Below are 54,847 nucleotides of genomic sequence, written 5' to 3'. Positions count from 1 at the left end.
GTGTTTTCGGCAGTCAGCCGTGGCGGGCCGGCGCGGCTTCGCTTGCCATGGCCGGTTGAGCCTTCGCCCCGTCGATCACGACCGGCGTCCAGCCGCGCTCGGATGATTTCAGCCAGTCGGCGATGTTCTCGAAGATGATGCGCTGGAAGGGCTGGATCTGCTGACCGCTCTGTTCGGAGATGGCGATGATCCGGCTGAGCTCATCGGCGAAATCGCGCCTGATCTCGTCGCCCAGGCGGTTTTCCAGGTGCTTGAACAGGATGCCGAACAGGCTGATCTGCGCGCTGGCGAGCCCGGCGAGGCAGTTGCTGAAATCCTGATTCATGGGGGCGTCCTCGAAGGTGGTCCCGCCGGTGTCGCTGCAGTTGTCACGTTGCGGCATGCCGTCGGTCGAAATGGGCGTGGGGGGAGGCGGGCGGCTTCAGAATTCCGCCCAGTCGTCGCGGCCGTTCATCGCGCGCAGCACCTTGCGCTGAAGCCGTGCCGGGACGGTCGGTGCCGGCTCGGCCTCGCTCGGTGTCGGCCGCGCGAAGGCGCCGCTGTCGACCTTGCCACTCAGCCGGCTCAGCGGGATCTGGAAGGAGGTGACGAGGGACTGGAGCCGCTTCGCCGAACCTTCGAGCGTGCCAGCGACCGCGTGGCTCTGCTCGACCATCGTGGCGTTCTGCTGCGTCATCTCGTCGAGATGGGCCACGACCTTGGCAACCTCCTCGATCCCGTTCGCCTGCTCCTGCGAGGCGATCGAGATATCGGCGAGGGCGTTGGACACTTGCTGCGACGATTGAACGATCTCGGTCAGCGCGGTGCCGGCTTCCTGGACCAGCTTCACGCCGGCGGCGACCTCCTCGGCCGAATCCGTGATGAGCTTCTTGATGTCGTTGGCCGAATCGCTGGAGCGCTGGGCCAGCGCCCTGACCTCGGAGGCCACCACCGCGAAGCCGCGGCCCGCTTCGCCGGCGCGGGCCGCCTCGACCGCTGCATTCAGGGCGAGCAGGTTGGTCTGGAAGGCGATCGTGTCGATGACGTTGATGATGTCGGCGATATTGGCTGAAGCGCGCTCGATGCGCTCCATCGCCGCGATGGCCGCGCTGACGATGTCGCCGCCGCGATTGGCGATGGTGTTGGCTTTCTCGCCCAGGGCCGTCGCGTCCTGCGCGCGCGCCGCGCTCTGCTTGACGGACGCTGCGAGTTCCTCGGTCGTCGCCGCGGTCTCTTCGAGGCTGCTGGCCTGTTCCTCGGTCCGCTGCGCGAGGTTGTGGCTGTCCTGGTTGATCGTCGAGGAGCCGGCCGTGAGCGTGCCGGAAATGTCGGCAGTCGTCGTTACGACGTCGCAGAGCGTCTCGATCAGCGCATTCACGCCTTCGCAGAGATCGCGCAGCTCGCCGGCCTTGCCGGCCAGCTCGATGCGCGGGTTGAGGTTTTTCTGCTTGGCGGCCGCGACGACCTGCTGGGTCTCGGCGACCGTGAGCTGGAGAGCCTCCTGCGCGAGGCGCCGTTCCGTGATGTCGGAGGCGAATTTCACGACCTTGTACGGCCGCCCGGTGGAGTCGAGGATCGGGTTGTAGGTGGCCTGGATCCAGATCCGGCGACCGCCCTTGCCGATGCGCAGATACTCGCTCTCGTCATATTCGCCCCGGCCTAGCTTGGCCCAGAAGCGCTTGTATTCATCGGATTGATGCTGCTCCGGCGTCACGAACAGGCGGTGATGCTGACCCTTGATCTCGTCGAGCCGGTAGCCGACGGCGCTCAGGAAGTTGTCGTTGGCATCGAGGATGGTGCCGTCGAGATTGAATTCGATGACCGCCTGGGACTTGCGGATTGCGGCGATCTGCGCTTCCGAATTGGCGATCTCCGCCTTCTGGGCGGTGATGTCGGTCGCGAATTTCACGATCTTGCTCGGCTTGCCGTTGCGTCCGAGGACCGGCGCATAGACCGCCTGGAGCCAGAGCGGCGTGCCGTCCTTGCCGACGCGCAGGAACTGCCCCTCCTGCGGCTCTCCCTGGCGCAGCGCGTTCCAGAACGCCTTGTAGGCCGGCGCTTCGGCCTCATCCTTGCGCAGGAAGATCGCGTGGGGGCAGCCGACGATCTCCGACAGCTGGTAGCCGGTCGCCGCGAGAAAGTTGCCGTTGGCGTTGAGAACCTTGCCCGCGAGGTCGAACTCGATCACGGCCTGCGAGCGATGGATCGCCTCGATCTGCGCCGCGCTGCTGTCCCGGTTGAAGAGGTTGAAGGCCATTGTTGTCCCCAGCGTGATGTGACCTAGGGAAGAAAGCTCTAACCAAGTTAAATAACGAACGGAGCCGTTAGCAGAAGCGATTAAGGGGTTGTTAGCTGCGTTTAACGACACGAGAAAATTAATGAATCGTACCCTGATTAAGCTCTCTATGGTCGAATTTTGCTGCAATTTCGGCATAATTTTGTGATTATTTCTATTTGATCCCGTTAACCGGTTAACCGGTGTTAACGAGCCCTTAACGAGGGGGGAGCAGGTTTGTTGGTGTTTGATAACTATAAGATACTATCGAATGATCTCATCAGGATTCGCTATTCTGCTGGATAAGATGAAATGCTGAGCACGGCGCTCTGGGATGAAGAAGATTTCGCGCAACTGAAGGTTGAACTTGCAGCCTTGAGCGGCAGTATCCCCGCGCCGGTACGCGTTATGGTGGCGAGCAGCGTCAAGCATTTCGCCGGTGAGTTGGTCGACGAACTCTGGGGAGATCTTGCACGCCATATGCGGGTCCAGGCCCTGTTCGACAACGAGGTCCGTGCCAGGCGCTTCCGGGGCGCCCTGTCGCAATGGCTCGTCGAAATCTTTCCGCGGGAGCCGATTGACCCGACGCATTTTCTCATGCGTCAGTCCGAGATCGGGGCGACCCACGCCCGCATCCAGATCCCGACATCGCTGAGCATGCTCGCGGCGCGCTCCTTCAAGCGCGGCATCTACAACAATCTCAAGCACACCCGGCTGTCGCGCGACGAATTCGTCCAGGCTGCGCTTTATGTTTCCGGCGTTATCGACATCGCGACGGCGGCGATCACAGCCGCTCTTATCAGCGGGCTCGACCGTAACCTGCGGGCGGAGGAAGCGCTTCGCCAGGTGTCGATCGATCATGATTTCCGTGCGGAGCGGGAAAGGCAGAAGGCATCCCTTTCCGAATGGGCGCAGGCTGTCTTCTTCGGCTCCGGCATCGCCGGTGAGGCCGACGGGGTCCTGCTGCTGAGCCGGTCCGAGTTCGGCCTCTGGTTTTCCCATAGGGCGAATCTGCTGTTCGGTCGCACGGCCGAATATGCGTCGATCGCCGGGCTGGTCGATCGGGCTGACGCGCATGTCCGGCAGTTGCGCGGCGATGGGGATGCGTCTTGCCGTCAGGATCACCTGCGGGAGATCAGGCAGATTGCGGGCCAGATCAACAATCTCCTGAGCGTCCAGTTCAGCCAGTCCTTCGACATGGGCAGTGCCAGAGACCCGCTGTCGCGCTTGCTGAATCGCCGCTATCTTCGGGCGGCGCTCTCCCGCGAGGTCGCATTGCGTCGCCGGACGAACCGGCCCTTCTCGATGATCATGCTCGAGATTTCGCAATTCGACACGCTGCGGGCCAGCCTCGGCGAGGCCGGCGCCGATACCGTCGTCCAGCAGACGGCCGCCATGTTGCTCAACGCCGTGCGCTCGAGCGACACCGTCTTCAGCATGGGCCGGGAGACCTTCCTGATCATTCGGGTCGGGACGGATGCCAGGGAAGCGGCGGTGTTCGCCCGCGGCATCGTCGAAAGCTATGCGGCGACGCATTTCTCGATCGACGGCAAGACGGTCCGGAAGAACACGCTGAATGTCGGCGTCATCGAGTATGACGGCCATCCCGATCCGCGCCGGCTCGTCGATCAGGTTGCCAATGCCCTGCGTAACGAGAAGGTCGGCAAGTGATGCATACGGGCGCACTCCACGGCGCGATCCTGCTGCTTCGATCCTGACCCGGCCGTAATCCTGCTCGCGTCGCGGATCGAATCCGCGTTTCGCGGGTTGATCCGCGACGCCGCCGCTTCGGCGCGAGGAGCAGGATATGATGACGATCAGGCAGATCACGACCACCGCCGCCGCCGTTCTGATGCTGGCTTCGCCGGCCGTGGCCCAGCAGCGCTCGCTTGGCCCTTCGACGGGTACGGTTCGCATCGAGCAGGTCCAGGCTGGCTTCATCGCCTCCGGCGAGGCCGGCGGCGGAACCTTGCGCTACCAGGGCCGCTCCTACCCGATCACGGTTGGCGGGCTCGGCATCGGCTCGATCGGCGCTTCGCGCTCGGTCGCGACCGGTACGGTCTACGGGCTGCGCCGCGTCTCCGACTTCGCCGGACCTTATGTCCAGCTCAAGGAAGGCTGGGCCGTGGGCGCGGCCGGCCGCGGTACGACATGGCTGCGCAACGACAAGGGCGTGACGCTCAGGCTCGCCACCCGCCGCCAGGGCTTGCAGCTCCAGCTCGGTGCCGACGGCGTGCTGATCGGCTTCCGGAATTAGGCCGCAGCCGCATGGGCGGATAAGGCGGCGTAGCCTCTAGGCTTTTGCGCCGCCTCGACTATGGTGCGGGCACTTTGGATAGCGTGTTTCGCCCTCTGCTGATCTGTGCCGCCGCCGCCGTTCTGGCGGCGGTGCTATGCGTGGCCTTGCGCCCGCTCTTGCTGCGCTATGCGCTGGCGCGGCCGAATGCGCGGTCCAGTCACAAGATCCCGACGCCTCAAGGCGGCGGCATCGCGGTCCTCGCTGGCGCTTTCCTCGCGTTGGGCACGACGCTCTGGCTCGTCCCCCTCGAGGGTGAGGCGACCCGCGCCGTGCTGGTGCTCGCCCTTGCGGTGATCGGGCTCGGCATCGTCGGCGCCTGGGACGATATCCGGCCACTGCCAGCGGGCATCCGGCTGGTGCTGCAAGCTGTCTGCGTCGGCTTCGTGCTGTTTCGGGCCGCGCCGGAACTGCGTTTGTTTCCCGAATTCCTGCCCCTGCCTGTCGAGCGTGCCCTGGCGCTTCTCGCCGGGGTCTGGTTCGTCAATCTCGTCAATTTCATGGACGGGCTCGACTGGATCACGGTCGCCGGCATCGTGCCGTTGACGGCTGCGCTGGCCTTCGCCGGCATGGCCGGCACGATAGACCCGGTGACGGGCTGGCTCGCCGCCGCTCTCTGCGGCGGGCTCCTCGGCTTCGCGCCCTTCAACCGGCCGGTGGCGCGGCTCTTCCTCGGCGATGTCGGCTCGCTGCCGATCGGGCTCGTCACCGCCTATCTGCTCTACCGTCTCGCCGGCACGGGCGCTTTCGCCGCCGCGCTGATCCTGCCACTCTACCATATCGCCGACGCGACGATCACGCTGCTGCGGCGCCTCGCGCGCGGCGAGAAGGTCTGGGAGGCGCATCGCTCGCATTTCTACCAGCAGGCGACGGTGAACGGTTTCAGCGTGATCGCCGTGGTCGGCCGCGTCGCCCTGCTCAATCTCGCGCTTGCCGCGATCGCCGGTATTTCGCTGATCTGGCCGGCTCTTCCGGTCCGGGTGATCTGTCTGGCTGTCGCTGCCCTGCTGACCGGCCTGCTGCTGCGCCGCTTCGCAACCGGGCCCCGTCATGGCTGACCGGCGCGTCCTCGTCACCGGAGCGAGCGGGTTCGTCGGGCCGCATGTCGTAGCGGCGCTGATTCAGGCAGGCTACCTCCCGCGCCTTGCCCTGCGTCGCGCGCAACCTATCCCCGCGGGGGCGGAGGCGGTGGTGACCGGCGATCTTTCGGCCGCTGTCAACTGGCGTCCGGCGCTGGAGGGTGTCGACCATGTCGTTCACATGGCCGGTCTCGCCCATGCCGGGCCGGGTCTCGACGCGGCGCTCTACCGGCGCATCAACACCGAGGCGACGCTGGAGCTCGCCCGCGCTGCGGAGAAGGCCGGCGTGCAGCGGTTCGTCTATCTCTCCTCGATCAAGGCGCTGACCGATGCCTTCGACGGCCTGCCGCTGACCGAGGAGACGCAACCGGCGCCCGGCGACCCCTACGGCCGCTCCAAGCTCGCGGCGGAACGAGGACTGGCCGAGATCGATCTCGACTGGGTCGCACTGCGCCCGGTCCTGATCTACGGGCCGGGGGTGAAGGCGAATATGGCAGCGCTGCTCAAGCTGGCGCGCTTGCCCGTGCCGCTGCCCTTCGGCGGGTTGCAGGCGCCGCGCTCGCTGCTTGCGCTCGAGAACCTCGCCAGCGCCATCCTGTTCGCGCTGACGCCGGCCTGCCCGGCGCGGCAGAGCTACGCGCTGTCCGACCCTGAGCCCATCAGTGTCTCCGGGATGCTGGCGGCGATGCGGGCCGGGCTGGGGCGTGGTCCGGGTCTTCTGCCCGTGCCGGAGGCCTGGCTGCGCCGGCTGGCGCGCCTTGCCGGGCGCGAGGAGACTTTCCTCAAGCTGGCGGGCAGCCTCGTCGCCCGTCCGGAACGCCTGCTCAGGGCTGGCTGGCAGCCGCTGGTTGAGACGAAGCCGGCCCTGGCGCGTCTGGCCGCTTCGAATCGCGCAGGCTGAAATCCGGGATCGCTTCGTCGAGCACCGCATTGGCTGCGGCCTGGTCATTGGCTTTCACCGCCGCTGCAAGGCGCGCCAGCCAGATTTCGATCCTGTCGCGGCCGGCGAAGATCGGCTTGGCTGCCATCACCCCGTCGAGCCCGGTTTCGGCCATCGGCTCGTCATGGGCGAACAGGATCTCATGCAGCCGCTCTCCCGGCCGGACGCCGGAGACGACGATCTCGATATCCTCGCCGGGCTCGAAGCCGGCGAGGCGGATCATCCGCTCGGCCATGTCCATGATCCGCATCGGCTGGCCCATCTTGAGCACGTAGACGGCAGCACGCTCGGCCTCCGCGTGGCTCGCTCGGGCGTGGGTGGCAGCAGTCAGCACGAGGTCGCAGGCCTCGCGGATCGTCATGAAATAGCGGATCATGTCGGGGCTGGTCACCGTGACCGGCCCGCCCCGGGCGATCTGCGCCTTGAACTTCGGCACCACCGAACCGGCCGAGCCCAGCACATTGCCGAAGCGGACCGCAACGAGGCGGATGCCGGAATCGGCGGCGACGAGCTCGGCATCGCGCGATTGCGCATAGATTTCGGCGAAGCGCTTGGTCGCGCCCAGCATCGAGACGGGCTCGATCGCCTTGTCGGTCGAGATCATCACGAAGGTCCGGGCACCGGCCGCGACCGCGGAGTCGATGACGTTCACCGAGCCGAAGATGTTGGTCTTGATGCCCTCGCTCCAGTCCGCCTCCAGATAGGGAACGTGCTTGAGCGCGGCGGCATGGACGACGATGTCGGGCTTGAAGCCGGCGAAGAGCGGCATGATGCGCGCGCGATCGCGGACATCGGCAAGCGCGCCGGAGACGGCCGTACCCGGCGCCTGCACCGAGAGCTGTTCGCTGATCTGGAACAGGGCTGGTTCCGAGCTTTCGATGATGAGCAATTCGGCCGCGCCGAAGGCGGCGCAACGCAGGCAGATCTCGGAGCCGATCGAGCCGCCGCCGCCGGTGACGATGACGCGCTTGCCCTTCAGGAACGCGCCCAGCCGGTCGCGGTCGATCGTGGCGGTCGAGCGGACCAGCAGGTCCTCGATCTCGAGCGGCGCCACCTCCGTGTCGCGCAAGCCTTCGCCGAGGCTGTCGATACGCGAGATCGGCAAGGCGAGCTTGCGCGTGCGCGCCAGCCATTTTTCCGGCTGCGCTTCCGGCAGCATGGCGGCAGGCGTCGCGACGATGCGGCGATAGGCTTCGCCGCGCTCCATCGCTTCGCCCGCGACCCGTTCCAGATCGGTGAGCAGCCCGAGCACCGGCACGCCGCGGATCGACTGGCCGAGATCATCGGGGCGCGGAGACAGGATGCCGGCCGGCCTCAGCCGCCGCATCGTGCCGGCCTCCATGGCGCGGATCACCATCTCGACCTCGACGCCGCGCCCGAGCAGCAGCGTCGGCAGGTTCGCCTCGCGCACGGCTGTGGTCCGCGAACGGGCATATTTGAAATAGCGATAGGCGAGGCGCGGACCGCCGAGCAGCGCGACCTGCACCAGCCAGTACAGCGCGATCGAGATCTTGCCGAAATAGAAGGCGCCATAGAAGCTCGGCGAGATCAGCACGTAATCGACGGCGAGCAGCGATACCGTCAGGACGGAGACCGCTTTGACGATGTTCGATAGGTCCGGCAGCGAGGCAAAGCGCCATTTCGAGCGGTAGAGCGAGAAGAACCAGTAGACCAGCCCGGCATAGGCCACGAAGAAGGGCAGGAAGCGCGGGAGGTAGCGCAGGTGCTCGGTGAGCAGCGCCCCTTCGAACCGCACGACGAAGACCAGCCAGATCGCCAGCGCCGTGACCGTGAGGTCATGCAGGACGACGGCGAGCTTCTTGAGATTCTGTTTGGGCAGGATGGCCATGTCCGGGCGGTATCCCGCTCCCTCGGCGGCTTGTCAACGCGTCGGTTCGGGATCGCCTGGAGCGTTCTCCAGCGAAGTGCTCTAGCGAGCCTGGGGCTTTGCTTCCAGCGCGCTGAGCACGAAGGCGATCATCTCGTCCGGCGTCGGGCCCGGAATGCACTCGCATTGCGTGATCAGCAGCGGATGCATGAAGCGGATCATCGCGGTGCGGATGCAGCCGGTGGCATGGGCCGGCTCCATCGGCCGGAACTCGCCACGCGCGATACCGTCGGCGACGACGCGGCGCAGCACCATGTCGAAGCGCTCGATATGGGCGATAATCGCATCCCAGCTCTCCTCCATCGCGGCGCAGACCATTTCCTGCATCCGGGCATGGCCGGCGAAGCGTGCGGCATTCAACTTGTAGGAGGTGGCGAGGATGTCGCGCAGCCGATCGGATGCGGGCCGGTCTTCGTCGGCGATCGTGGCAATGGCTTCTTCCTGCTCGCGCTTGTAGCGCTCCAGCACGGCCTCGTTGATCGACTTCTTGGAGTCGAAGAAGCGATAAACGTTGGCGGGGCTCATCCGCAGGGATTTGGCGATGTCCGCCACCGTCGTCTTCTGGTACCCGATATCGCGGAAGAAGCGCTCGGCGGTGTCGACGATGATCTGCCTGGTATCGCGTTCGGGGTTACTCACGGCGTCGCCGGTTGGGTTGTTTCAAACGAAAGCGGTGAAGAATTGATCTTTATGACGAATTTCATCATTCGTCAACATAATGGCGAATAAAGACTTTTGCCTTGATGTGCATCAATCTGCGGGCAAGGCCCTTGTTCAAGGAACAGTTCAGGGCGTCCGAGGTTCCCACCCGGCTCAGACCACGGAACTGCGGGTTCTGGCGAGATTAAGCAGGGTTTCGGTATCGAAATGAGCGTCCAGATGCGCAGCGAGCCCATCTAGGGTCGCCTCGATCGCATCGTCGTAATGCAGGTCTGACGATGTAGGGTGCTCTGCGCCGATCGCAGTGAGCCAGGCGCCGCGCACCGCGTCTGAAGCAAAGATGCCATGCAGATAGCTGCCGGCGACCCGGCCATCCGGGCTTGCGGCGCCTTCCGCCCGGCCTTCGACGTGGAACGGTGCGCGAGCTGTGTCGGTGCCGTCCGTTCGGCCGAGATGGATTTCATAGGCCCGGCCCGACGCCGTGCTGCCGATATCGACGAAATCAACCTCGCGGACGGTCTTGTCGGCGTCGAGGGTCGTCTCGACATCGAGCAGGCCAAGGCCGGGCGCTTCACTCGGCGGCCCTTCCAGTCCGAGCGGGTCGCGCACCACGCGTCCGAGCATCTGGTAGCCGCCGCAGAGCCCGAGGACGCGCCCGCCCCTGCGGCGATGGGCGAGGATGTCGATGTCCCAGCCCTCTTTCCGCAAGGCCGCGAGATCGCGCAAAGTCGTCTTGGAGCCCGGCAGAATGACGAGATCGGCATCTCCCGGCAGCGGCTGCCCCGGTCCGATCATGGCGAGATCGACCCCCGCCTCGAGTTTCAGCGGGTCGAGATCGTCGAAATTGGCGATGCCCGGCAAGACCGGCACGACAATCCTGATGCGGGCGCCCGCTTTCCGCCCCGAGCGGATGTCGAGCCCGTCCTCGGCCGGCAGCCTGACCGCATCGGCGAACCAGGGCACGACGCCGAGACTGGGCCACCCCGTGGCCTCCGCGATCGTGGCGACGCCGGGCGCAAACAGTTCGACGGCGCCCCGGAAGCGGTTGATCGCGAAGGCGCGGATCATCGCCCTGTCTTCCGCATCGAGAACCGCGTGCGTGCCAACCAGGCTCGCGATCACGCCGCCGCGGTCGATATCGCCGATCAGCACGGCCGGGACGTTGGCGGCCCGCGCGAAGCCGAGATTGGCGATGTCGCGGGCGCGCAGGTTCGTCTCGGCCGGCGACCCCGCGCCCTCGACGATGACGAGATCGGCGCCTTCGCTCAGGCGCGTGAAGCTGTCGAGGACCTGCGGCATGAAATCCCCGCGCCGGGCGAAGTCGCGCGAGGCGAGGCGGCCGGCAACGCGGCCCTGCAGGATGATCTGGCTGCCTTGCTCGCCCTCAGGCTTCAGCAGCACGGGGTTCATGTCGGGGTGAGCAGCAACACGGGCGGCGCGGGCCTGCAACGCCTGCGCCCGGCCGATCTCGCCGGCAGCGGTCGCCGCGGCATTGTTCGACATGTTCTGCGGTTTGAACGGCCGTACTTTCAGGCCGCGATTCGCGAACAGCCGGCACAGCCCGGCGACGATCAGCGACTTCCCAACATTGGAGCCGGTGCCGAGGATCATGATCGCGGGAACGGGGGAGCGGGCCATATGCCTGCTTAGCGTGGTTTCGATATGCGCGGAAACCAGCCGCAGCGGCAATCTTCACGCAAGGAGGATGGGAGAGCTCGGCGCTGACTTCGCGCGTCGGGTGGCGCTTGCACCATCCTGACAAGGTTCGCCGGCCTTCTGCGGCATCCTGCTGCGCCAAAGGGGCGAAGTCGCAACGGGCGTCCGCCGAAGGCCGGCTGAGAATCAATAGACACTGATTGATGACGAATGTCAACATTCATCACTCGCTATTTCTCTCACCTCCGTCGGATCGTTTCCCATCGGATGCGCCGGCCGGTCCGGCATGCTAAAGCCACGGTTCCCGCCTTTGCCGAGCCGATCCGACCGCGATGAATCCGATCCTCTCCGCCCTCCCCACCACCGTCTTCGAGGTGATGTCGCAGCTTGCCCGCGAGATCGGGGCCGTGAATCTCGGGCAGGGCTTCCCGGATGATCCCGGCCCGCTCGATGTCCGCCGGAAGGCGGCCGAGGCGGTGGTCGATGGCTGGAACCAGTATCCGCCGATGATGGGGCTGCCCGAGCTGCGCGAGGCGGCTGCCAAGCACTACAAGCATTGGCAGGGGCTCGACCTCGACCCCACGACGGAAATCATGGTGACCTCTGGCGCGACCGAGGCCATTGCCGGCGCGCTGATGGCCCTGATCACGCCCGGCGACGAGGTCGTGCTGTTCGAGCCGATGTACGACGCCTATCTGCCGCTGGTGCGGCGCGCTGGCGGCATCCCGAAATTCGTGACGCTGACCCCGCCGCATTTCGGCCTGACCGAGGAGGCGCTGGCAAAAGCCTTCTCGCCGAAGACGAAGGTCGTGCTGTTCAACAACCCGCTCAACCCGACCGCGACGATCTTCGGCAAGGCCGATCTCGACCTGCTCGCCGATTTCTGTGTCCGCCATGATGCGATCGCGATCTGCGACGAGGTCTGGGAGCATGTCGTTTTCGACGGGCACCGGCATGCCTCGGTGCTCGGACGCCCGGACATGCGCGAGCGCACCGTCAAGATTTCCTCGGCCGGCAAGATCTTCTCGCTGACGGGCTGGAAGGTCGGGCTCGTCATGGCCGCGCCCGCGATCATGCGCGTGCTGTCCAAGGCGCACCAGTTTCTCACCTTCACCACGCCGCCGAACCTGCAGGCCGCGGTGGCCTATGGCCTGGGCAAGGATGACGGCTATTACGAGGGCATGCGCGCCGATTTCCAGCGCTCGCGCGACCGTTTCGCGGCCGGCCTGCGCGATCTCGGCTTCGCCGTGCTGCCGAGCGCCGGGACCTATTTCCTCAATGTCGATATCGCGCCGCTCGGCGAGAGCGACGATGTCGATTTCTGCCGCCGGCTGGTGACCGAGAATGGTGTCGCCGCGATTCCGGTCAGCGCCTTCTATGCCGAGGGTGCGGTCAGGAACGTCGTCCGCTTCTGCTTCGCCAAGCGGGATGCGACGCTGGATGCCGCGCTGGAACGGCTGGCGGCACGCCGTCCGCGCTGAAGCCTCCGGCCGGTGGTTTCAGCCGGCGATCAGCTTGGCGGCGGTCGCGCCGGCGGCTCCGAGGCGCTTCTGCAGATCGGCGGCGACGCCGCCACTATTCGGCGCCTGCTTGGCGGTTTCGGTTGCCGCCATCAACTGGGCGAGCGCCTGCTGCGCCAGCGCCTTGTCCTTGTTGCGGCGGGCGAGCTGGAGCATGGCCTCGGCCTGATTGGCCCGCGTCTGCGCCCAGAGCAGCGGTGCGCGCTCCTGGCGATATTCTTCCAGCGCGGCGGCGAAGGCGGCGATCGCCTCCTCGATCACGACCGGCTCGCTGTAGCGCTCGCCCATGGCAGCGAGGACGCAGCCCATCTGGTCCTGAAGCTCGGCCCAGCGCATGGGGGTGCGGCTGCGGTCGGTCGCCTGCGAGACGCGGTTGAGACCGTTGAAGGCGCGTTCGAGCAAAGAGAGGTCGCTGCGGCGCCGGCCGAGCGTGGCACGCGCGCGGGAGATCATGTGCTCGGCTTCGAGCCAGCGGACCTCGTCGTCGCTGCGCTTCCAGACGGCAAGTGCCGTGGCATAGGTCGCGACCGCTTCCTCCAGCAGATTGTCGTCCTTCTGCGAGACGCCGAGATTGACCGCAAGCCGGCCCAGCCGCAGCTTCAGGGCACGCCAGAGCGCGGGCGCCTCGTCATGGCGCAGGTCTTCGAGCCCGGCCCGGCAATGGATGAGGGCCTCGTCGAGCAGCTTGGCGTCGCCGGTCAATGCGGCCAGCTTGTCGAGCGCCGAGGCCAGCGCTTCCTGCGCTCCGGCGAAGGCGATGGTGTCAGCGAGGCTGTCGAGCCCTTCGAGCAAACGGCGCAGGGCGGCGATCGAGCCGTCATAACCTTCGCGGCCGCCGAAATCTTCGCTGAGCCGTGCCAGCACCTTCGCCTGCTCGAGAGCGGCCTCCCGGCTGCGGTCCACATTTGCGAGGCCGATCAGGGCGGAGGCTTCGCCATAGCGGGCGGCGGCTTCGCGATAGGCCTCGGAGGTCGTGCGCAGGAAGCTGATGGCCGCGCGGTCGGCGCGGTTCTCGCCGATCAGCAGCCGGCGTTCGAGCGGGAGCGCGGAAAGGTCGGTGGAGCCGCCGATGGCGTGCAGCTCGGCCTGGGCGAGGCTCTTGTCGGCTTCGGCGAAACGGCCCTCTGCGATGGCGGTGGCGGCTTCTCCGCGCAGGCGCTTGATCTCGGCATCGCCGAGAGGCGTGGCGAGGCGGGTAGACAGCGCGAGGAAGTCGCTGGCCTTGCGGTCGAGCAGGTGCTCGCTGGGCAGGGGCGAGCCCGCACGCCGCAGCCAGTCCGCCATCATCGCGGCCATCGCCATCGGCGATATGCCGCGGCGTCCGGCGATGCGCGCCAGGAGCGGAGCGATCTGGTCGGTCTGGCTGATGGCTGCCTCCCGCTCCGGTCAGGTGACAGGGATTGCCGCGCGCCCGTTTGGACACGCGGCGATCCGGGGCGATTTACTTCGCGGCGATGACCGCGATCTCGACGGTGAACTGCGGCGCGGCCAGCTTGGCCTCGACCGTGGCGCGGCCCGGGGTGGCGCCGGCGACGACCCACTTGTCCCAGACGGCGTTCATTTCGGCGAAGGTCGAGATGTCGGTGAGCCAGATGTTGACCATCAGCAGCTTCGACTTGTCGGTGCCGGCTTCGGCCAGGAGGCCGTCGATAATGCCGAGGATGTCGGCAGTCTGCTCGCCGACGCTCTTGCCGGCAGCCTTGTCCGCGACCTGGCCGGCCAGATAGACGGTGTTGCCGTGCACGACGGCCTTGGACATGCGCGGGCCGACGCCGATACGCTGAATGCTCATAATCTGATCTCCTTGAACGGACGCTTCGCTGGTAGCCCGGCCCGGCCGGTTTCGCAAACGATATGCGGCTACCCTAAGGGAAGATATCGCCGAAAATCATCTGCGATTCGCAGAGGCTCAGGCGAAACTTGCCCAGCCCGCCCAGAGCGCCGCATAGCGCCCTGCCTTGCCGATCAGGACGAGAACGGTGAAGCGCCAGAACGGGTAGTTCAACGTGCCCGCGGCGAAAGTCAGGGGATCGCCGACGATTGGAACCCAGGCCAGCAGCAGGGATGGCCAGCCGAAACGGGCGAAGAAGCCTTGCGCCTGGGCGAAGCGCTTCGGGTCGGGCCGCAGGCGCGCCGGCAGCCTGTCGACGCCGTGACGCGCGATCATCAGGCCGAGCCACCAGTTGAGGATCGAGCCGGCGGTGTTCGCGATGCTCGCGGTCAGGAACAGCGCCAGCGGATCGACGCTCTTCGCGGCGAGCAGCCCGACGAAGACGGCTTCCGACTGTGCCGGCAGCAGCGTCGCGGCGACGAAGGCCGCGAGCGCCATTCCGCCGAGGGAGGACAGGCCGGCCATCACGTGAGCATGGCCGCCAGTGCCTTGACCGTATTCGCGTTGCGCAAGGTGCCGATGCCGAGCTTTTTGGTCGTCAGATGCGAGAGTAGCTTTGCCTCGCTCGGCGCGCCCGCGAAATCGATCCAGAGATCGCCATCCCGCAGTGCGAGGCGCATATCGGGCGTCGCGATGGCCTCCAGCCTGGGCAGGAGGTCCGGCCCAAGCGGCTTGCGCATGACGCGGATGCCGATGTGGGCGCCGCTGCCCTCCGAGAAGGGATTCTGCGCGGCGAGCCGCAGCCAGCCCGGCGCAGTGCGCAGGATGATGTCGACGGGCTTGCCGAAGCGATCACGGAACGCCGCCTCCAGCCGGCCCTCGACCTCGGCGAGCGGCGCACCTTCGCCCTCGAAGATCAGGTTGCCGGTGGCGACCCAGGTCCGTGGATTGGCGAAGCCGAGCTCCGACGCCATGGCCTTCAGGTCCGCCATGACCAGCCGCCTGCCGGGGCCGAGCACGATCGAGTGCAGCAGGGCGACATAGGTCGTCATCGCGGTCTCGGAACCCGCGCTACAGCCGGCGCAGGGCGACCTGCTGGATGCGGTGGCTCGCGCCCTTGGTCAGGATCAGGCTGGCGCGCTGGCGGGTCGGCAGGATGTTCTCCTGCAGATTCGGCAGGTTGATGCCGGTCCAGAGCTTCTCGGCGATGGCGAGCGCCTCCTCCTCGCCGATCTCCGCGTACTTGCGGAAGAACGAGCGCGGGTCGCGGAAGGCCGTCTGGCGCAGCGTCATGAAGCGGTTGACGTACCAGCGATGCAGATCGTTCTCGTCGGCATCGAGATAGACCGAGAAGTCGAAATAGTCGGAGACGAAGGGGATGGCCGTGCCGTCCCTGGGCATCCGGCTCGGCTGCAGGACGTTGAGACCTTCGAGGATCAGGATGTCCGGCCGTTCGACGGTCACGGTCTCGCCGGGCACCACGTCGTAGACGAGATGCGAATAGACCGGGGCCGTCACCTGCGGCTTGCCGGCCTTGACGTCGGAGAGGAAGCGCAGGATCGCCGCCCCATCGTAGCTTTCCGGAAAGCCCTTGCGCCCCATCAGGCCACGCCGTTCCAGCTCGGCATTGGGCAGGAGGAAGCCGTCGGTGGTGACGAGCTCGACCTTCGGCGTGTTCGGCCAGCGCGAGAGCAGGGCCTTGAGCACGCGCGCCGTGGTCGACTTGCCGACCGCGACCGAACCCGCGACCCCGATGACATAGGGCACCTTGACCTCGGACTCGGCCATCAGGAAGCGCTGCGTCGCCTTGAACAGCCCTTGCGTTGCCGCGACATAGAGCGAGAGCAGGCGCGACAGCGGTAGGTAGATCGCGACGATCTCGTCGAGCGAGATCGGATCGTTGAGCGATTGCAGCTTGGTGAGGTCGTCGACCGAGAGCGTCAGGGGTGCGTCGGCGCGCAGATGCGCCCACTCGTCCCGCGAGAAGGCACGGTAGGGCGAGACGAGGTCGCGTTCCGGGGGAGTGGTGATCAGGCGCTGGTCCATGACGCGACCCGCAATCCAGGCTTCGAGGTTCAAGGGAGGGTCATCCTGGCCGGTCCATCCTCACGCAACTCAACGGGGCCGGGCCGCCTTTTCCGCCAGTCCGGAGCGGGCGGTGCGGGCCTCAAGCTGGCTCAAGACGTCCTGCAATGCAATATCGCGCGCCCGAAGCACAACCAAAAGATGATAGAGCACGTCGGCGCTCTCGGCGATCAGTTCGGCCCGGTCGCCCTTCACGGCGGCGATCACGGCCTCGACAGCCTCCTCGCCGAACTTCTTGGCGGCTCGCTCGGGCCCGGCGGCCAGCAGCTTCGCCGTCCAGGATTCCTCGGGAGAGGCGGCGGCGCGCTCGGCGATGCGGGCTTCGAGATCGGAGAGGGTGAAGGTCATGCTGAACCTCTGTCATTCCGGGGCTTCGCGGAGCGAAGAACCCGGAACCCACGACCGGGTGATACAGCCGATGCCCAGTTGCGAGCGGCGAGCCCGGTCGTGGGTTCCGGGTTCGCGCCTGTGGCGCGCCCCGGAATGACAAGGGAAAGGAGCCCTGCCACGTCTCAGTCCAGCCTCATCCTGAGTCCAGCTTCCGCCATATGCGCCTTGGCCTGGCCGATTGTGTAGGTGCCGAAATGGAAGATCGAGGCGGCGAGCACGGCCGAGGCATGGCCTTGCGCGACACCGGCGACGAGATCGTCGAGATCGCCGACGCCGCCGGATGCGATGACCGGAACCGAGACCGCATCTGCGATCGCCCGCGTCAGGCCGAGATCGTAGCCGACCTTGGTGCCGTCGCGATCCATCGAGGTGACCAGCAACTCCCCGGCGCCGAGCGAGACGACCTCGCGCGCGAAGGCGACCGCCTCGATGCCGGTGGCATTGCGACCGCCATGGGTGAAGATCTCCCAGCGGCCGGGCGTGACCTGCTTGGCGTCGATCGCGACGGTGATGCACTGCGCGCCGAATTTCTCGGCCGCTTCCCTGACGAACTGGCGGTTGGTCACGGCCGCGGTGTTGATCGAGACCTTGTCGGCCCCGGCGAGCAGCAGCGCCCGGATATCCTCGACCTTGCGCACGCCGCCGCCGACGGTGAGCGGCATGAAGCAGGCCTCGGCCGTGCGCGTCACCACGTCGAACAGGATGCCGCGATCCTCGTGGCTCGCCGTGATGTCGAGGAAACAGAGCTCGTCGGCGCCGGCAGCGTCATAGGCCTTGGCGGCCTCGACGGGATCGCCGGCATCGACGAGGTCGACGAACTTCACGCCCTTGACGACGCGGCCGTCCTTGACGTCGAGGCAGGGGATGATGCGGGTCTTGAGCGTCATGCCGCGGCTCCCGTGCCGGCCGCCGCGAGGCGCTTCAGCGCTGCGGCGGGGTCAATGCGCCCGTCATAGAGTGCCCGGCCCGTGATCGCGCCTTCGAGGATCGCGGCGTCAGCGGCGCAAAGGCGCTCGATATCGGCCATCGAGGCCAGGCCCCCCGAAGCGATCACCGGGATCGACACGGCCTGCGCCAGCGCGATCGTGCCCTCCCAGTTGATGCCCTGGAGCATGCCGTCGCGGGCGATGTCGGTGTAGATGATCGCGGCGACGCCGGCATCCTCGAAGCGCTTGCCGAGATCGGCTGCCGCCAGCGAGGAGGTCTCGGCCCAGCCTTCCACGGCCACGAAGCCGTCGCGGGCATCGATGCCGACCGCGACCTGCCCCGGAAACGCCTTCGCCGCCTCGCGCACGAAGCCGGGATCGCGCACCGCCGCCGTGCCGATGATGACGCGTCGGATGCCCTTCTCGAGCCAGCCGGCGACCGTCTTCATGTCGCGGATGCCGCCGCCGAGCTGTACCGGAAACGCCACGCGCGTCAGGATCGCCTCGACCGCCGCCGCGTTCATCGGCTTGCCGGCGAAGGCGCCGTCGAGATCGACGACATGCAGCCACTGGAACCCTTGGCCCTCGAAATCGGCGGCCTGCGCGGCGGGATCGTCGTTGAAGATGGTGGCCTGCGCCATGTCGCCCTGCTTGAGGCGGACGCAGCGGCCTTCCTTCAGGTCGATCGCGGGAAAGAGGATCATGGTGCCCAGCTCAGGAAATTCGTGATGAGCTTCAGCCCCAGCTTCTGGCTCTTCTCGGGGTGGAACTGCGTGCCGGCGACGTTGCCATGCGCGACCATCGCCGTCACAGGCCCGCCATGCTCGGTCAAGGCCAGCACGTCCTGCGGGCGCTGCGCCGCCAGCGCATAGGAATGCACGAAATAGGCGTGCAGCCCCTGCGGGCCGGTCTCGATGCCGTCGAGCAGCGGGTGCTCGTCCTGCTTGTGCAGGGTGTTCCAGCCCATATGCGGGATCTTGAGGGCGTCGTCATTCGGCCTGATCAGCGTGACGTCGCCGGGAATCCAGCCGAGGCCCTGCGTGACCGTGTATTCCAGTCCGCGCGAGGCGAGCAGCTGCATGCCGACGCAGATGCCGAGGAAGGGGCGACCCTTGCCCCGCACGACCTCTTCCAGCGTCTCGACCATGCCCGGCACGGCATCGAGCCCGCGCCGGCAATCGGCAAAGGCGCCGACGCCCGGCAGCACGATGCGATCGGCCGCGCGCACGATGTCGGTGTCGCTGGTGACATGGATGGTCGAGGGGATGCCGGCCTCAAGCGCCGCCCGCTCGAAGGCTTTCGCGGCCGAGTGCAGGTTGCCCGAGCCGTAATCGATGATCGCGACGTTCTGGCTCATCGTCCCCGAGCCTCCGGAAACAGGCCGATGATCGGCAGCGGTCCGCTCGGCCGGGCCGCGACAGTCGCCAGCGCCGCTTCCACGCGCGGCGGCATGGATTCGCCGGCCAGCGCCCGCTCGAAATAGCGGCGTTCCGCCTCGGCCAGGCTGCGGGCCTCGACGACGTCGGACACGCGCCAGCCCTGGCGGGTGAGCTTGCGGATGACGAGGTTGTTGCCCTCGATGCCCAGGAACAGCGCGACCGCCCAATAGATCAGCGAGAGCGCGCTGGCATGCAGGCCGAAGCGGCTGTTCAGCCAGATCAGCACGCCCCAGAACAGCACGAAGAGCAGCGTCGCCAGCCAGAGCCGCTTGCCGAGCAGCCAGAGGCCCGTGAGCAGGAAGGCTACCGTGGCGAAGCTCTCGGGAATGAGGCACGCCTGCTCGATCTCCTCGCGCCGGTCGCCTTCCGGCGGCGGCGTCATGACGGTGTAGAATGCCATCGAGACCTCCTACAAAGCGCCCTTGGTCGAGGGGATGCGGTCGCCCTCGCGCGGATCGACGTCGAGCGCCTGCCGCAGCGCCCGCGCCAGCCCCTTGAAGCAGCTTTCGGCGATGTGGTGGGCGTTGTCGCCGTAGAGCGTTTCGACATGCAGCGTGATGCCGGCATTGATCGCGAAGGCCTGGAAGAACTCGCGCACGAGCTCGGTGTCGAAATTGCCGATCTTCTGCGCCTTGAACTCGGTGCGGAACACCAGGAACGGCCGGCCGGAGACATCAACGGCGACGCGAGTCAGGGTCTCGTCCATCGGCATGTGCACGTCGGCATAGCGGCGGATGCCCTTCTTGGTGCCGAGCGCTGCTTTAAGAGCCTCGCCCATGGCGATGCCGGCATCCTCGACGGAGTGGTGATCGTCGATATGCGTGTCGCCTTTCACCTTGACCGTAAGGTCGATCAGCGAATGGCGGGCGAAGAGATCGAGCATATGGTCGAAGAAGCCGACGCCGGTGGCGATCTCGGCCTTGCCGGTGCCGTCGATCAGGAGCGAGACCGCGATATCGGTCTCGTTGGTGCGGCGCTTCACTTCGCCCGAACGCATGCTGGCCTCTCAAGCCTTTAGCGGGAAACGGCCCCGCTTTAGCAGGGGTGGGCGGTGATGGCCACTGGCGCAATCGCCTTCCCAACCTGCGTGTCATCCCGGACAAGCCGCGAAGCGGCGGCGATCCGGGATCCATGCCGGAACCTTTATTGGAAGCGGTCCGGCATGGATCCCGGGTCTACGCTTCGCTTCGCCCGGGATGACGGCGGAGGTTCTTGCGCGAAAAGCCTCAGACCTTCGCCAGCGCCTGCTCCAGGTCGGCGATCAGGTCGTCATGGTGCTCGAGCCCGATCGAGAGGCGGACGAGCCCGTCGCTGACGCCCATCGCGGCGCGCACTTCCGGCGTGAAGCGCTGATGCGTCGTCGTCGCGGGATGGACGATCAGGCTCTTGGCGTCGCCGAGATTGTTCGAGATGCGGATCAGCTTGCAGGCGTCGAGCAGGCGATAGGCGCCTTCCTTGCCGCCAGGGACCTCGAAGGCGATCATCGTCGAGGGGCCGCTCATCTGGCGCTTGATGATCTCGGCCTGCGGATGGTTCTTGTGGCCGGGGAAGATCACCTTGGTCGGCTTGCTCTGCGCCGCCAGCCAGTCGGCGACGGCCGTGGCGTTCTGTGCCTGCCTGGCGACGCGCAAAGGCAGCGTCTCCAGCGCTTTCAGCATCACCCAGGCGTTGAAGGGCGAGAGGATTGGGCCGGTCTGGCGCAGGTAGTTCTGGATATCGGCCTCGATCAATTCCTTCGAACCGAGGATCAGCCCGCCGAGGCAACGGCCCTGGCCGTCGATATGCTTGGTCGCGGAATAGACGACGATATCGGCGCCGAGCTCCAGCGGGCGCTGGTAGAGCGGCGTGGCGAAGACATTGTCGACGACGAGCTTGGCGCCGGCCTCCTTCGCCACCTTGGCGATCGCAGCGATATCAAGCACTTCGAGCGTCGGGTTCGACGGCGATTCCAGGAAGAACAGCTTGGTATTGGGGCGAACCGCCTTGCGCCAGGCATCGAGATCGGTGCCCTCGACCAGCGTGGTCTCGACGCCGTAGCGCGGCAGATGGTCCTCGATGATGTAGCGACAGGAGCCGAACAGCGCGCTCGCAGCGACGACATGGTCGCCCGCCCGCACCGGCGCCATCATCGCCGCGGTGACCGCCGCCATGCCGGTCGCGGTCGCGCGACAGGCCTCGGCGCCCTCGAACGAGGCCATCCGAGCTTCGAGCATCGCCGTCGTCGGATTGCCGAGCCGGCCGTACTGGAAGCCGGGATCGGTGTTCAGGAAGCGGCCTTCGGCCTGCGCGGCGTTGTCGTAGACATGGCCCTGCGTCAGATACAGGGCTTCCGAGGTCTCGCCGAACTGCGAACGCTGGATGCCGTCATGGACGAGGCGGGTCTCGGGATGCAGCTTGGCTGCGGCTTTGTCCGGTGACGACATGGAACTCTCGATCCGTTCTTTATAACGGACAGGAGCAGTATCAGCTCCCAAGGAGTTCGTAAAGAAGAACGGAATTTCCTTTGCAAGGAACCTGAGCGGGAGGAAACGCCTCCCGTTCAACCCTATTGTTCGCCGGAACGTCCGAGCGGCCTCAGGAAGCCGGTGAGATCGGCCGTGACGTGGTGGACATGGCCGGCATCGATCGCGGACTGTTCCCAGGCCTCGCGGAAGGGATCGGGCGTCTGTGGGATGATCAGCACGGTCTTCATGCCGAGATCGCTCGGCACGATCAGGTTCTTCTCGATATCCTCGAACATCGCGGCGCGGCCGGGATCGACCGCGTGCTTGGCGAGGAAGTTCTCGTAGGTCGCGCGCTCGGGCTTCGGCAGGAAGCCGGCATGGACGATGTCGAAGATATCCTCGAACTGGTCGAGGATGCCGAGCTTGCCGGCGACGTTCTTGGCATGGCCGACCGAGCCGTTGGTCAGGATCAGCTTGCGTCCGGGCAAAGCCGCGAGCGCCGCGCCGAGCGCGGGATTCGGTTCGAGCAGCGTCAGGTCGATATCATGGGCGAAGTCGAGGAACTGGTCCGGATCGATCCGGTGCTCCTCCATCAGCCCTTTCAGCGTCGTGCCGTAGCGGTGATAGTAATATTGCCGCAGCGCATGCGACGACAGGCCGTCGAGCCCGAACAGTTCCTGCAGGAACAGCGTGATGCGCTCGTTGACCTGCGGCCAGACGCGGCTCTCATGCGAATAGAGGGTGTTGTCGAGATCGAAGATCCAGTGGTCGACATGCGCGAAGCCTTCCGCCGTCAGGGGCGGGGTCGCGGCAGGGGTGTCTGCGAGTGTTTTCATTGGACTCCGTGATGTGGCGAGCCGGAGTCTGCGCCGCAAGTCCTTGGTGGGAGCTTAATCGGGGCGGCTCTTTAAATCCTCCACGCCGTCATCCCGGACAAGCCGCGGTAGCGGCGCCGATCCGGGATCCATGCCCGAACTGTTCCGGAATGGATCCCGGGTCTGCGCTTCGCTACGCCCGGGATGACCGCGTGAGAGGTTCTGTCAACGCCGGATGATCGTGCCGGCGCCGGTATCGGTGAAGAGCTCGATCAGCGCCGCATGCGGCACCTTGCCGTCGAGGATGACGACCGCCTCGACGCCCTTTTCCAGCGCGTAGATGCAGGTCTCGATCTTCGGGATCATGCCGCCCGAGATCGTGCCGTCGGCGATCAGGTGGCGGCACTCCTCGATCGTCAGCTCGGAGATGAGCTGCTTGTCCTTGTTCAGCACGCCCGGCACGTCGGTCAGCAGCAGCAGGCGCTTGGCATTGAGCGCCCCCGCAATGGCGCCGGCGAAAGTGTCGGCGTTGACATTGTAGGTCTGGCCGTCGGCGGCGGCGCAGACCGGCGCCAGCACGGGGATCAGCTCGGCCTTCAGAACGGCGTCGAGCACGGTGGTGTTGACCGTCTCCGGCTCGCCGACGAAGCCGAGGTCCAGAACCTCCTCGATCTTGGAATCGGGGTCGACGATGGTGCGCGTCACCTTGCGGGCGGTGACCATGTTGCCGTCCTTGCCGCAGAGCCCGATGGCGCGCCCGCCCTCGCGGCTGATATAGCCGACGATCTCCTTGTTGACCGAGCCGGCCAGAACCATCTCGACGACCTCGACGGTGGCTTCGTCGGTGACGCGCAGGCCCTGCTTGAACTCGGACTGGATGCCGAGCTTCTTCAGCATCGCCGCGATCTGCGGGCCGCCGCCATGGCAGACCACCGGCTTCAGGCCGGACTGCTCGAGCAGCACGATATCTTCGGCGAAATCCTCCGCCGTGGCCGCGTCGCCCATGGCGTTGCCGCCATACTTGATGACGATGATCTCCTGGTCGTAGCGCTGCATATGCGGCAGCGCCTGAACGAGCAGGTCGGCGGATTGCGACGGCGTCAGCTGAGGCAGGTCGGTCATTCGGGAGGCTCCGCGCATCCGCAGGAAAGGTGCGGCCGCGCTTCTACCCGAACTTGCGCGGCGGCGGAAGAACGCCGCGCGGCGGTCAGCTGCGCTTCGCGGTCACGGCGGCGACCGCAAGCCCGAGCCAGCCGCCGAGCATGAACCAGCCGCCGGTCGGCGCCGCGCGCGGAAACAGCGCCGCCCCGCCGAAACCGCGCCGGGCGAGATCGGCCGCGAACAGGCACGCGCCGACCATGATCGCGGAGAGCGCGATTCGGGCCAGCAGATCATGCAGATGCCCGCCCTTGCGCGCCGCGGTGGCGCCGATGACGACGGAGGCATGGAACAGCAGCATCTGGCCAGCGGTCTGGACATGACCGGGGTCGACGGCGACATGAGCCGCCGCCGCCAGCAGGGCGACGCCGGCGAAGCCCATCAGCGCGGCGAGAGCCAGATGAAGGCGGGTCGCTGTCATGGCGCTCAGGCGCGCTCCGCCAGAACCCGGCCGATCGCGGCGCGGAATTCCGGCATGCCGGCGCCCGTCTCGCTGGAGGTCAGCAGCACCTCGGGGAAAGCCGCCGGGCGGCGCTTGATCTCGTCGAACGTGGCCTCGGTCATGAATTTCTGGTCGGCCGGCTTCAGCGCGTCGCCCTTGGTCAGCACGACCTGGTAGGACACGGCGGCCTTGTCGAGCGTCTCCAGCACGGCACCGTCGACATCCTTGATGCCATGGCGGGCGTCGATCAGCACGTAGACGCGCATCAGGTTGGCGCGGCCGCGCAGATAGTCGTGGATCAGCCGTGTCCAGGCCGCGACCTTCTCCTTGCCGACGGCGGCATAGCCGTAGCCGGGCATGTCGACGATGGTCGGCGCATGGGGCGAATAAACCGGAACCGGCTTTTCGCGCGAGCGCTTGCCGCCTTGAGATCCCGCCCCGACGGGCTCCTCGTGCGCGACCTGGCGGAAGAAGTTGAGTTGCTGCGTCCGGCCAGGGGTATGCGAGGTCCGCGCCAGCGCGTTGCGCCGCGTCAGCGCGTTGATCAGGCTCGACTTGCCGACATTGGAGCGCCCGGCGAAGGCGATCTCCTGCCCGACCATCGGCGGCAGGTCGTCGATTGTGGTCGAGGCCCAGACGAAATCCCACGGGCCCTCGAAGAGCTTGCGGGCGGCCTCGATCTCCTCGGCGTCATAGGGTTTTGTCGTGGATGTGGTCATGGAACCCTGCCTACACGGCTGCGCGCAGCGCGTCGATATTTGCGCCCTGAATCGCGTCGATATGGCGCGCGATCCTGTCGGCGTCCCAATCCCACCAGCGGATCGCCAGCAGTTCCGCGACGATCTCGGGCGGAAAGCGCATCTTCACGACCCGGCCGGGATTGCCGGCAACCACCGCATAGGCCGGCACGTCCTTCGTCACCTGTGCCCGCGTGCCGATGATCGCGCCGTCGCCGATCGTGACGCCCGGCATGATCACCGCCTCGCGCCCGATCCAGACATCGTTGCCGATCACCATGTCGCCGCGATTGTTCGGGCCGGGGCGCTTCAAATCCGAGGGATCGCCGAGGCCGAACATCTGGAAGGGATACGTCGAGAAGCCGCCGATCGGGTGGTTGGCGCCATTCATGATGAACTGTGCCGCCTGCGCGATCGCGACGAATTTCCCGATGATCAGCCGGTCGCCGATGAAGTCGAAATGATAGCGCACGCAGCGGGCCACGAAATGCTCCGGCCCGCGCGAGTCGTCATAGTAGCTGTAGTCGCCGATCTCGATCAGCGGATGGTCGACCACCGCCTTCAGGAAGGCCGTGCCTTTCCAGCCGGGGATCGGATGGCGCGTGCTGGGATCGGGCAATGGCATCGGGGCGGAGGCCTTCAAAAGCGAAGGGCGGGAAACCCCGCCCTTCGATCACTCACTTCTTGTTGCTGTTGGCGGGGTTTGGCGCGCCGCCTGCCGCTGCCGGCTTCTTGCCGAACATGCCCTTGAGGTTGTCGAACAGCTCGATCTTCACCCCGTGCTTGCGCATGATGTAGCCCTGCTGGATCACCGAGAGCAGGTTGTTCCAGCTCCAGTAGATCACCAGGCCGGCCGGGAACGAGCCGAGCAGGAAGGTGAAGAACACCGGCATCCAGGTGAACATCATCTTCTGCACCGGGTCCGGCGGCTCCGGGTTCATCTTCATCTGGATGAACATCGTGACGCCCATGATGATCGGCCACAGGCCCAGATGCAGCATGGCCGGCGGGGTAAAGGGCAGCGCGCCGAACAGGTTGAACAGGTTGGTCGGGTCCGGCGCCGCGAGATCGTGGATCCAGCCGAAGAACGGCGCGTGCCGCATCTCGATGGTGATGAACAGGATCTTGTAGAGCGCGAAGAACACCGGGATCTGCAGCAGCACCGGCCAGCAGCCGGCGACCGGATTGATCTTCTGCGTCTTGTACAGCTCCATCAGAGCCTGCTGCTGCTTCATCTTGTCGTCGGCATGGCGCTCGCGGATCGCCGTCATTTCCGGCTGCAGCGCCTTCATCTTCGCCATCGAGGCGTAGGACTTGTTGGCCAGCGGGAAGAACAGGAACTTCAGGAGCACCGTGACCAGCAGGATCGCGACGCCGAAATTGCCGACATGCTTGTAGATCCAGTCGAGCACGAAGAAGAGCGGCTTGGTGATGAAATAGAACCAGCCCCAGTCGATCAGCAGTTCGAAGCGCTTGATGCCGAGGTTCTTCTCATAGCCGTCGATGGCCGCGACTTCCTTGGCGCCGGCGAAGAGCCGGGCGTTCGAGGAGGCCGTGGCGCCCGGCGCGACGGCGACGCCCTCGCCGAGGAAATCGGCCTGGTAGGTGTGGCCGGTGGCGGTCTGGACCGCGGAATAGCGGCCCTCGTACTTGCGCTGCTGGTCGGGGATGACCGCGGCGGCCCAGTACTTGTCGGTGATCCCCACGAAGCCGCCGACCGCGTCCTTCCAGGACTTGCCGGTCGTGCCCGGCGAGAGCAGCGGCTCCTTGTCGAGCTTGTCGTAGGTGTATTCCTGCAGACCCTGCTCGCCGAGATTGCCGACGAGGCCCTCGTGCAGCACGTAATAGCCGAGCGTAGTCGGCTTGCCCTGGCGAACGATCTGGCCATAGGGGAACAGGGTGACGGCGGCGCCGCCCTTGTTCTCGACCTCGTCGCGGATCGTGAACATCGCGTTGTCGTCGACGCTGATGGCGCGCTTGAAGATCAGGCCCTGGCCGTTATCCCAGCTCAGCGTCACCGGCTTGGCGGGAGTGAGCGTCTGATTGTCGGCGGTCCAGACCGTCGTCGCGTTCGGCAGCGCGACAGTCGTGCCGGGCGCCGCGACCCAGCCGAAATCGGAATAATAGGCGTTCGGGCCGCCGATCGGCGAGAGCAGGACGATGTTCGCGCTCTTCGGGTCGACGGTCTCGCGATAGGCCTTGAGCGAGACGTCGTCGATGCGCGCGCCGGTCAGCGAGAGCGAGCCGGCGATCTTGGGCGTATCGATCTTGACGCGGGGGCTCGCCGCCAACGCCTGCTCGCGGGTGCCGATCTGCTGCAGGGCAGCGGTGCCGGGCACAGCCGAGCCTGCGGGCTGGCCGGGCGTACCCGGCACCGGGGTGGAGCCGGAAGCGGCGGGCGCCTGCTGGCTCTGGGCCTGCTGCGCGGCCTGCTTCTGCTTTTCCATCTGCGGTACGCCGTAGAAGAACTGCCAGCCGAGCAGCACGACCACGGACATGACGATCGCCAGAAGCAGATTGCGGTTGTCTTCTTTCATCATGGTCGGAAACGGATCTCGCTTGGTCCGGCAGGGGCGGGCGCGGCAGGGTCAGGCTTGCGCCGGCGTGCTTCGCTTGGGATGCGGGCGGCGCCGATCAGCATGCGGCTTGTGAGGCTTTGCCCGGTCGATGGCAATCGAAAGATCGGCGACGAGCGCCTTAAATCGCGCGGTCAGCACGTCAGCGCGCGCGACGATCACGATGTCGCAGGGGCGCTCGGTCTGGCTGGCGAGCGCCTGCTTGGCCGCTTCGCGCAGGCGTCGGCGGATGCGGTTGCGCTTCACCGCGTTGCCGGTCTTGCGCGAGGCGGTGAGGCCGAGCCGCAAGCCAACGGGTTCGCCGCCCTTGCGGGCTTCGTCCGGCGCGGCGTCGCGCACCTGCGCCATGAAGGCGGACGAACGAAAACGGCGGCCGTGTTCGGCCGCCGCCAGGAATTCTTTGCGTTGCGTCAGACGGGCGAGGCGCATGGCGATTGGCCTGTCTTCCGGAACCGGCGCGCTATCGTGACGCGCCAGGGGTCGTCAGGCCGACAGGCGCTTGCGGCCGTGGGCGCGGCGAGCGGCGATGACCTTGCGGCCACCCTTGGTCGCCATGCGGGCGCGATAGCCGTGGCGGCGCTTGCGAACCAGCTTGCTGGGTTGATAGGTTCTCTTCACGGTCCGTCTCCGGGGCCTTTATGAGCACGACGGCCGCGGCTTTCCGGGGAAAGCATGGCCAACCGAGCCTGTCATGCGATAAGGGTCGGCGCTGCCTTTCGGCTGCGCAGGTCGCGGGCTTATGACGGATGGACGACACCAAGTCAACGCCAAACTGGCGGCTTCGCGCCTGAGTGCGACGAAGCTTCGCGGACTCCGCGATGCCGGCTTGCGATTCTCCGAGACATCCCCGATATAGCAGGCGGGAGGTTGGCGAGGGACGTCTCACTCGCCAACCGGGTCAGGTCCGGAAGGAAGCAGCCCTAACGAGACCGAACGGGTCTTCGTCCAGCCTCCCACCTCATGCGCCCGATTAAAGCGCCGGACTGAAGCACGGAGCCGGCGCGGCGCCATTGACCCTCGCCTCCCGATTGGCGAAACCAGTCCGCATGACCGATCAGATCGACGCCGCCTCTGCTGACGAACCGGGATTCGCCGGGTTCGATCCGGTGCCTGCGCCGCAAGCCTCCGCCACCGGGGCGCCCGCGCCCTATCGCGTGCTCGCCCGCAAGTACCGTCCGGCGCATTTCGGCGACCTGATCGGCCAGGAAGCGATGGTGCGCACGCTGACCAACGCCTTCGCGGCGGGGCGCATCCCGCAGGCCTGGATGCTGACCGGCGTGCGCGGCGTCGGAAAGACCACGACCGCCCGCATCCTGGCGCGCGCGCTCAATTTCCAGACACCCGACGGGCAGGGCAGCCCGACCACCGATCTCAGGGATTTCGGCATCCATTGCCGCGAGATCATCGAGGGCCGCCATATCGACGTGATGGAGATCGACGCCGCCTCGAACAACAGCGTCGACAACATCCGCCAGATCAACGACGCCGTGCGTTATGCGCCCGTCTCCGCGCGCTACAAGGTCTATATCGTCGACGAGGTGCACATGCTCTCGACCGGCGCCTTCAACGCCTTCCTGAAGACGCTGGAGGAGCCGCCGCCGCATGCGAAGTTCATCTTCGCGACGACGGAAATCCGCAAGGTGCCGATCACGGTGCTGTCGCGCTGCCAGCGCTTCGACCTGCGCCGCGTCGAATCCGATATGCTGGTCGACCATCTCGCCAATATCTGCCGGGCCGAGAGCGTCGATGCCGAGCAGGAGGCGCTCGCGGCGATCGCCCGCGCCGCTGAAGGCTCGGTGCGCGACTCGCTCTCGATCCTCGACCAGGCCATCGCGCATGCGGCCGGGCGGATCACGCTCGACGATATCCGCTCCATGCTCGGCCTCGCCGACCGGGCCCGCGTCATCGATCTCTTCGAAGCGGTGATGAAGGGCGACATCGCCGCGGCGCTCGGCGAATTGCGGGCGCAATACGATGCCGGCGCCGATCCGGTCGTGGTGCTGAACGACCTCGCCGAATTCACCCATCTCGTCACCCGCCTCAAGCTCGTGCCCGAGGCGGTGAAGGATAATAGCCTCGCCCAGGCCGAGCGCGTGCGTGGCGGCGATTTCGCCCAGCGTCTCTCGGTCCGCATCCTCGCCCGCACCTGGCAGATGCTGCTCAAGGGCATTGCCGAGGTGAAGCAGGCCGACCGGCCGGTGATGGCGGCCGAGATGGTGCTCGTGCGCCTCGCCCACGCCGCCGATCTGCCGACGCCGGACGAAGCGCTGAAGATGCTGCGCGACGGCATGGGCTCCGTCCCGGCCGGCAACGGCGGTGGCGGCAACGGGATGGGGATGTCGCGCCCGCCTTCCGGTGGCGGCAACACTGCGCTCGCCGCCCGCCCGATCCTCGCCAGTGCCAATCCCGCGCCCACCCCGGTCGCGCGCGCCGTCGCTGCGCCGATGGCGATCGTCGCCACGCTGGAGGATGTCGTCGCGCTCGCTTCGCAGCATCGCGATATCACCCTGAAGATCGCGCTGGAGCGCGATATCCGGCCCGTGCGCTTCGAGCCCGGCCGCATCGAGTTCTCGCTGGCCGAAGGCGCCTCGCGGACGCTGGCGCAGGACCTCTCCCGCCGCCTCAAGGAATGGACCGGCCAGACCTGGATGGTCGCCGTCGTCAATGACGAGGGCGGCGCCACCATGCGCGAGCAGGCCGCGGCCGCTAAGGATCAGCGCGAGAGCGATGCGGCGGCTCACCCTTCCGTCAAGGCGGTGCTGGAGCGCTTCCCCGGCGCGCGCATCGTCGATGTCCGCGATCCCCGCGCCATCGCCGCGGCCGAAATGGCCGCTGCGACGCCGACCGAAGACGAATATCTGCCCGATGCCGAGCCCCTGTTCGACGATTCCGAACCGGATTTCGACGGCATCGATTTCTGACGATTTCGAGGAGGATTTCCGATGCGCGACATGATGGGCCTGATGAAGCAGGCGCAGCAGATGCAGCAGAAAATGGCCGACATGCAGGCCGAACTCGACTCGATCGAGGTCGAGGGCGGGGCCGGCGGCGGCATGGTCACGGTGACGATGACCGCCAAGGGGGCGCTCAAGGGCGTGAAGATCGACCCGAGCCTGATGGTGCCGGACGAGCGCGAGATCCTCGAGGACCTGATCGTCGCAGCCGCCAACGACGCCCGCACCCGCGGCGAGCGCGTCATGCAGGAGCGCATGGCCGAGATCACCAAGGGCCTGCCGATCCCGCCGGGCATGAAGCTGTTTTGATTGCGATAGGCGCCGCCCGTTGTCATTCCGGGGCTTCGCGAAGCGAAGAGCCCGGAACCCACGACTGGGCGGGCCCGATCGTTACGACGCACCCTGCCGGGCTCACCCGGTCGTGGATTCCGGGTTCGGCCTGCGGCCGCCCCGGAATGACAAGGTAGGACCATGTCCCGCGCCATTGCCGGTCCCGAGATCGAAAGGCTGATCCAGCTCCTGGCCAAGCTGCCGGGGCTCGGGCCGCGCTCGGCCCGGCGCGCCGCCTTGCATCTCGTCAAGAAGCGCGAGCAATTGCTCGGCCCGCTCTCCGAGGCGATGGCGGTGGCGCGCGAGCGCATCGTCGTCTGCGCCCGCTGCGGCAATGTCGATACCAGCGACCCCTGCGGCCTCTGCACCGATCCGCGCCGCGACGACAGCCTGATCGTCGTCGTCGCCGATATCTCCGATCTCTGGGCGCTGGAGCGTTCGGGCGCGGTTTCCGGCCGCTATCACGTCCTTGGCGGCGTGCTTTCGGCTCTCGACGGCGTCCGGCCGGAGCATCTCTCGCTCGACGCGCTGGTGGCACGCGCTTCCGAAGCGGCGGTGAAGGAGGTCATCCTCGCGCTCAGCGCCACGGTCGACGGCCAGACCACGGCGCATTTCATCACCGATCTCCTGGCGCATCTGCCGGTGAAGGTGACCAAGCTCGCCCATGGCGTCCCGGTCGGCGGCGAGCTCGACTATCTCGACGACGGCACGCTGGCCGCCGCCATCCGCCAGCGCACGGGCTTCTGAAGGCGCCTCAGAACTTGTAGGCGACGCTGGCGCGGGCGCTGTGGCTGGACAGTTCCTGCGAGCCGGTGAGGCCCGGGAAAGCGCCGGAGCTGGCGAAGCGGTTCCGCCCGAAATCGGTGTAGCGATATTCGGCGCCGAGGATCAGGTTGTCGGTGAAGGCGAAGTTGACGCCCGCGCCGACATTCCAGCCGGTCCGTGCGCTGGTCAGCCGCTCGCCGAAGCCGCCGGCCGTGAAGACGCGCCGTTCGTATTCCGTGAAGGAGACGCCGCCGGTGCTGTAGACCATCCAGCGGTCGAAGGCGAGGCCGAGGCGGGCGCGGGCCGAGCCCTGCCAGTCCTGGCTGACGCGGGCGGAGAGCCCGATCCCGTCGAAGCGGCTGCGGCTGTTCAGCGCTTCGACATCGCCCTCGATGCCGACCACGATGCCGCCGAGCTGATAGTTGAAGCCGGCATGGGCGCCGCCGAAGGCGCTATCCTCGCCAACGCGGAAGCTGACGGGTGCGAAGGCGCCGCCGGCCGAGCCGATCCGCATGCGGCTGTCACCCCAAGCATAGCCGCCTTGAAGACCCGCATAGAAGCCGGTCCAGGAATACAGCGCCGGCAGTTCCGGAGCCGGCGGCAAGGCGACCTTGCGCAGGTCGGCCGCATAGGCCGCGCCCGACAGCAGGATTGCGAGGCCCGTCAGGCCGGTTCTGAACAGCTTCGTCATCGGGCGTATCCGGAGGGACAGACAAGCGCCTGCCGTTCGCGGCTGCGCCCCGTCATAACGAAGCATTAAGGTTAACAATCGGCTAAGTCGCACTGGCACCGGCTCCCGGCCGGAACGATTGCGAATGCAGCCCGTTGCTCGCAAGCTGTGGCGGAAACGGCAGGCGGAGCGCGAAACCCGAGATGGCTTTCCTCAAACGGATCACGGGCGCTGCCGGGATCGGGGTCGCGCTCGGCTATCTGTCGGGAGTGGTGGCGGACAAGCTCGGGCGGCGCAAGGCGGAGGCCGTGCGCGGCCGGCTGGCGAAGACGCCGCTGCAGATGACATGGCTCGGCTGGAAGGACGTGCTGCTGCGCTTCATCGGCAATGTCGCCGAGAATCGCCTGTCCTCGCTTGCCGGCGCTGTCGCCTTCTTCACGCTGCTCTCGCTCGTGCCGGCCCTGTCCCTGCTGGTCACGATCTACCGTTACTTCACCGACCCAGCGACCATCGCCGAACAGCTCGACACGGTGACGACCATGTTCCCGCAAGCTGCGCGGGAGCTCATCCACGAGCAGGCGATGCGGCTCTCGACCCAGTCCGGCTTCAATCTGTCGCTGACCTTCTGGATCAGCCTGGGCGTCGCGACATGGTCGGCCAATGCGGCGGTGAAGGCGCTCTTCGATGCGCTTAACATCATCTATCGCGAGGGCGAGAAGCGCAGCTTCCTCAAGCTCAACGCGATCTCGCTGTTCACCACGGTCAGCGGCGTCGTCCTGCTTGCCGCCGCCCTCGTTGCCATCGCCAGCCTGCCGGTGGTGACCGCGCTCTTTCCCTTCCATTCCGAACTCGAACGCCTGATCCGGCTCGTCCGCTGGCCGTCCTTCTTCGTCATGGCGACGCTCTCGATCGCGGTGCTCTACTGGATCGGCCCGAGCCGGGAGCGCGTGCGCTTCATCTGGGTCATGCCCGGCGCCATCGCGGCTGCCCTGTTATGGGGCGCGGCCTCCTATGCCTTCTCCTGGTATGTCTCGACGCTCGGCAATTACACGGCCGCCTATGGCTCGCTTGCGACCGTCGTGGTGTTCATGACCTGGCTCTGGCTCTCGGCGACGATCGTGCTGGCCGGCGCCGAACTCAATGCCGAGTTGGAGCACCAGACGGCGCATGACACCACCACCGGCCGGCCGAAGCCGCTCGGCCAGCGCGGTGCTACCATGGCGGACAGGGTCGGCCCGCCCAGGGCGGGATAAGCGCGGCGCGACCTATCATTGCAACCATGCAATCGCAGCCTTGCTGCCCGGGTGGGCGACAAGGCGTGCTGGAAGCGCCATTTTGGGAATGCGGCCGGCGGGGCCGCCGCGAAAGGAATTCCCATGGTCGCAACGATCGAACGGGCGGCTCCGGCCGCCACACTCGAAGCCCACCAGGCGCCCGTCTTCATCGGCGCGGTGACGCTGCGGGCGCATGATCTTCAGGCATTGACCGCCTATTATCGCGATGCGATCGGGCTGCGTCTGATCCGGCAGGATGCCGGGAGCGCGGAGCTCGGCGTCGGCGGTCAGGTGCTTGTTCGGCTGGTGGCGGGCGCCGCCCGGCCGACCTCGACCGCCGGCTTGTTCCATCTGGCCATCCTGCTGCCGTCGCGGCGCGACCTCGCCAACTGGCTGAGGCATGCCGCCGTGACGCGCATCCCGCTCGAAGGTGCCTCCGATCATCTCGTCAGCGAGGCGCTCTATCTCTCCGATCCCGAAGGCAACGGCATCGAGATCTATCGCGACCGCAAGCGCGAGGAATGGCCGCGTAAGCCCGATGGCGGCATCGCCATGGCGACCGAGCGGCTCGATCTCGACAAGCTTCTGAGCGAAGCCGACGACGCAGCTTACGCTGGCATGCCCGAGGGTACGGGGATGGGCCATATCCATCTGCGCGTCGGCGATACACCTGCCGCGGAAGCCTTCTATCGCGACCTGCTCGGCTTCGATCTGATGGTGCATTATCCCGGCGCGAGCTTCCTCGCCAGCGGCGGCTATCACCACCATATCGCCGGCAATATCTGGGGCAGCCGCGGCGCCGGCCCGCGTCAGCCGGGCGAAGCGGGGCTCGACTGCTTCGAGCTGGTCGCGCGCGACGCAGCGGATTTCGCGGCAATGCGCCAGCGCATCCTGGCGGCCGGCGGCAAGGAGGCTGACGGCGTGCCGAGCGTCACCGACCCCTGGAACAACCGGTTGGTTCTGGTGCGATAAAGGCTCGGTTGGTTTTCTGAAGAACCACGCCGTCATCCCGGGCTTGACCCGGGATCCATCTTGGAGCGCTGGAGGTCTTCGATGGATCCCGGATCGGCGCCGCTGACGCGGCTTGTCCGGGATGACGGCATCCTGCTGGTTGCGCCTATCGGGTCGGGAATCTGCTTACCGCGTCAGCAGATGCGAGCGGCGCGTTCCGCTCGTGTCGGGCGTGAAGCCGTTCGCTTCCCAGAAGGCGCATGCGCGCGGATCGGCCGCGCGCAGCGACAAGCGCGGCGCGAGATCGAGCCCCTGCTGGATCAAGGCGGCGGCCAGCACGCGGCTGATACCGGACCCGCGACGCAGCGGCCGGACATAGACATGCCGGACGCGCAGCAGATCGGGCGCGGGATCGTAAGGGTCGGGCGTCAGCGCGCCGATGCCGGCGAGTTCGCCCTCATGGAAGGCGGCGAAAGTGACGAAACGCTCGTCCTCGCCGCCATAATGGCCGGCCAGCCATTCCTCGCGCAGTCCCTCGACGAAGCGATAGCTTTCCGCGCTCGCTTCCTGGCGCAAGGCCTCGAAATCGTCCGGCAGGCTGTCCGCCAGCCGGACGATCTGGATGGCCGTTGCGGTCACAGACCCTCGAACAGGGCGCTGGAGATGTAGCGCTCGGCGAAGGAGGGGATGATCACCACGATGGTCTTGCCGGCATTCTCCGGCCGGGCGCCGACTTCGAGCGCCGCCGCGACGGCAGCACCCGACGAGATGCCGGCCGGAATGCCCTCGCTCCTCGCGAGCGCGCGGGCCGTCTCGAACGCCGTCTGGTTGCCGACGGTGACGACCTCGTCGATCACGCCGCGATCGAGGATGCCCGGCACGAAGCCTGCACCGATGCCCTGGATCTTGTGCGGGCCGGCCTGGCCGCCGGACAGGACGGGAGAATCCTCCGGCTCGACCGCGATCATCTTCACGCTCGCCTTGCGCGCCTTCAGCACCTGGCCGACGCCGGTGATGGTGCCGCCGGTGCCGACGCCGGAGATGACGATATCGACGGCGCCGTTGGTGTCGTTCCAGATCTCCTCCGCCGTGGTCTTGCGGTGGATTTCGGGGTTATGCGGGTTCTCGAACTGCTGCGGGATGATCGAGCCCGCTATCTCGGCCTTGAGCTCCTCGGCCTTGGCGACGGCGCCGCGCATGCCGCCGGGGCCGGGCGTCAGCACCAACTCGGCACCGAGCAGGGCGAGCATCTTGCGCCGCTCCAGCGACATCGTCTCCGGCATCACCAGGATCAGGCGGTAGCCGCGCGCGGCCGCGACGAAGGCGAGCGCGATGCCGGTATTGCCCGAGGTCGGCTCGATCAGCGTGCCGCCGGGCTTGAGTGCGCCGGAGGCTTCCAGCGCATCGATCATGTTGACGCCGATCCGGTCCTTGACGCTCGAGATCGGGTTGAAGAACTCGAGCTTGGCAAGGATCGTCGCCTTGACGCCGCGCTCGGCCGGCAGGCGGTTGAGCTTGACCAGCGGCGTGTCGCCGATCGTGTCGGTGATCGAGTTGTAGATGCGTCCGCGTCCGGGCGCCTTCGTCGTCTTCTGTGCTTCGGCCATGACATGACTCCTCTGGACGAGAGACCGTTCAACCGTGACGCTAGATCAATTCACAGAAACTGTCGATAAAAAGAAATAAATAACATTCTTAGATTGTAAAATCTGCTTTCGCATCGGGCCCGCCGAAGACGGCCTTCGCCTGCGCCCTCTGGCACAATTCCTCGACCGTGACCGTATCGAGCGCGGCGAGGAACGCGGCCGAGGCCTGCGCGACCTCCGGTCCGACGACCTCGTCGACGAGGCGCGACTGCGGCTCCGGCCCGAGCCCGTCCTCGATGGCTTCCTGCATCGCGGCCCTGGCGATGTCGCCGGCGGTGATCCTGCGCCGCTCGCGGGCGAGCTCGTAGCCGCCGCGCGGCCCGCGCACGCCCTTGAGGATGCCGACGCGCACCAGCGTCTGCAGCAGGGTTTCGAGATGGCGCGGCGGCAGCGCATGGCGCGCGGCGAGCAGCTTGGCCGCGACCGGCGAGGGGCGGGCATGCAAGGCGATATCGACCACGGCGGCGATGGCGAGCAGGCTGCGGCGCGAGAGCAGGATCATGACCTGTCTCCAGCGCGTTTGCCGCCGCTGATGCCCGTCGAGCCGTAGCCGCCGGCGCCGCGCGCCGTCTCATCGAGCGCTACGACCTCCGTGAGGCGGACATGGCTGACCGGAGCGATGACGAGCTGGGCGATGCGGTCGCCGCGCGTGACCGTGAAGGTCTCGCTGCCATGGTTGATCAGCACGACCGAGACCTCGCCGCGATAATCGCTGTCGACAGTGCCGGGCGCATTGAGGACGGTGACGCCGTGGCGAAGCGCCAGCCCCGAGCGCGGGCGCACCTGCCCTTCGAAGCCCGCGGGCAGTTGCATCGCGAGCCCGGTCGGGACGAGCGCGCGTTCGCCAGGGACGAGCGAGAGGCTTCCGGAAATGGCGGCACGCAGGTCGAGCCCGGCCGCACCTTCCGTCTCGTAGGCCGGCAAGGGCAGGTCGGCGCCATGCGGCAGGCGCTGCAACAGGACCGTGACCATCGTCACTCCGCCTGCCGGGCAGGCGCGAGCCCGGCGATATGGGCGATCAGGCGGTTTGCGACCTCGCCCTTCGGCAGGGTCGGCCAGGTCTCGACGCCCGATGTCGTGACGAGATGCACGGTATTGGCATCGCCACCCATCACGCCGGTGCCGCCGACATCGTTGGCGACGATCAGGTCGCAGCCCTTCTTCGCGAGCTTGGCGCGGGCATAGTCGATCACGTTCCGCGTCTCGGCCGCGAAGCCGACGACCAGCGGCGGGCGCCCGTTCTTGCGATGCGCGATCGTTGCGAGGATGTCGGGGTTCTCGACCAGCGAAAGCGGCGGCAATGCCTTGCCGTCCTTCTTCAGCTTGTCGGAGGCCGCGTCGGCCACCCGCCAGTCGGCGACGGCAGCGGCGAAGATCGCGATATCGGCCGGCAGCGCCGTCTCGACCGCGGCGAGCATCTCGCGCGCCGATTCGACATGGATGGTCTCGACCCCCGCCGGATCGGGCAGGTTCACCGGCCCGCTGACCAGCGTCACGCGCGCTCCGGCGGCGGCGGCCGCAGTCGCGATGGCATGGCCCTGCTTCCCGGAGGAGCGGTTGGCGATGTAGCGCACGGGGTCGATCGGCTCATGCGTGGGCCCCGAGGTGATCAGCACATGCCGCCCGGCAAGCGAGCCTGTCGTAGGCTCGCCGCCCGGCAGCCGGCCGAGGAAGCCGATGGCGCGCTGGCTGTTGGGCTTCTCTCCGGCGAGCGCGAGCTCGATCGCGGCGAGGATTTCCGGCGGCTCGGCCATGCGGCCCGGCCCGCTCTCGCCGCGCTCGGCCATGGCGCCGACATTGGGGCCGACGACGAGGATGCCGTCCTTTTCGAGTTGCGCCATGTTCCGGCGCGTCGCCGGATGCTGCCACATGCGCGGGTTCATCGCCGGTGCGATCAGCACGCGCTTGTCGGTGGCGAGCAGCGCGGTCGAGGCGAGGTCGTCGGCATGCCCGTTAGCCATCTTGGCGATCAGGTCGGCGGTCGCTGGCGCGACTACGACGAGATCTGTCGAGCGCGAAAGCTGGATATGGCCGATATCGGCTTCGTCCGTCAGCGAGAACAGGTCGGTGAAGCAGCGCTCGCCCGCCAGCGACGACACGGTGAGCGGCGTGACGAACTGCTCGCCGGCCTTGGTCACGATGCAGCGCGAGGCGATGCCGCGATCCTTCAGCCGGCGGATGACCTCCAGCATCTTGTAGGCGGCGATGCCGCCGCCGATGATCAGGAGAACGGAGCGGGAAGCGGACAAGGCGGCTCCTCGGGCAGCGCGGATGGCGAACGGCCCGTTACGTAGCATCTGCCGTGCCGCGCTGTCATGCGCCGCGCGTTGTCCGCCGTTCCTCAGTTGCGGGGCAGATCGGGCACTTTATAGGCCGTCGTCGCCTTGATCCGCTCCATCGCGAAGCGCGAGGTGACGTTCTTGAGCGGGATCGTCTCGATCAGCTTCTTGTAGAAGCCGTCATAGGCGGCCATGTCGGCGACGACGACGCGCAGCATGTAGTCGACATCGCCCGCCATTCGGTAGAACTCCATCACCTCCGGCATCGCCGCGACCATCTGCGCGAATTTGTCCAGCCACGGCCCGGAATGGTCGGCCGTCTCGATCTGGACGAAGACGGTGAGGCCGAGCCCGATCTTCTCCGGCGCCACCAGCGCCACCCGCTTCAGGATCACGCCGGCCTGTTCGAGCTTCTGGATGCGCTTCCAGCACGGGGTCTGCGAGAGCCCGACGCGGTCGGCGAGCTCGGCGATGGAAATATTCGCGTCCGCCTGGAGCACGGTCAGAATCTTGCGGTCGATGGCGTCCATTCTCTCAAGCTCGCTATCTGGAGAAATTCGTTTCGCAGACTTCGCACGAAAGAGACGAATTATCTTTTTCTAGCTGATCTATTGCATCAAGATAGAAAATCCTTTTCTCAATCTGTCAATGGGGGCTCGTTTGGGCCTGCTTTTGAAAGGGGTTTGAACGATGGATCGCCGCCAGTTCCTCATCGCCGGGTCGAGCCTCGCGGCGGCCATGCCCTTCGCCGCCCCGGCTCGCGCCCAGAGCGTCGCGGCACGCGTCGGCTACATCCCGATCGTCGGCACGGCGCCGTTCTTCGTCGCCAATGGCGAGGGCTGGCTGAAGCAGGGCGGCATCGACGTTGCGGTCACCGTCTTCGAATCCGGCCCGAACATGATCCAGGCGCTCGCTTCCGGCACGATCGATGTCTATGTTGCCGGCGTCGCGCCGCTGGCCGTCGCCCGCGCTCGCGGCATCGACATCCGCGTCGTCGCCTCGACCGCGATCGGCGAGAATGTCGTGGTCAGCGCGCCCTCGCTGACCAAGTTCTTCACGGCCGGCACCAATGCCGCTGCGGCCTTCAAGGCGTTCCGCGCCGCCAATGGCAAGGCCGCCCGCCTCGCCACCCAGCCGGCCGGCTCGGTGCCCAACACGACGCTGCAATACTGGCTCTGGGAGGTCGCGAAGGTCGACAAGGCCGATGTCGAGATCGTGCCGATGGGCATCGACGCGACCCAGCAGGCGATCCTGGCCGGCGCGGTCGATGGCGGCTCCGTCCGTGAGCCGGCGCTGACCATCCTCCAGACCCGCAACCCGCAGATCAAGCTCGTCGCCGGTGGCGAGGAGGTCTTCCCGGGCCAGCCCGGCACCGTCGTCGCCGTCTCCGGCGCCTTCGCCACCAAGAATCCGCAGGCCGTGCAGAGCCTCGTCTCCGGCCTCGTCAAGGCTGCTGCGCTGATCAAGGCCGCCCCGAACAAGGCCGCCCCCCATGTCGGCGCCGCGCTCGGCAAGGGCATCGTCGATCCAGAGCTGATCCAGAAGGCGCTGGTCTCGCCGGCCAGCCGCTTCGAGATCGACCCGCGCAAGATCATCGAGCCGTCCCGTGCGATGCAGGCCTACCAGGTCAAGCTCGGCTCGCTGGAGAAGGAACTCCCCTTCGACGGGCTGTTCGAGACCCAGTACTACGAGCGCGCGATCAAGGCGGGCGGCTGATGCCGACCCTCATCGATGTCGTTGAGACTATGAAACGCGGGTCATCCCGGGCGACCGCAGGGAGACCCGGGATCCATGCCGGAGCATCCCCGAAGAAGTTTCAGGCATGGATCCCGGGTCTGCGCTTCGCTTCGCCCGGGATGACGGCGCGTTTACGAGCCAGAGGTTGAGTGGTTTGACGTTGCAGTCGCTGCGGGCTCCCGCCCTCGCCCTTCTGGGCCTCGTCGCCTTCCTGCTGCTCTGGGAGGCGATGCCCTATTTCGGACTGGTGAATCCGGCTTTCCTGCCGGGGCCGAGCGCCCTGCCGAAGGCCTTCATGCGGGAGTTGTCTTCCGGCGCCTGGTTCGCGGCCATACTCGGTTCGCTCTGGCACTACTTCGTCGGACTGTTCGTCGGCGCCGGCCTCGGCATCGCCTTCGGCGTAGCTGTCGGCATGTCCCGCGTCGCCGAGGAGGCGACGGCCTGGGTCGTCCGGGTCCTACGCCCGATTCCCGGCCTCGCCTGGGTGCCCTTCGCCATCATCTGGTTCGGCGTCACGCCGGGCGCGGCGGTCTTCATCATCGCCATCGGCGTGTTCTGGATCGTCTTCTTCGCGGCGCAGGGCGCGATCCGCGGCGTCGACCGCGATCTCATCGAGGTCGCCGATGCCTTCGGCTTCCGCTCGCCTTGGGCTCGCCTGTTCAAGATCCTGCTGCCGGCCGCCTTGCCGGGCATCCTCGTCGGCATCAGGACGGCGCTCGGCCAGGCCTGGATGGCGGTGGTCGCGGCCGAGATCTTCGGCGTCGCCGGTGTCGGCCAGCGCATGATGCAGGCGTCCAGCCTGCTCGCGACCGATATCGTCGTGGTCTACATGCTGACGATGGCGGCGCTCTACGGCCTGCTCGACACCGGCTTCGTCGCCTTCCAGAAATGGGTGCTGCGTTGGAAAGCGTGATCGAGAAGAGTGCGATTGAGATTCGGGGCCTGTCGCTGACCTTCACCCGCGACGGCGAGGAGACCGAGGTCCTGCGCAAGCTCGACCTCTCGGTCGGGCGCGGCGAATTCTTGGCCATCGTCGGCCCCTCCGGCGTCGGCAAGTCGACCCTGCTGCGCGTCATCGCCGGCCTTGCCAAACCGAGCGGCGGCGAGGTCGTCATCGATGCGAAGGATCGGACGCGCCGGCCGGTCGCGCTGGTCTTCCAGGATTCGCGCCTGCTGCCCTGGCGCAAGGTCGTCTCCAATGTCGGCTTCGGGCTCGAGGGTCGCGCCCCGCGTGCCGAGCGCCTCGCCAAGGCTGCTGCCATGCTCGATCTCGTCGGTCTCGCGCCGCTGGCGCAGCGCTGGCCGCACCAGTTGTCCGGTGGCCAGCGTCAGCGCGTCTCGCTCGCCCGCGCGCTCGCCGTCGAGCCGGAAATCCTGCTGATGGACGAGCCCTTCTCGGCGCTTGATGCCCTGACGCGCGAAAACCTGCAGGACGAATTGATCCGCGTCTGGCAGCGCACCGGCAAGACCGTGCTCTTCGTCACCCATGATATCGACGAGGCCGCCTATCTCGCCGATCGCGTCGTGGTCCTGTCGGGTGCGCCCGGCCAGATCATCGCCGAGCACCGCATCGACGCGAGCCGCCCGCGCAAGCGCGGCGCGGCGGCGGAGGCTGAGATCGTGCGCGCGGTCCGCCAGGGCCTGGGCGCCGACATCGTCACGGATGGCGCCGCGATCTGACTGACCACGACCGTCATGCTCGCCCTTGTGGCGAGCATCCACGTCTTGAACACCGCCTTCGTTGAAGGAAGACGTGGATGGTCGGGACAAGCCCGACCATGACGGACATCGCGCCCTCCTCGATGGGGCGGCGACATCATGGCACGCTGCCTCTCAGGCGCGGATCGCCCAGAATGGCCCATGACCCCGCCTCACTGCCTTGTCATTGGCGGATGAAGGCGGATTGAGGCATGGGGTCCGGATGATCAGGGATTGCGACGGCATCATGCGGCTTCATTTCGGCAAGCGTTTCCTGCGTGGAGCGGCTTTGGCGCTGGGGTTGTTTGCGCCCGGCCTTGCGCTCGCCGCTGAATCCGCCGCCGTCACCTCGCCGCGCGTCACCGCGACCCTGCTGTCGAGCCGCGATGCGGTCGCGCCCGGCGAGCGCTTCAAGGTTGCGCTCGTCCAGAAACTCGCGCCGCATTGGCATACCTATTGGCTCAACCCCGGCGATTCCGGCGAGCCGACCCAGATCAAGTGGGATCTGCCGGCCGGCGCGAGCGCGGGCGAAATCCAGTGGCCGGCGCCCAAGGCGATCCGGGTCGAGCCCCTCGTCAATTTCGGCTTCGAAGGCACGGTCCTGCTGCCGCTCGAGATCACGGTTCCCGCCGATGCCAAGCCCGGCGAGAACTTTGCGCTGAAGGCCGAGGCGACCTGGCTCGTCTGCGAGAAGATCTGCATTCCCGAGGAAGGCTCCTTCTCGCTCGACCTCCCCATCGCCGCCGCGAGTGCGGTCGACCAGGCCGCCGAGGCGCGGATCGAGGCCGCCATCGCATCGTTGCCGAAGCAGGCTTCGTTCCGTGGCAAGCTCCGCGACGATGCCAGCAAGCTCGTGCTCGACCTGCCGGGCCTGCCGGCTGGCGCGGCCGATCTGCGCTTCTTTCCGATCTCCGACACGCTGATCGAGCATGCGGCCGACCAGCCCTTGGTGGCCGGCGACAAGCCCGTCCTGACGCTGACCCGCTCAAACGCCTTCAAGCTGGCGAAGCCTGAAATCTCCGGCGTGCTCACCTTCACGGAAGCGGGGGCGCCGAGGGCCGTGACCCTCCTCGCCGATGCCGATCCGGCCCTGATGGCGGCCGGTGGAGCAGCAACGCCTGAGGCTCGTCCGGCGGTGGTGCGGATTCCGATGCCGGCCGAGGGCGCCGACCTGACGCTCTGGGCAGCGCTGGCTTTCGCCTTCGCGGGCGGCCTGATCCTCAACCTGATGCCTTGCGTCCTGCCCGTTCTGTTCATCAAGGCGCTTGGCTTCGCGCAGCTCGCGCATCGCAATCGCTTGGAGGTTCGCGAGCAGGGCCTGCTCTTCATGAGCGGTGTGCTGCTGACCTTCCTGATATTGGCCGGCGCAGTGATCGCGCTGGGTAGCCTCGGCAGCAGCGTCGGCTGGGGCTTCCAGCTCCAGTCCCCGCCGCTCGTCATCGCGCTCGCGGTGGTGATGGTGCTGATCGGCCTCAACCTGCTCGGCGCCTTCGAGATCGGCACGTCCGTCACCGGTCTCGGCGATGGCCTCGCCGGCCGCGGCGGGCGGCTCGGCGCCTTCATGACCGGCGTGCTCGCGGTCGTGGTCGCGACGCCCTGCACGGCACCCTTCATGGGCGCGGCGATGGGTTATGCGGTCACGCAACCGCCGGCCGTCGCCCTCTCCGTCTTCATGGCGCTGGCGCTGGGCTTCGCCCTGCCGGTCGTCGCGTTGTCCTTCGCGCCCGGCCTGCTGCGCCTGCTGCCGAAGCCCGGCCGCTGGATGCTGGTGCTGAAGCAGGCTTTTGCCTTCCCGATGTTCGCGACGGCGATCTGGCTGATCTGGGTCGCCTCGGTGCAGAGCGGACCGCAGGGCGTGCTCGCCGCCCTGGTCGCGGTGCTGGCGGCAGGCTTTGCCGTCTGGCTCGTCGGCGTCACGCGCGGCTCTTTCGCACGCCGCGCCTTCGGCTCGGCTCTCGCGGCGCTGGTCGTGCTCGGCGCCGGCTGGTTCACTGTGCAGAACGCCGTTCCCGGCGCGGCGACCGAAGCGCGGGCCGGCGATATCGAGGCCTGGTCGCCCGAGCGGGTCGCGACCTTGCAGGCGCAGGGCAAGCCGGTCTTCGTCAATTTCACTGCTGCCTGGTGCATCACCTGCATCGCAAACGAGCGCGTCGCGCTCTCCCGGCAAGAGGTGAAGGACGCCTTCGCGAAGCTCGGCGTCGTCTATCTCAAGGCCGACTGGACCAATCGCGACAGCCGCATCGCCAAGGCGCTGGCCGAGCAGGGCCGCGCCGGCGTGCCGCTCTATCTGTTCTATCCCGCCCGCAAGGAGGCGCAGGCCGAGATCCTGCCGCAGCTTCTCACCGTGGATGGCCTGATCGCAGCGGCCGAGCGTGCGGCCGGGCGTAACGTGAAGACGGCGGCGCTGCCTTAGGCAGAAGGCTCCGCAACCCGCCACCACGTCATTCCGGACAAGCCGCGAAGCGGCGCCGATCCGGATCCATCGGAAAGCGGTCCCTTCGGTCGCCCGGAATGACGGCGTGAGAGAGAGGCCCGGATCAAACCCGCGGCCTGCGGACGGGAGGTGAGGTCTTCGACTACTGCGACCTCGGCCCGAGATCGCGCGGGGCGGCGTTGATCGTGACGATCTGGCCGTTGCGCAGCTCCAGCACCGCAAGGCCGCGCTCGACCTGTCCGTCCGGGCGGAAGCGGAAGACGCCGTCCGCCCCGGCAAAGCCCGAGCCATTGGTCAGCACGGCCTCGGAGAAGCGCTGCGACCCTTGCGTGCGCGCCAGCGCCGCCGCCAGCGAGACTGCGTCATAGGCCAGCGTCGCGGTGCGGGTCGGGGCGCTGTTGAAGCGCTGCTGGTAGCGGCCGGCGAAGGCGTTGAAGCCGGCCGTATCGGGCGAGGCGAACCAGCCGCCCTGGATGCCCGCCACGCGGGCGATGCTCGCATCGTTCCAGACGCCGGTGCCGAGCGGCTTGACCTTGGCCGGATTGTAGCCGGCCTCCTGCAGGAGCTGGCCGAGCGTCGGCATCGTGTCGGCGGCGGCCGGCACGAACAGCGCATCGGCTTGCGCGAGCGACGGCATCAGGCGCTGGATTGCGGATTTCATCGCGGCCGGGTCCGAGCTGAAGCGCTCGATCGCGGCGACGCGCACGCCGCGATTGGCGGCGGCCTGCTGGAAGGCGGCCTCGACGACCTTGCCATAGGCGGTGTCCGGCACCAGCGCGGCGAAGGATTTGCGGCCCTGCTGGGCGGCATAGCCGATGACGCGGTTGACGTCGTTTTCGGGAGGGAATGAGAGGAGATAGATGCCGCGCGAGGCGACGTTGGAATCGCTGGAGAAGGCGATGACCGGCTTGTTGGCGCCGCGCGCGACCTGCCCGGCCGCCTGGACTGAGGGCGCGAAGAGCGGGCCGACGATCAGTTCGGCCCCTTCCGACAGGGCCTCCTGCGCGGCGGCTCGGGCGCCTTCCGGCGTGCCGCGATCGTCCTTGACCAGCAGCGTCAGGTCGGCGTTCGGGAATTCGGCGAGCGCCATCTCGGCCGCGTTCTTCAGCGAATTGCCGACGACCGCGCCCTGGCCCTCGGCCGTGAGCGGCAGGATGAGCCCGACCTTGACCTTGCCGGTGCCGATGGTCTGGCCGGTCGGCGTGGCTCCGCCGGCTGTGGGCGTGCCCGAATCGAAGCCGGGCAGGCCCGAGGTGCCGCCGCTGCAAGCCGCGAGCGCGAGCGGCAGCAGGACGGCGAAGGTCCGTGCCTTGGACCGCAGGATCGGTGCGATGTGCCGATGATGGAACACGGGCGATCTCCAGTCGTGACCGGGCCGGCCAAACGCGGCCCGGCGATGGGTCCTGCGGAACTGTTCTACCCCCGGACCTCTCGTGCCAGTGCGCAAGTCTATTTTCAAGTTGTTAACTATAGGTTGCAGGGGTCGGCGCGTGCCTTGCCATGGCGCGGGCGCGGCCGCTGTGGCAGCGTGACCGGATGTCGACCGATGCCGCCGCCCGCTCCCCCAGCTATACCGCCTTTGGTCTGAAGGCAGAGGCCGAGCCTCTGGCGCCGGGCCTGCATATCGTCGCGACGCCGATCGGCAACCTCCGTGATATCTCGTTCCGGGCGCTGGCGACGCTCGCCGCCGCCGATGCGATCCTGGCCGAGGACACCCGGACGTCGAAGACGCTGCTGGCGCATTACGGGATATCGACCCCGCTCCTGCCCTATCACGAGCATAATGCCGCGCAGATGCGCCCCAAGGTGCTGGCGAAGCTGCGCGAGGGCGGCAAGCTCGCCCTGATCTCGGACGCTGGTACGCCGCTCGTCTCCGATCCCGGCTACAAGCTCGTCGCCGAACTGGTGGCGGAAGGCCTGCCCGTCACCGGCATCCCCGGCCCCTCCGCCGTGCTGGCGGCACTCGTACTGGCCGGCTTGCCGACCGACCGTTTCTTCTTCGAGGGCTTCCTGCCGCCGAAATCGGGCGGGCGCCGCACCCGCCTGACCGAGCTGGCCGCGATTCCCGGAACGCTCGTCTTCTTCGAATCGCCCCGCCGCCTCGCCGAGATGCTGAGTGATGCAGCCGCCGTGCTCGGCGCGCGGCCCGGTGCGGTCGCGCGCGAGCTCACCAAGTTCTACGAGACGGTCCGGCGCGGCACGCTTCCCGATCTCGCCGCCCATTACGAGAGCGAGGAAGAGGCACGCGGCGAGATCGTCGTGATCATCGGTCCGCCCGGCGCTGCCGATCTCGTCACCAGCGACGAGGCGATCGACGAGCGCCTGCGCGCGGCCATGGCCAGGGTCTCGCTGAAGGAGGCGGTTGCGCAGGTCGCGGCCGAGACCGGCCAGCCGCGCCGCAAGGTCTATGCCCGTGCGCTCGAACTCACCCGCGATGATCCGTGAGCAAGGCCGGTGCCGATCCGGGCGGGCGTAGCCGCAAGGCGAAGCGCTCCGGCCTGACCGGGCGCCGCGCCGAATGGCTGGCCATCCTCTGGCTCACCGCCAAGGGCTATCGCCTGCTGGAGCGGCGCTTCGGCGGCAAGGGCGGCGAGATCGATCTCGTGATGAAGCGCGGCCGCACCATCGCCTTCGTCGAGGTCAAGGCGCGCGGCCGGCTCGACGACGCCATGATCGCGATCACCCCGGAAAAACAGCGCTTGGTCGAGCGGCGCATCCGGCACTGGCTCTCGCGCAATCCCTGGGCCAGCGAGCATTTTCTGCGCGCCGATGCGGTCTTTCTGGCGCCCTGGCGCCGGCCGCGCCATGTTCCCGCCGCCTTCGCGCTTGTCCTGTGATGCAGGGCGCCCCACTTGCAGGAACCCGGTCCGCGGTCCGATAAGAACCGCCTGCCTGCAACAGGAAGCCTGTCATGAGCCTCAACGTCGCCATCCAGATGGACCCGATCGAGCGCATCCGGATCGCCGGGGATACCGGCTTCGCGCTGATGCTGGAAGCGCAGGCGCGCGGCCACTCGCTCTACACCTACACGCCCGACAAGCTCTCGATGCGCGACGGCAAGGTCACCGCGCCGATGCGCCCGGTGAAGGTGCGTGACGTCGAGGGCGACTATTTCACCGCCGGCGCCGAGGAGAAGGTCGACCTGTCGACGCTTGACGTCGTGTTGCTGCGGCAGGACCCGCCCTTCGACATGGCCTATGTCACGACGACCCATATGCTGGAGCGCATCCATCCGAAAACGCTGGTGGTCAATGATCCGACCTCGGTGCGCAATGCCCCCGAGAAGATCCTCGTCACGCATTTCCCGGAGCTGATGCCGCCGACCCTGATCACCCGCGACAAGGCGGAGATCGAGGCCTTCCGCGACGAGCATGGCGAGATCGTCATGAAGCCGCTCTACGGTCATGGCGGAGCGACCGTCTTCAAGACAAGCAGGACCGACCCGAATTTCGGCTCGCTCTTCGATCTGTTCAGCAACCTCTTCCGCGAGCCCTGGGTCGTTCAGGGCTTCATCAAGGAGGTCACCGAGGGCGACAAGCGCATCATCCTGATCGACGGCAAGGCGGCGGGCGCCGTCAACCGCGTCCCGGCGGTCGGCGATCTCCGCGCCAACATGGTGCGCGGCGGTGCGGCGCGCCCGACCGACCTGTCGAAGCAGGAGCTCGCGATCTGCGAGGCGATCGGCCCGACCTTGCGCGAGCGCGGCCTGCTGCTCGTCGGCATCGACGTGATCCATGGCAAGCTCACCGAGATCAACGTCACCGCGCCGACCGGCGTGCGCGCGATCAAGAAGCTCGGCGGCCCGGACCTCGCGGCCCAGCTCTTCGATGTGATCGAGGCGAAGCGCGGGCGCTAGAGCATTTTCAAGCGAAGTGGGCACCGGTTCGCGTGAAGAAAATGCGATAAGACAAAGCCTCTAATCCGCCCTGACATAGCCCTTCCAGCAGCGCCCGAGCGCGATCTCCCGCCGGCCCGTCAGGACCGGCGCGTAGATCCTGCGCAGGGCCTCGTTCGCGACCGTGACCGGGCAGAGCGGATAGAGCACGAGGTCGGCCTCGCGGGCGAGCGTGATCTCGGCGTCGTCAGGCTTCGGCACCGCCCGGAACGGGTCGGCGCCGATGGCGATGCCGCGTGGCGCGCTGCGGCCCATCACGGACGGGAACGGGTTGACGAAGTTGAGGCTCATGATCGTCTCGAAGCGTCGCCCGCTGGCCTGCTCATGCGCCAGGATCGCCGAAACGCCCTCGTCGACCGCCATCAGCCAGGACGCCTGGAAGTCGAGCTCCGAATAGAGCTGCGGATTCGGCAGCATCTCGCGGGCGGTGAACTCCCGGAAGGTCGCGGGATGGCTGGCGTAGATGTCGAGCATCGCGCTCGCGCGGTCCATGACGTTGGCGTGCTGCGAGACCAGCCCGAGCCGGCCGAGATGCTGGTTCGGCAGGGCGGCATAGCCAGCCTGCGCCATCAGCGCCCGCGCCCCGCGCTGGAGCACGGTTTCGGCTGGCGGGATCGCGGTGGCGGCGACGAGGCCACAGACGACGAGCGCGCCGCGCCGGCTGCTGCCGAGCCAGCGCGACAGGATCACCAGAAGCACCGGCCAGATGAAGATGAAGGCCTGCCCGCCGGTGTTCTGGGTCTCGAAGAACAGCCCTGCCACCATGACGACCGCGAGCCAGGCGACATCGCGGTCGAGCAGGCGGACGAAGCCGGCCGTGGACGGCTGGCGGCGCAGCGCAAGGGCGGCCTCCGCGATGTCGCGTCGGTCGAGCCAGAGCAGGGCGAGCCCGAGTGCCGTTCCGGCGCCGACGATGTCGAGATGCAGCGAGGCCGCCTGGACGAAGCGGGGCAGGATGCCGCCGGCATTGATCGCGACAAGCGCGAGGATGCTGTCGAGATAGGCGCTGACCAGCCCGGTCGCGAGTTCGAGGCCGAGCGCCGCCAGCCCGCCTGCGGCGGCGATCAGCAGGCTTTGGCGCCAGCCGATCCGCCCGGCCGCGAGTGCGAAGGCCGTGACGAGGCCGCCGGCAAGGAAGCCGGTGATCTTGATCAGGAACAGGGCGGTGAGTGTCCAGCCGATGACGGCGCCAAGCGCGGGGCCGCGCAGGAAGAGGAGGCCGGCGACCAGCACGTAGAGCACGATGCTGACATGCCGGTTGTAGATGCCGAACCCGTCCGTGCCCGGGAAGAAGGAATAGTGCTCGACATTGATCGGCAGGATCTGGAAGGCGAGATAGGGCAGGAGCAGCGCCATGGCCGTGGCGCGCGATTGCCGGCTGATGGCATGCAGGACCACGGCCATGGCCGGGGCTGTCACGGCGAACAGGCACCATTGCGCCAGCAGTAGCGGATGCGCGCGCGGGAACAGCGCGTCGAACCCGGCGAAGAGCCAGTAGCCGAGCGGTCCGACCGGCGCGATGAAATCGATCAGCGGGACCTGCCCGTCGCCGATCCGATTGGCGGCGTCGAGGTAGAGGACGAGGTCCCAGTACATCGGTCCGAGCGGCAATGTCAGGGGCAGCGTCAGCAGCAGCGCGCAGGCGAGGACGGCGGTGCCGAGCAGGCCGAGGGGCCAATTGGGAAGCCAGGTCGCTCGCGTCGAAACGGGTGTTCCGATCGTGCCACCGGCCTGCATCGCGCTCTTCCCCATCGCTGTCGATGGGGCTTGCTAGCAGCAACCGGTTAAGATCGACCTTCGTTCGTGCCCGTGCCGTTGAGTGGATTGGCCTCGTCCCAGCCATAGCGCAGCGTCTCGAAGCGCATCGCCAGCGAATCGAGCAGCAGGAGCTTGCCGACGAGCGGCTCTCCGAAGCCCGTGATGGCGCGCACCACCTCAAGCGCCATCATCGAGCCGATGATGCCGGGCAGGGCACCGAGCACGCCGGCTTCCGCGCAGGTCGGGATCGCGCCGGGCGGCGGCGCTTCCGGGAAGAGACAGCGCCAGGTGGGGTTCGGCTTTCCGTCCGGCCCGGTCTCATGGGCGCGGATCGTGGTGAGCGAGCCGTCGAAACGGCCCAGCGCGCCCATCACCACCGGCTTGTGTTCGTGGAAACAGGCGTCGGAGACGGCATAGCGCGTCGCGAAATTGTCGGAACCTTCGGCGACGATGTCGTAGAAGGCGATCAGCGCGCGGGCATTATGCGGGTCGAGCCGCGTGACGTGCTCCTCGACCACGACATTCGGGTTGAGGTTCCGCACGAAGCGGGCAGCGGCCACCGCCTTGTGCGCGCCGATATCCTCGGTGGTGAAGATGGTCTGGCGCTGCAGGTTCGAGAGCGAGACGATATCGTCGTCGACGATGCCGATCTTCCCGATCCCGGCCGCCGCGAGATACTGGATCAAGGGCGCGCCGAGCCCGCCGGCGCCTATGACCAGCACGCGCGCGTTCTTGAGCCGTTGCTGGCCCGGCCCGCCGATCTCGGGCAGGACGATGTGGCGTGCATAGCGCTCGATCTCGTCGTCGTTCAGCATCATGGATCGCAGCCTAAGGCCGGCAGCGGTCCTTCGGCAATCGCCATGCCGGCTCGGCCGCACTCTCCCGACAAACATGACTTTTCGCCAGCTTGGCCGCGCGCCCGGGCCATGCCATCGTGCCGCGATCGAGGGCCGGACAACGGCGCCCGGCTATGACAGGGGATCGTTCGATGCGTTTGGGTTCTTTCGCGGCGGCTCTCGCCGGCGTTGCGCTTTCCACTGTCGCGGCTCTGGCGCAGCCGCAAACGATCAAGCCCGCGATCGTCTATGACAAGGGCGGCAAGTTCGACAAATCCTTCAACGAGGGCGTCTTCATGGGCGCCGAGAAGTTCAAGAAGGAGACCAATGTCGACTTCCGCGATTTCGAGCCGACCAACGACGCCCAGATCGAGCAGGCCCTGCGCCGTTTCGCCCGCGACGGTCATTCGCCGATCATCGCGGTCGGCTTCTCGCAGGCGACCGCCCTGCAGAAGGTCGCGGCCGAGTTCCCGAACCTGAAGTTCACGATCATCGACATGGTCGTCGAATTGCCGAACGTGCAGTCGGTCGTCTTCAAGGAGCATGAGGGCTCCTATCTCGTCGGCTTGCTCGCGGCGCTGGCCTCGAAATCGGGCAAGGTCGGCTTCGTCGGCGGCATGGACATCCCGCTGATCCGCAAGTTCGCCTGCGGCTATGTCCAGGGCGTCAAGGCCGGCAAGGCCGGCGCCGAGATCTTCCAGAACATGACCGGCTCGACCCCGGCCGCCTGGAACGATCCGGTCAAGGGCGGCGAGCTCGCCAAGTCGCAGATCGATCGCGGCGCCGACGTGGTCTATCACGCGGCCGGCGGCACCGGCATCGGCGTGCTCCGCGCCGTGGCGGATGCCGGCAAGCTCGGCATCGGCGTCGATTCCAACCAGAACGCCCTGCATCCCGGCAAGGTGCTGACCTCGATGCTCAAGCGCGTCGACACCGCCGCCTACAACTCCTTCAAGGCGGCGCAGGACGGCTCCTGGAAGCCCGGCGTCTCCGTGCTCGGCCTGAAGGAAGAGGGCATCGACTGGGCGCTGGACGACGCCAACAAGGCTCTGATCACGCCGGAAATGAAGGCCGCCGCCGACAAGGCCAAGGCCGACATCATCGCCGGCACGGTCAAGGTCCACGACTACATGTCCGACCAGAAATGCACGATGTGAGGCGCGGGCGGCTCCCTTGAGTTCTGAGCCCGCCATCGCGCTCACCGGCATCTCCAAGCGCTTCGGCCCGGTCGCCGCCAACAGGGACGTGTCCCTCTCGGTCGCGGCCGGCTCCATCCATGGCATCGTCGGCGAGAACGGCGCCGGCAAGTCGACGCTGATGTCGATCCTCTACGGCTTCTACGAGGCCGATGCCGGCGAGATCAGGATCGCGGGCGAGCCGCGCCGCATTCGCTCCCCGGCCGATGCGATCGCGGCCGGCATCGGCATGGTCCATCAGCACTTCATGCTGGTGGAGACGCTGAGCGTCGTGGAGAACGTCGTGCTCGGCGCCGAAGGCGGGGCTCTGCTCAAGGGCGGCGTATCGAAGGCGCGCGCCGCGCTCGCAAAACTCTCGCAGGATTATGGCCTCGCGATCGATCCCGATGCCGTCGTCGGCGAGCTTTCCGTCGGCCTGCAGCAGCGCGTCGAGATCCTGAAGGCGCTCTATCGCGGCGCCGAGATCCTGATCCTCGATGAGCCCACGGCCGTGCTGACCCCGGCCGAGGCCGACCAGCTCTTCGCCCTGCTCCGGGCGCTGAAGGCGCAGGGCAAGACGGTGATCCTGATCACCCACAAGCTGCGCGAGATCATGGACGTGACCGACCGGGTCTCGGTGATGCGCCGTGGCGAGATGGTCGCTCATGTCGCCACCGCCGAAACCTCGCCGCCGGCCCTGGCCGAGGCGATGGTTGGAAGGCGCGTGCTGCTGCGTGTCGAGAAACAGCCACGCGAACGCGGCGCGCCGGTGCTGGAGGCGGTCGGCCTCTCCTGCCGCGACGGGCGCGGCACCGAGACCCTGAAGGACGTCAATCTCACGCTCCATGAAGGCGAGATCGTCGGCATCGCCGGGGTCGCCGGCAACGGCCAGAGCGAATTGCTGGAGGTGCTGGCCGGCCTGATCCAGCCGAGCCGCGGCGTGATCCGGCTGGGCGGGCAGATTCTTGCCACCGCTGATCGCCATCCGGCGCGGCTGCGCGATCTCGGGCTGATGCACATCCCGGAGGATCGCCATCGCAGCGGCCTCGTCACGGCTTTCTCCGCCGCCGAGAACGCTATCCTCGGTTACCAGCACGATCCCACTTTCGGCTCCGGTCCGCTGCTCTCGCCGGCCCGCATCGAGGCCCATGCGCGCGAGGCCTTCGCGGCTTATGACGTGCGCCCGCCCGATCCGGCATTGAAGACGGCGAAATTCTCCGGCGGCAACCAGCAGAAGATCGTGCTCGCCCGCGAGATCGAGCGAGGCCCCAAGGTGTTGCTGGTCGGCCAGCCCACGCGCGGCGTCGATATCGGCGCGATCGAGTTCATTCATCGCCGGCTGGTCGCGTTGCGTGATCAGGGCGTCGCGATCCTGCTCGTCTCGGTCGAGCTGGAGGAGGTGATGGCGCTCTCCGACCGGATTATCGCCATGTGCGGCGGCCGGATCACCGGCGAGCGGGTCGCTGAACAGGCCGACGAGCGCGATCTCGGCCTGCTCATGGCCGGCGTCACGGACGAGGCCGCATGAGCGCCGCCCCCGTCGAATTGCCGCGCTGGGCCGATATCGCGCTGGTGCCACTGGTCTCGGTGATCGCGGCTTTGCTCGTCGCCGGGTTTGTCGTCATCGGCATCGGCGAGAACCCGCTGGAGGCAACCGCCCTGCTGCTGCGTGGCGCGCTCGGCAGCGCCGAGGGCATCGGCTTCACGCTCTATTACGCCACGAACTTCATCTTCACCGGGCTCGCGGTCGCCGTCGCCTTCCATGCCGGCCTGTTCAATATCGGTGGCGAGGGACAGGCGACGGTCGCCGGCATCGCCATGGCGATCGCCTGCTTCGCGCTTCCCACGCTGCCCGGTTTTCTTGCCGCGCCTTTCGCGATCCTGGGAGCGGCAGCGGGTGGCGCGTTCTGGGCTTTCATTCCCGGCTGGCTCCAGGCCAAGCGCGGCAGCCATGTCGTCATCACCACGATCATGCTGAACTTCGTCGCGGCGACGCTGATCGTCTATCTCTTGCGCGAGGTCATCGGCAAACCCGGCTCGATGCAGCCGGAGACGCCGGATTTCCCGGCCGGCGCCATCCTGACGCCGATGCATCAACTGCTCGCGCCGCTGGGCCTGAAACTGCCCTCGACGCCTCTGAACAGCGCCTTTTTCCTTGCCCTGATGGCACTCGTCGCCGTCTGGCTACTGATCTGGCGCACGCGGCTGGGCTATGCGATCCGCACCGTCGGCGCCAATCCGCGCGCCGCCGCCTATGCCGGCATCTCGCCGGCTGCCGTCACCATGGTCGCGATGGCGATCTCGGGCGCGCTGGCTGGCGGGCTCGCGGTCAACGAGGCGCTCGGCGTCCAGCATCGGCTCGTGCTCGATTTCACCGCCGGCTACGGTTTCGTCGGCATCGCGGTCGCGCTGATGGGGCGCGGCCATCCGGCCGGCGTCGGCCTCGCCGCCCTGCTCTTCGGCGTGCTCTATCAGGGCGGCGCCGAGCTCTCCTTCGACAAGCCGGCCATCACCCGCGACATGGTCGTGGTCATCGGCGGCGTGCTCGTGCTCTTCGCCGGGGCGCTGGATGGGCTGTTCCGGCGGTTGGTGGCGGTCGTGCTTGGGATGGGGCGGACACCATGACGGCGCGAGCCCCTTTGTCATTCCGGGGCGATCCGCAGGATCGAACCCGGAACCCACGACCGGGTGAGCCCGCCTGCCGCCGTTCCGAAAGCGCGCGCCCAGCCGTGGGTTCCGGGTTCTTCGCTGCGCGAAGCCCCGGAATGACAAGGGGGAGCAACTGACGATGGAGCTGCTCCAGCTCATCGCCGTCGTCCTCGATTCCACGATCCGGCTGTCGATCCCATTGATCTGCGCGGCGATGGCGGGCTTGTGGTCGGAGCGGGCGGGCGTCGTCGATATCGGCCTTGAAGGCAAGATGCTGATCGCCGCCTTTGCCTCGGCGGTCGCGGCCTTCGTCACCGGCTCGGCCTGGATCGGGCTCGGTGCCGGCATCCTCGCCGCCTTGGCGCTGGCGCTGGTCCATGGCTTCGCCGCCATCACCTGGCGCGGCAATCAGATCGTCTCTGGCGTCGCCATCAACATGCTGGCGGCCGGACTAACCGTCATTCTCGGCAATGCCTGGTACGGGCAGGGCGGACGCACGCCCTCGCTGGAAGGCCCGGCCCGCTTCGGCGAGATCACTCTGCCCTTCGCCCGCTGGGCCCGCGAAAACGTGCCCGGGCTCGGCCTGATCTATGACGAGGTCGTCTCCGGCCATGGGGCGCCCGCCTATCTCGCCCTGCTCTGCGTGCTCGTCACGGCCTT

At 67.3% G+C, this 54,847-nt stretch carries 56 protein-coding genes and 1 other RNA gene (1 of these 57 running past the window's edge); 22 read left to right on the top strand and 35 right to left on the bottom strand.

The annotated features are described in order from the left end of the window. Window positions 1-13 precede the first annotated feature (13 nt). Window positions 14-325 (bottom strand): hypothetical protein, encoded by a 312-nt coding sequence (locus AC6RIC_RS00820; RefSeq protein WP_499734745.1) that lies wholly within the window; start codon window positions 323-325, stop codon window positions 14-16. 96 nt (window positions 326-421) lie between these two features. Beyond that, window positions 422-2,413: a methyl-accepting chemotaxis protein gene (locus AC6RIC_RS00815; RefSeq protein WP_499734744.1), complete on the bottom strand. Its 1,992-nt coding sequence runs from the start codon at window positions 2,411-2,413 to the stop codon at window positions 422-424. 153 nt (window positions 2,414-2,566) lie between these two features. Here AC6RIC_RS00815 and AC6RIC_RS00810 point away from each other — a divergent pair, with 153 nt between their 5' ends. The 4 genes from AC6RIC_RS00810 (at window position 2,567) to AC6RIC_RS00795 (ending at window position 6,530) form a co-directional block, all read left to right on the top strand. Then, complete coding sequence (locus tag AC6RIC_RS00810) at window positions 2,567-3,925, top strand: GGDEF domain-containing protein (protein ID WP_499734743.1); 1,359 nt, start codon at window positions 2,567-2,569, stop codon at window positions 3,923-3,925. Between the two features lie 136 nt (window positions 3,926-4,061). Further along, window positions 4,062-4,511: a hypothetical protein gene (locus AC6RIC_RS00805; protein WP_499734742.1), complete on the top strand. Its 450-nt coding sequence runs from the start codon at window positions 4,062-4,064 to the stop codon at window positions 4,509-4,511. Between the two features lie 83 nt (window positions 4,512-4,594). Further along, window positions 4,595-5,608: an MraY family glycosyltransferase gene (locus AC6RIC_RS00800; RefSeq protein WP_499734741.1), complete on the top strand. Its 1,014-nt coding sequence runs from the start codon at window positions 4,595-4,597 to the stop codon at window positions 5,606-5,608. Continuing rightward, a complete protein-coding gene (locus AC6RIC_RS00795) occupies window positions 5,601-6,530 on the top strand; it encodes an NAD-dependent epimerase/dehydratase family protein (protein WP_499734740.1) in 930 nt (309 codons plus the stop codon). Before AC6RIC_RS00800 ends, AC6RIC_RS00795 begins: the two co-directional genes overlap by 8 nt. Here AC6RIC_RS00795 and AC6RIC_RS00790 read toward each other — a convergent pair. From AC6RIC_RS00790 to AC6RIC_RS00780, 3 genes are all read right to left on the bottom strand, one after another. Further along, entirely contained in the window at window positions 6,454-8,409 is a 1,956-nt protein-coding gene (locus AC6RIC_RS00790) for an SDR family NAD(P)-dependent oxidoreductase (protein WP_499736530.1), read from the bottom strand. The genes AC6RIC_RS00795 and AC6RIC_RS00790 overlap by 77 nt on opposite strands. 90 nt (window positions 8,410-8,499) lie before the next feature. Then, window positions 8,500-9,096 carry a TetR/AcrR family transcriptional regulator gene (locus AC6RIC_RS00785; protein WP_499734739.1) on the bottom strand — a complete coding sequence of 199 codons (597 nt, stop codon included), beginning with the start codon at window positions 9,094-9,096 and terminating at the stop codon, window positions 8,500-8,502. Window positions 9,097-9,270: 174 nt separating this feature from the next. Then, window positions 9,271-10,755: a cobyric acid synthase gene (locus AC6RIC_RS00780; RefSeq protein ID WP_499734738.1), complete on the bottom strand. Its 1,485-nt coding sequence runs from the start codon at window positions 10,753-10,755 to the stop codon at window positions 9,271-9,273. A gap of 350 nt (window positions 10,756-11,105) precedes the next feature. Here AC6RIC_RS00780 and AC6RIC_RS00775 point away from each other — a divergent pair, with 350 nt between their 5' ends. Then, the gene (locus AC6RIC_RS00775; protein ID WP_499734737.1) at window positions 11,106-12,254 is read left to right on the top strand and encodes an aminotransferase; all 1,149 of its coding nucleotides are present in this window, start codon (window positions 11,106-11,108) and stop codon (window positions 12,252-12,254) included. Between the two features lie 18 nt (window positions 12,255-12,272). On the opposite strand, the gene AC6RIC_RS00770 is transcribed toward AC6RIC_RS00775, so the two are convergent. From AC6RIC_RS00770 to rpmH, 20 genes are all read right to left on the bottom strand, one after another. After that, a complete protein-coding gene (locus tag AC6RIC_RS00770) occupies window positions 12,273-13,595 on the bottom strand; it encodes a hypothetical protein (protein WP_499734736.1) in 1,323 nt (440 codons plus the stop codon). A 139-nt stretch (window positions 13,596-13,734) separates the two neighbouring features. Beyond that, window positions 13,735-14,085 carry a RidA family protein gene (locus AC6RIC_RS00765; protein WP_454654278.1) on the bottom strand — a complete coding sequence of 117 codons (351 nt, stop codon included), beginning with the start codon at window positions 14,083-14,085 and terminating at the stop codon, window positions 13,735-13,737. Window positions 14,086-14,202: 117 nt separating this feature from the next. Next, the gene (locus AC6RIC_RS00760; protein ID WP_454654277.1) at window positions 14,203-14,649 is read right to left on the bottom strand and encodes a YqaA family protein; all 447 of its coding nucleotides are present in this window, start codon (window positions 14,647-14,649) and stop codon (window positions 14,203-14,205) included. Beyond that, entirely contained in the window at window positions 14,649-15,176 is a 528-nt protein-coding gene (locus AC6RIC_RS00755) for a DUF1697 domain-containing protein (RefSeq protein WP_499734735.1), read from the bottom strand. Before AC6RIC_RS00755 ends, AC6RIC_RS00760 begins: the two co-directional genes overlap by 1 nt. A 19-nt stretch (window positions 15,177-15,195) precedes the next feature. Continuing rightward, window positions 15,196-16,170, bottom strand: coding sequence for a type I pantothenate kinase (gene coaA, locus AC6RIC_RS00750; RefSeq protein ID WP_454658905.1), 975 nt, complete (start codon window positions 16,168-16,170; stop codon window positions 15,196-15,198). Window positions 16,171-16,239: 69 nt separating this feature from the next. After that, window positions 16,240-16,557, bottom strand: a complete 318-nt coding sequence (locus tag AC6RIC_RS00745) for a phosphoribosyl-ATP diphosphatase (RefSeq protein WP_454654274.1) — start codon at window positions 16,555-16,557, stop codon at window positions 16,240-16,242. A 164-nt stretch (window positions 16,558-16,721) separates the two neighbouring features. Beyond that, window positions 16,722-17,486, bottom strand: coding sequence for an imidazole glycerol phosphate synthase subunit HisF (gene hisF / locus AC6RIC_RS00740; RefSeq protein WP_499734734.1), 765 nt, complete (start codon window positions 17,484-17,486; stop codon window positions 16,722-16,724). Beyond that, a complete protein-coding gene (hisA, locus tag AC6RIC_RS00735; RefSeq protein ID WP_499734733.1) occupies window positions 17,483-18,229 on the bottom strand; it encodes a 1-(5-phosphoribosyl)-5-[(5-phosphoribosylamino)methylideneamino]imidazole-4-carboxamide isomerase in 747 nt (248 codons plus the stop codon). The genes hisF and hisA overlap by 4 nt, the downstream gene beginning before the upstream one ends. After that, a complete protein-coding gene (hisH, locus tag AC6RIC_RS00730) occupies window positions 18,226-18,882 on the bottom strand; it encodes an imidazole glycerol phosphate synthase subunit HisH (RefSeq protein WP_499734732.1) in 657 nt (218 codons plus the stop codon). The genes hisA and hisH overlap by 4 nt, the downstream gene beginning before the upstream one ends. Next, window positions 18,879-19,364: a DUF2628 domain-containing protein gene (locus AC6RIC_RS00725; RefSeq protein ID WP_499734731.1), complete on the bottom strand. Its 486-nt coding sequence runs from the start codon at window positions 19,362-19,364 to the stop codon at window positions 18,879-18,881. Before AC6RIC_RS00725 ends, hisH begins: the two co-directional genes overlap by 4 nt. A 9-nt stretch (window positions 19,365-19,373) precedes the next feature. After that, window positions 19,374-19,961, bottom strand: a complete 588-nt coding sequence (gene hisB / locus AC6RIC_RS00720) for an imidazoleglycerol-phosphate dehydratase HisB (protein WP_454654266.1) — start codon at window positions 19,959-19,961, stop codon at window positions 19,374-19,376. Between the two features lie 229 nt (window positions 19,962-20,190). Beyond that, entirely contained in the window at window positions 20,191-21,387 is a 1,197-nt protein-coding gene (metZ, locus tag AC6RIC_RS00715) for an O-succinylhomoserine sulfhydrylase (RefSeq protein WP_499734730.1), read from the bottom strand. Between the two features lie 122 nt (window positions 21,388-21,509). After that, window positions 21,510-22,244, bottom strand: a complete 735-nt coding sequence (locus AC6RIC_RS00710; RefSeq protein ID WP_499734729.1) for a pyrimidine 5'-nucleotidase — start codon at window positions 22,242-22,244, stop codon at window positions 21,510-21,512. A gap of 204 nt (window positions 22,245-22,448) precedes the next feature. Then, complete coding sequence (argB, locus tag AC6RIC_RS00705; RefSeq protein ID WP_454654262.1) at window positions 22,449-23,345, bottom strand: acetylglutamate kinase; 897 nt, start codon at window positions 23,343-23,345, stop codon at window positions 22,449-22,451. Between the two features lie 85 nt (window positions 23,346-23,430). After that, a complete protein-coding gene (locus AC6RIC_RS00700; RefSeq protein ID WP_499734728.1) occupies window positions 23,431-23,802 on the bottom strand; it encodes a DUF423 domain-containing protein in 372 nt (123 codons plus the stop codon). 5 nt (window positions 23,803-23,807) lie between these two features. Then, a complete protein-coding gene (locus tag AC6RIC_RS00695) occupies window positions 23,808-24,542 on the bottom strand; it encodes a GTP-binding protein (protein WP_499734727.1) in 735 nt (244 codons plus the stop codon). 10 nt (window positions 24,543-24,552) lie between these two features. Beyond that, window positions 24,553-25,185 carry a CatB-related O-acetyltransferase gene (locus AC6RIC_RS00690; protein WP_499734726.1) on the bottom strand — a complete coding sequence of 211 codons (633 nt, stop codon included), beginning with the start codon at window positions 25,183-25,185 and terminating at the stop codon, window positions 24,553-24,555. 52 nt (window positions 25,186-25,237) lie between these two features. Then, on the bottom strand, window positions 25,238-27,097 hold the full coding sequence (gene yidC, locus AC6RIC_RS00685) for a membrane protein insertase YidC (protein ID WP_499736529.1): 1,860 nt from the start codon (window positions 27,095-27,097) through the stop codon (window positions 25,238-25,240). A gap of 51 nt (window positions 27,098-27,148) precedes the next feature. Further along, window positions 27,149-27,565 (bottom strand): ribonuclease P protein component, encoded by a 417-nt coding sequence (rnpA, locus tag AC6RIC_RS00680; protein WP_499734725.1) that lies wholly within the window; start codon window positions 27,563-27,565, stop codon window positions 27,149-27,151. Between the two features lie 54 nt (window positions 27,566-27,619). Then, a complete protein-coding gene (rpmH, locus tag AC6RIC_RS00675; protein WP_038364779.1) occupies window positions 27,620-27,754 on the bottom strand; it encodes a 50S ribosomal protein L34 in 135 nt (44 codons plus the stop codon). Window positions 27,755-27,997: 243 nt separating this feature from the next. Here rpmH and ffs point away from each other — a divergent pair. The 4 genes from ffs (at window position 27,998) to recR (ending at window position 31,167) form a co-directional block, all read left to right on the top strand. Then, an RNA gene (ffs, locus tag AC6RIC_RS00670) (signal recognition particle sRNA small type) lies at window positions 27,998-28,094 on the top strand. A gap of 88 nt (window positions 28,095-28,182) precedes the next feature. Next, window positions 28,183-30,057, top strand: a complete 1,875-nt coding sequence (locus AC6RIC_RS00665; RefSeq protein WP_499734724.1) for a DNA polymerase III subunit gamma/tau — start codon at window positions 28,183-28,185, stop codon at window positions 30,055-30,057. Between the two features lie 21 nt (window positions 30,058-30,078). After that, window positions 30,079-30,399: a YbaB/EbfC family nucleoid-associated protein gene (locus AC6RIC_RS00660; RefSeq protein ID WP_377843587.1), complete on the top strand. Its 321-nt coding sequence runs from the start codon at window positions 30,079-30,081 to the stop codon at window positions 30,397-30,399. Between the two features lie 162 nt (window positions 30,400-30,561). Beyond that, complete coding sequence (gene recR, locus AC6RIC_RS00655) at window positions 30,562-31,167, top strand: recombination mediator RecR (RefSeq protein WP_499734723.1); 606 nt, start codon at window positions 30,562-30,564, stop codon at window positions 31,165-31,167. 7 nt (window positions 31,168-31,174) lie between these two features. Here the strand turns inward: recR and AC6RIC_RS00650 are convergent, their stop codons facing one another. After that, on the bottom strand, window positions 31,175-31,876 hold the full coding sequence (locus tag AC6RIC_RS00650; RefSeq protein ID WP_499734722.1) for an outer membrane protein: 702 nt from the start codon (window positions 31,874-31,876) through the stop codon (window positions 31,175-31,177). Between the two features lie 182 nt (window positions 31,877-32,058). Between AC6RIC_RS00650 and AC6RIC_RS00645 the strand changes: the two genes are divergently transcribed. Further along, a complete protein-coding gene (locus tag AC6RIC_RS00645) occupies window positions 32,059-33,108 on the top strand; it encodes a YihY/virulence factor BrkB family protein (RefSeq protein ID WP_499734721.1) in 1,050 nt (349 codons plus the stop codon). Window positions 33,109-33,231: 123 nt separating this feature from the next. Further along, window positions 33,232-34,101: a VOC family protein gene (locus AC6RIC_RS00640; protein ID WP_499734720.1), complete on the top strand. Its 870-nt coding sequence runs from the start codon at window positions 33,232-33,234 to the stop codon at window positions 34,099-34,101. A 165-nt stretch (window positions 34,102-34,266) separates the two neighbouring features. Here the strand turns inward: AC6RIC_RS00640 and AC6RIC_RS00635 are convergent, their stop codons facing one another. From AC6RIC_RS00635 to AC6RIC_RS00610, 6 genes are all read right to left on the bottom strand, one after another. Beyond that, window positions 34,267-34,719: a GNAT family N-acetyltransferase gene (locus tag AC6RIC_RS00635; RefSeq protein ID WP_499734719.1), complete on the bottom strand. Its 453-nt coding sequence runs from the start codon at window positions 34,717-34,719 to the stop codon at window positions 34,267-34,269. Next, entirely contained in the window at window positions 34,716-35,687 is a 972-nt protein-coding gene (gene cysK / locus AC6RIC_RS00630) for a cysteine synthase A (RefSeq protein WP_454654246.1), read from the bottom strand. The genes AC6RIC_RS00635 and cysK overlap by 4 nt, the downstream gene beginning before the upstream one ends. An 88-nt stretch (window positions 35,688-35,775) precedes the next feature. Then, window positions 35,776-36,228, bottom strand: coding sequence for an RrF2 family transcriptional regulator (locus AC6RIC_RS00625; protein WP_499734718.1), 453 nt, complete (start codon window positions 36,226-36,228; stop codon window positions 35,776-35,778). Beyond that, entirely contained in the window at window positions 36,225-36,698 is a 474-nt protein-coding gene (gene dut, locus AC6RIC_RS00620) for a dUTP diphosphatase (RefSeq protein WP_499734717.1), read from the bottom strand. Before dut ends, AC6RIC_RS00625 begins: the two co-directional genes overlap by 4 nt. Before the next feature lie 2 nt (window positions 36,699-36,700). Continuing rightward, window positions 36,701-38,023, bottom strand: a complete 1,323-nt coding sequence (locus tag AC6RIC_RS00615; protein ID WP_499734716.1) for a phosphopantothenoylcysteine decarboxylase domain-containing protein — start codon at window positions 38,021-38,023, stop codon at window positions 36,701-36,703. A 44-nt stretch (window positions 38,024-38,067) separates the two neighbouring features. Next, on the bottom strand, window positions 38,068-38,535 hold the full coding sequence (locus tag AC6RIC_RS00610; protein WP_454035061.1) for an Lrp/AsnC family transcriptional regulator: 468 nt from the start codon (window positions 38,533-38,535) through the stop codon (window positions 38,068-38,070). Window positions 38,536-38,695: 160 nt separating this feature from the next. Here AC6RIC_RS00610 and AC6RIC_RS00605 point away from each other — a divergent pair, with 160 nt between their 5' ends. From AC6RIC_RS00605 to AC6RIC_RS00590, 4 genes are all read left to right on the top strand, one after another. Further along, a complete protein-coding gene (locus AC6RIC_RS00605) occupies window positions 38,696-39,721 on the top strand; it encodes an ABC transporter substrate-binding protein (RefSeq protein ID WP_499734715.1) in 1,026 nt (341 codons plus the stop codon). 250 nt (window positions 39,722-39,971) lie between these two features. Next, complete coding sequence (locus tag AC6RIC_RS00600; RefSeq protein WP_454658903.1) at window positions 39,972-40,655, top strand: ABC transporter permease; 684 nt, start codon at window positions 39,972-39,974, stop codon at window positions 40,653-40,655. Beyond that, window positions 40,655-41,422, top strand: coding sequence for an ABC transporter ATP-binding protein (locus tag AC6RIC_RS00595; protein ID WP_454658902.1), 768 nt, complete (start codon window positions 40,655-40,657; stop codon window positions 41,420-41,422). Before AC6RIC_RS00600 ends, AC6RIC_RS00595 begins: the two co-directional genes overlap by 1 nt. Before the next feature lie 265 nt (window positions 41,423-41,687). Beyond that, a complete protein-coding gene (locus AC6RIC_RS00590; RefSeq protein ID WP_499734714.1) occupies window positions 41,688-43,853 on the top strand; it encodes a protein-disulfide reductase DsbD family protein in 2,166 nt (721 codons plus the stop codon). Window positions 43,854-44,016: 163 nt separating this feature from the next. Here AC6RIC_RS00590 and AC6RIC_RS00585 read toward each other — a convergent pair whose 3' ends face one another. Continuing rightward, complete coding sequence (locus tag AC6RIC_RS00585; protein WP_499734713.1) at window positions 44,017-45,225, bottom strand: penicillin-binding protein activator; 1,209 nt, start codon at window positions 45,223-45,225, stop codon at window positions 44,017-44,019. Between the two features lie 185 nt (window positions 45,226-45,410). Between AC6RIC_RS00585 and rsmI the strand changes: the two genes are divergently transcribed. The 3 genes from rsmI to gshB all read left to right on the top strand — a co-directional run bounded on the left by rsmI (window position 45,411) and on the right by gshB (window position 47,730). Beyond that, complete coding sequence (gene rsmI / locus AC6RIC_RS00580; protein WP_499734712.1) at window positions 45,411-46,319, top strand: 16S rRNA (cytidine(1402)-2'-O)-methyltransferase; 909 nt, start codon at window positions 45,411-45,413, stop codon at window positions 46,317-46,319. Further along, a complete protein-coding gene (locus tag AC6RIC_RS00575; protein WP_499734711.1) occupies window positions 46,316-46,711 on the top strand; it encodes a YraN family protein in 396 nt (131 codons plus the stop codon). Before rsmI ends, AC6RIC_RS00575 begins: the two co-directional genes overlap by 4 nt. 74 nt (window positions 46,712-46,785) lie before the next feature. Then, entirely contained in the window at window positions 46,786-47,730 is a 945-nt protein-coding gene (gene gshB, locus AC6RIC_RS00570; RefSeq protein ID WP_499734710.1) for a glutathione synthase, read from the top strand. A gap of 60 nt (window positions 47,731-47,790) precedes the next feature. Here gshB and AC6RIC_RS00565 read toward each other — a convergent pair whose 3' ends face one another. After that, window positions 47,791-49,506 carry a hypothetical protein gene (locus AC6RIC_RS00565; RefSeq protein ID WP_499734709.1) on the bottom strand — a complete coding sequence of 572 codons (1,716 nt, stop codon included), beginning with the start codon at window positions 49,504-49,506 and terminating at the stop codon, window positions 47,791-47,793. 47 nt (window positions 49,507-49,553) lie between these two features. After that, the gene (locus AC6RIC_RS00560) at window positions 49,554-50,345 is read right to left on the bottom strand and encodes a HesA/MoeB/ThiF family protein (protein ID WP_454654232.1); all 792 of its coding nucleotides are present in this window, start codon (window positions 50,343-50,345) and stop codon (window positions 49,554-49,556) included. Between the two features lie 170 nt (window positions 50,346-50,515). On the opposite strand from AC6RIC_RS00560, the gene AC6RIC_RS00555 reads away from it, so the two are divergent. The 4 genes from AC6RIC_RS00555 to AC6RIC_RS00540 all read left to right on the top strand — a co-directional run. Next, window positions 50,516-51,520: a BMP family lipoprotein gene (locus AC6RIC_RS00555; protein ID WP_499734708.1), complete on the top strand. Its 1,005-nt coding sequence runs from the start codon at window positions 50,516-50,518 to the stop codon at window positions 51,518-51,520. 16 nt (window positions 51,521-51,536) lie between these two features. Continuing rightward, complete coding sequence (locus AC6RIC_RS00550; RefSeq protein WP_499734707.1) at window positions 51,537-53,066, top strand: ABC transporter ATP-binding protein; 1,530 nt, start codon at window positions 51,537-51,539, stop codon at window positions 53,064-53,066. Continuing rightward, on the top strand, window positions 53,063-54,163 hold the full coding sequence (locus tag AC6RIC_RS00545) for an ABC transporter permease (protein ID WP_499734706.1): 1,101 nt from the start codon (window positions 53,063-53,065) through the stop codon (window positions 54,161-54,163). The genes AC6RIC_RS00550 and AC6RIC_RS00545 overlap by 4 nt, the downstream gene beginning before the upstream one ends. A gap of 163 nt (window positions 54,164-54,326) precedes the next feature. Further along, window positions 54,327-54,847 carry the 5' portion of an ABC transporter permease gene (locus AC6RIC_RS00540; protein WP_499734705.1) on the top strand. Its footprint extends 454 nt past the window's final position, so 521 of the gene's 975 nt are visible here — the first part of the coding sequence; its start codon is at window positions 54,327-54,329; its stop codon lies off the right edge, out of view.

This window comes from Allobosea sp. TBD101, from assembly GCF_059817965.1.
This window is presented reverse-complemented; position numbering and strand designations above follow the sequence as displayed.

What these genes read in the sequence shown, in the direction of transcription:
- AC6RIC_RS00820 (WP_499734745.1), bottom strand. Translation starts at nt 325, where the DNA reads ATGAATCAGGATTTCAGCAACTGCCTCGCCGGGCTCGCCAGCGCGCAG.
- AC6RIC_RS00815 (WP_499734744.1), bottom strand. Translation starts at nt 2,413, where the DNA reads ATGCCGAAATTGCAGCAAAATTCGACCATAGAGAGCTTAATCAGGGTA.
- AC6RIC_RS00810 (WP_499734743.1), top strand. Translation starts at nt 2,567, where the DNA reads ATGCTGAGCACGGCGCTCTGGGATGAAGAAGATTTCGCGCAACTGAAG.
- AC6RIC_RS00805 (WP_499734742.1), top strand. Translation starts at nt 4,062, where the DNA reads ATGATGACGATCAGGCAGATCACGACCACCGCCGCCGCCGTTCTGATG.
- AC6RIC_RS00795 (WP_499734740.1), top strand. Translation starts at nt 5,601, where the DNA reads ATGGCTGACCGGCGCGTCCTCGTCACCGGAGCGAGCGGGTTCGTCGGG.
- AC6RIC_RS00780 (WP_499734738.1), bottom strand. Translation starts at nt 10,755, where the DNA reads ATGGCCCGCTCCCCCGTTCCCGCGATCATGATCCTCGGCACCGGCTCC.
- AC6RIC_RS00775 (WP_499734737.1), top strand. Translation starts at nt 11,106, where the DNA reads ATGAATCCGATCCTCTCCGCCCTCCCCACCACCGTCTTCGAGGTGATG.
- AC6RIC_RS00770 (WP_499734736.1), bottom strand. Translation starts at nt 13,595, where the DNA reads ATGGCGATGGCCGCGATGATGGCGGACTGGCTGCGGCGTGCGGGCTCG.
- AC6RIC_RS00765 (WP_454654278.1), bottom strand. Translation starts at nt 14,085, where the DNA reads ATGAGCATTCAGCGTATCGGCGTCGGCCCGCGCATGTCCAAGGCCGTC.
- AC6RIC_RS00760 (WP_454654277.1), bottom strand. Translation starts at nt 14,649, where the DNA reads ATGGCCGGCCTGTCCTCCCTCGGCGGAATGGCGCTCGCGGCCTTCGTC.
- AC6RIC_RS00755 (WP_499734735.1), bottom strand. Translation starts at nt 15,176, where the DNA reads ATGACGACCTATGTCGCCCTGCTGCACTCGATCGTGCTCGGCCCCGGC.
- coaA (WP_454658905.1), bottom strand. Translation starts at nt 16,170, where the DNA reads ATGGACCAGCGCCTGATCACCACTCCCCCGGAACGCGACCTCGTCTCG.
- AC6RIC_RS00745 (WP_454654274.1), bottom strand. Translation starts at nt 16,557, where the DNA reads ATGACCTTCACCCTCTCCGATCTCGAAGCCCGCATCGCCGAGCGCGCC.
- hisF (WP_499734734.1), bottom strand. Translation starts at nt 17,486, where the DNA reads ATGACGCTCAAGACCCGCATCATCCCCTGCCTCGACGTCAAGGACGGC.
- hisA (WP_499734733.1), bottom strand. Translation starts at nt 18,229, where the DNA reads ATGATCCTCTTTCCCGCGATCGACCTGAAGGAAGGCCGCTGCGTCCGC.
- hisH (WP_499734732.1), bottom strand. Translation starts at nt 18,882, where the DNA reads ATGAGCCAGAACGTCGCGATCATCGATTACGGCTCGGGCAACCTGCAC.
- AC6RIC_RS00725 (WP_499734731.1), bottom strand. Translation starts at nt 19,364, where the DNA reads ATGGCATTCTACACCGTCATGACGCCGCCGCCGGAAGGCGACCGGCGC.
- hisB (WP_454654266.1), bottom strand. Translation starts at nt 19,961, where the DNA reads ATGCGTTCGGGCGAAGTGAAGCGCCGCACCAACGAGACCGATATCGCG.
- metZ (WP_499734730.1), bottom strand. Translation starts at nt 21,387, where the DNA reads ATGTCGTCACCGGACAAAGCCGCAGCCAAGCTGCATCCCGAGACCCGC.
- AC6RIC_RS00710 (WP_499734729.1), bottom strand. Translation starts at nt 22,244, where the DNA reads ATGAAAACACTCGCAGACACCCCTGCCGCGACCCCGCCCCTGACGGCG.
- argB (WP_454654262.1), bottom strand. Translation starts at nt 23,345, where the DNA reads ATGACCGACCTGCCTCAGCTGACGCCGTCGCAATCCGCCGACCTGCTC.
- AC6RIC_RS00700 (WP_499734728.1), bottom strand. Translation starts at nt 23,802, where the DNA reads ATGACAGCGACCCGCCTTCATCTGGCTCTCGCCGCGCTGATGGGCTTC.
- AC6RIC_RS00695 (WP_499734727.1), bottom strand. Translation starts at nt 24,542, where the DNA reads ATGACCACATCCACGACAAAACCCTATGACGCCGAGGAGATCGAGGCC.
- AC6RIC_RS00690 (WP_499734726.1), bottom strand. Translation starts at nt 25,185, where the DNA reads ATGCCATTGCCCGATCCCAGCACGCGCCATCCGATCCCCGGCTGGAAA.
- yidC (WP_499736529.1), bottom strand. Translation starts at nt 27,097, where the DNA reads ATGAAAGAAGACAACCGCAATCTGCTTCTGGCGATCGTCATGTCCGTG.
- rnpA (WP_499734725.1), bottom strand. Translation starts at nt 27,565, where the DNA reads ATGCGCCTCGCCCGTCTGACGCAACGCAAAGAATTCCTGGCGGCGGCC.
- AC6RIC_RS00665 (WP_499734724.1), top strand. Translation starts at nt 28,183, where the DNA reads ATGACCGATCAGATCGACGCCGCCTCTGCTGACGAACCGGGATTCGCC.
- AC6RIC_RS00660 (WP_377843587.1), top strand. Translation starts at nt 30,079, where the DNA reads ATGCGCGACATGATGGGCCTGATGAAGCAGGCGCAGCAGATGCAGCAG.
- recR (WP_499734723.1), top strand. Translation starts at nt 30,562, where the DNA reads ATGTCCCGCGCCATTGCCGGTCCCGAGATCGAAAGGCTGATCCAGCTC.
- AC6RIC_RS00650 (WP_499734722.1), bottom strand. Translation starts at nt 31,876, where the DNA reads ATGACGAAGCTGTTCAGAACCGGCCTGACGGGCCTCGCAATCCTGCTG.
- AC6RIC_RS00645 (WP_499734721.1), top strand. Translation starts at nt 32,059, where the DNA reads ATGGCTTTCCTCAAACGGATCACGGGCGCTGCCGGGATCGGGGTCGCG.
- AC6RIC_RS00640 (WP_499734720.1), top strand. Translation starts at nt 33,232, where the DNA reads ATGGTCGCAACGATCGAACGGGCGGCTCCGGCCGCCACACTCGAAGCC.
- cysK (WP_454654246.1), bottom strand. Translation starts at nt 35,687, where the DNA reads ATGGCCGAAGCACAGAAGACGACGAAGGCGCCCGGACGCGGACGCATC.
- AC6RIC_RS00625 (WP_499734718.1), bottom strand. Translation starts at nt 36,228, where the DNA reads ATGATCCTGCTCTCGCGCCGCAGCCTGCTCGCCATCGCCGCCGTGGTC.
- dut (WP_499734717.1), bottom strand. Translation starts at nt 36,698, where the DNA reads ATGGTCACGGTCCTGTTGCAGCGCCTGCCGCATGGCGCCGACCTGCCC.
- AC6RIC_RS00615 (WP_499734716.1), bottom strand. Translation starts at nt 38,023, where the DNA reads ATGCTACGTAACGGGCCGTTCGCCATCCGCGCTGCCCGAGGAGCCGCC.
- AC6RIC_RS00610 (WP_454035061.1), bottom strand. Translation starts at nt 38,535, where the DNA reads ATGGACGCCATCGACCGCAAGATTCTGACCGTGCTCCAGGCGGACGCG.
- AC6RIC_RS00605 (WP_499734715.1), top strand. Translation starts at nt 38,696, where the DNA reads ATGGATCGCCGCCAGTTCCTCATCGCCGGGTCGAGCCTCGCGGCGGCC.
- AC6RIC_RS00600 (WP_454658903.1), top strand. Translation starts at nt 39,972, where the DNA reads ATGCCCTATTTCGGACTGGTGAATCCGGCTTTCCTGCCGGGGCCGAGC.
- AC6RIC_RS00590 (WP_499734714.1), top strand. Translation starts at nt 41,688, where the DNA reads ATGCGGCTTCATTTCGGCAAGCGTTTCCTGCGTGGAGCGGCTTTGGCG.
- rsmI (WP_499734712.1), top strand. Translation starts at nt 45,411, where the DNA reads ATGTCGACCGATGCCGCCGCCCGCTCCCCCAGCTATACCGCCTTTGGT.
- gshB (WP_499734710.1), top strand. Translation starts at nt 46,786, where the DNA reads ATGAGCCTCAACGTCGCCATCCAGATGGACCCGATCGAGCGCATCCGG.
- AC6RIC_RS00565 (WP_499734709.1), bottom strand. Translation starts at nt 49,506, where the DNA reads ATGCAGGCCGGTGGCACGATCGGAACACCCGTTTCGACGCGAGCGACC.
- AC6RIC_RS00560 (WP_454654232.1), bottom strand. Translation starts at nt 50,345, where the DNA reads ATGATGCTGAACGACGACGAGATCGAGCGCTATGCACGCCACATCGTC.
- AC6RIC_RS00555 (WP_499734708.1), top strand. Translation starts at nt 50,516, where the DNA reads ATGCGTTTGGGTTCTTTCGCGGCGGCTCTCGCCGGCGTTGCGCTTTCC.
- AC6RIC_RS00545 (WP_499734706.1), top strand. Translation starts at nt 53,063, where the DNA reads ATGAGCGCCGCCCCCGTCGAATTGCCGCGCTGGGCCGATATCGCGCTG.